Source organism: Corallococcus sp. AB045 (genome assembly GCF_003668895.1).
GTDB classification, from domain to species: Bacteria; Myxococcota; Myxococcia; order Myxococcales; family Myxococcaceae; genus Corallococcus; species Corallococcus coralloides.
This window is the reverse complement of record NZ_RAWN01000052.1, coordinates 1-52,450: the sequence shown is the minus strand read 5'-3', so window position 1 is coordinate 52,450 and position 52,450 is coordinate 1. Positions and strand designations below refer to the sequence as shown.

At 70.5% G+C, this 52,450-nt stretch carries 44 protein-coding genes; 29 read left to right on the top strand and 15 right to left on the bottom strand.

The window, feature by feature from the left end:
• The 4 genes from D7Y21_RS15190 to D7Y21_RS15175 form a co-directional block, all read left to right on the top strand.
• Window positions 1-1,780, top strand: a 1,780-nt coding sequence (locus D7Y21_RS15190) for a HEAT repeat domain-containing protein (RefSeq protein WP_370038649.1), incomplete at its 5' end; no start/stop codon positions are given.
• 16 nt (window positions 1,781-1,796) lie between these two features.
• Window positions 1,797-3,329, top strand: coding sequence for an ATP-binding protein (locus tag D7Y21_RS15185; protein ID WP_121713990.1), 1,533 nt, complete (start codon window positions 1,797-1,799; stop codon window positions 3,327-3,329).
• The gene (locus tag D7Y21_RS15180) at window positions 3,326-4,717 is read left to right on the top strand and encodes a sigma-54 dependent transcriptional regulator (RefSeq protein ID WP_121713988.1); all 1,392 of its coding nucleotides are present in this window, start codon (window positions 3,326-3,328) and stop codon (window positions 4,715-4,717) included. The genes D7Y21_RS15185 and D7Y21_RS15180 overlap by 4 nt, the downstream gene beginning before the upstream one ends.
• 181 nt (window positions 4,718-4,898) lie before the next feature.
• Window positions 4,899-6,239, top strand: a complete 1,341-nt coding sequence (locus D7Y21_RS15175; protein ID WP_121713986.1) for an FAD-binding oxidoreductase — start codon at window positions 4,899-4,901, stop codon at window positions 6,237-6,239.
• Window positions 6,240-6,255: 16 nt separating this feature from the next.
• Here D7Y21_RS15175 and D7Y21_RS15170 read toward each other — a convergent pair whose 3' ends face one another.
• The 3 genes from D7Y21_RS15170 to D7Y21_RS15160 form a co-directional block, all read right to left on the bottom strand.
• Entirely contained in the window at window positions 6,256-7,641 is a 1,386-nt protein-coding gene (locus tag D7Y21_RS15170) for a wax ester/triacylglycerol synthase family O-acyltransferase (RefSeq protein ID WP_121714000.1), read from the bottom strand.
• Between the two features lie 44 nt (window positions 7,642-7,685).
• On the bottom strand, window positions 7,686-8,489 hold the full coding sequence (locus D7Y21_RS15165; protein WP_121713984.1) for a hypothetical protein: 804 nt from the start codon (window positions 8,487-8,489) through the stop codon (window positions 7,686-7,688).
• A gap of 94 nt (window positions 8,490-8,583) precedes the next feature.
• On the bottom strand, window positions 8,584-9,579 hold the full coding sequence (locus D7Y21_RS15160; protein WP_120561965.1) for a class I SAM-dependent methyltransferase: 996 nt from the start codon (window positions 9,577-9,579) through the stop codon (window positions 8,584-8,586).
• Between the two features lie 452 nt (window positions 9,580-10,031).
• On the opposite strand from D7Y21_RS15160, the gene D7Y21_RS15155 reads away from it, so the two are divergent.
• The 3 genes from D7Y21_RS15155 to D7Y21_RS15145 all read left to right on the top strand — a co-directional run bounded on the left by D7Y21_RS15155 (window position 10,032) and on the right by D7Y21_RS15145 (window position 12,289).
• Window positions 10,032-10,424, top strand: coding sequence for a hypothetical protein (locus D7Y21_RS15155; protein ID WP_233591424.1), 393 nt, complete (start codon window positions 10,032-10,034; stop codon window positions 10,422-10,424).
• 92 nt (window positions 10,425-10,516) lie between these two features.
• Entirely contained in the window at window positions 10,517-11,896 is a 1,380-nt protein-coding gene (locus D7Y21_RS15150) for a hypothetical protein (RefSeq protein WP_121713982.1), read from the top strand.
• Between the two features lie 24 nt (window positions 11,897-11,920).
• Window positions 11,921-12,289, top strand: a complete 369-nt coding sequence (locus tag D7Y21_RS15145) for a hypothetical protein (RefSeq protein ID WP_147469285.1) — start codon at window positions 11,921-11,923, stop codon at window positions 12,287-12,289.
• 81 nt (window positions 12,290-12,370) lie between these two features.
• On the opposite strand, the gene D7Y21_RS15140 is transcribed toward D7Y21_RS15145, so the two are convergent.
• Window positions 12,371-12,655, bottom strand: a complete 285-nt coding sequence (locus D7Y21_RS15140) for a hypothetical protein (protein ID WP_120562576.1) — start codon at window positions 12,653-12,655, stop codon at window positions 12,371-12,373.
• Between the two features lie 150 nt (window positions 12,656-12,805).
• Here D7Y21_RS15140 and D7Y21_RS15135 point away from each other — a divergent pair, with 150 nt between their 5' ends.
• From D7Y21_RS15135 to D7Y21_RS15125, 3 genes are read left to right on the top strand one after another with little or no spacing between them, the layout of a single operon-like run.
• The gene (locus D7Y21_RS15135) at window positions 12,806-14,179 is read left to right on the top strand and encodes a hypothetical protein (protein ID WP_121713978.1); all 1,374 of its coding nucleotides are present in this window, start codon (window positions 12,806-12,808) and stop codon (window positions 14,177-14,179) included.
• The gene (locus D7Y21_RS15130) at window positions 14,169-16,346 is read left to right on the top strand and encodes a hypothetical protein (protein WP_121713976.1); all 2,178 of its coding nucleotides are present in this window, start codon (window positions 14,169-14,171) and stop codon (window positions 16,344-16,346) included. The genes D7Y21_RS15135 and D7Y21_RS15130 overlap by 11 nt, the downstream gene beginning before the upstream one ends.
• Window positions 16,343-17,674 carry a hypothetical protein gene (locus tag D7Y21_RS15125; RefSeq protein ID WP_120561970.1) on the top strand — a complete coding sequence of 444 codons (1,332 nt, stop codon included), beginning with the start codon at window positions 16,343-16,345 and terminating at the stop codon, window positions 17,672-17,674. Before D7Y21_RS15130 ends, D7Y21_RS15125 begins: the two co-directional genes overlap by 4 nt.
• A gap of 54 nt (window positions 17,675-17,728) precedes the next feature.
• Here the strand turns inward: D7Y21_RS15125 and D7Y21_RS15120 are convergent, their stop codons facing one another.
• Together D7Y21_RS15120 and D7Y21_RS15115 are read right to left on the bottom strand one after the other, a co-directional pair.
• Window positions 17,729-18,196 carry a hypothetical protein gene (locus D7Y21_RS15120; protein WP_120561971.1) on the bottom strand — a complete coding sequence of 156 codons (468 nt, stop codon included), beginning with the start codon at window positions 18,194-18,196 and terminating at the stop codon, window positions 17,729-17,731.
• A 63-nt stretch (window positions 18,197-18,259) separates the two neighbouring features.
• Window positions 18,260-19,366 (bottom strand): site-2 protease family protein, encoded by a 1,107-nt coding sequence (locus D7Y21_RS15115; protein ID WP_233612113.1) that lies wholly within the window; start codon window positions 19,364-19,366, stop codon window positions 18,260-18,262.
• 210 nt (window positions 19,367-19,576) lie between these two features.
• Here D7Y21_RS15115 and D7Y21_RS15110 point away from each other — a divergent pair, with 210 nt between their 5' ends.
• The 5 genes from D7Y21_RS15110 to D7Y21_RS15090 all read left to right on the top strand — a co-directional run bounded on the left by D7Y21_RS15110 (window position 19,577) and on the right by D7Y21_RS15090 (window position 24,523).
• A complete protein-coding gene (locus D7Y21_RS15110) occupies window positions 19,577-21,139 on the top strand; it encodes an acyl-CoA carboxylase subunit beta (protein WP_120561973.1) in 1,563 nt (520 codons plus the stop codon).
• Window positions 21,140-21,270: 131 nt separating this feature from the next.
• Window positions 21,271-21,885 (top strand): hypothetical protein, encoded by a 615-nt coding sequence (locus tag D7Y21_RS15105; protein WP_120561974.1) that lies wholly within the window; start codon window positions 21,271-21,273, stop codon window positions 21,883-21,885.
• 40 nt (window positions 21,886-21,925) lie between these two features.
• Window positions 21,926-23,443 carry an acetyl/propionyl/methylcrotonyl-CoA carboxylase subunit alpha gene (locus D7Y21_RS15100; RefSeq protein WP_121713972.1) on the top strand — a complete coding sequence of 506 codons (1,518 nt, stop codon included), beginning with the start codon at window positions 21,926-21,928 and terminating at the stop codon, window positions 23,441-23,443.
• A gap of 41 nt (window positions 23,444-23,484) precedes the next feature.
• On the top strand, window positions 23,485-23,994 hold the full coding sequence (locus D7Y21_RS43455) for a biotin/lipoyl-containing protein (protein ID WP_014393922.1): 510 nt from the start codon (window positions 23,485-23,487) through the stop codon (window positions 23,992-23,994).
• Window positions 23,995-24,001: 7 nt separating this feature from the next.
• Window positions 24,002-24,523, top strand: a complete 522-nt coding sequence (locus D7Y21_RS15090) for a YfbM family protein (RefSeq protein ID WP_121713970.1) — start codon at window positions 24,002-24,004, stop codon at window positions 24,521-24,523.
• Between the two features lie 21 nt (window positions 24,524-24,544).
• Here D7Y21_RS15090 and D7Y21_RS15085 read toward each other — a convergent pair whose 3' ends face one another.
• A complete protein-coding gene (locus D7Y21_RS15085; protein ID WP_199724193.1) occupies window positions 24,545-25,324 on the bottom strand; it encodes a TSUP family transporter in 780 nt (259 codons plus the stop codon).
• Window positions 25,325-25,392: 68 nt separating this feature from the next.
• On the opposite strand from D7Y21_RS15085, the gene D7Y21_RS15080 reads away from it, so the two are divergent.
• From D7Y21_RS15080 to D7Y21_RS15055, 6 genes are all read left to right on the top strand, one after another.
• Window positions 25,393-26,205: a hypothetical protein gene (locus D7Y21_RS15080; RefSeq protein WP_120562577.1), complete on the top strand. Its 813-nt coding sequence runs from the start codon at window positions 25,393-25,395 to the stop codon at window positions 26,203-26,205.
• 106 nt (window positions 26,206-26,311) lie between these two features.
• Complete coding sequence (locus D7Y21_RS15075; RefSeq protein WP_121713968.1) at window positions 26,312-28,891, top strand: DnaJ domain-containing protein; 2,580 nt, start codon at window positions 26,312-26,314, stop codon at window positions 28,889-28,891.
• A gap of 30 nt (window positions 28,892-28,921) precedes the next feature.
• Window positions 28,922-29,278, top strand: coding sequence for a ribosome assembly RNA-binding protein YhbY (gene yhbY / locus D7Y21_RS15070; RefSeq protein ID WP_120561979.1), 357 nt, complete (start codon window positions 28,922-28,924; stop codon window positions 29,276-29,278).
• A gap of 133 nt (window positions 29,279-29,411) precedes the next feature.
• Window positions 29,412-30,572 carry a hypothetical protein gene (locus D7Y21_RS15065; RefSeq protein ID WP_233612112.1) on the top strand — a complete coding sequence of 387 codons (1,161 nt, stop codon included), beginning with the start codon at window positions 29,412-29,414 and terminating at the stop codon, window positions 30,570-30,572.
• A gap of 140 nt (window positions 30,573-30,712) precedes the next feature.
• Window positions 30,713-31,570 carry a hypothetical protein gene (locus D7Y21_RS15060; RefSeq protein ID WP_120561982.1) on the top strand — a complete coding sequence of 286 codons (858 nt, stop codon included), beginning with the start codon at window positions 30,713-30,715 and terminating at the stop codon, window positions 31,568-31,570.
• A gap of 114 nt (window positions 31,571-31,684) precedes the next feature.
• Window positions 31,685-32,803: an alpha/beta fold hydrolase gene (locus D7Y21_RS15055; protein WP_233612111.1), complete on the top strand. Its 1,119-nt coding sequence runs from the start codon at window positions 31,685-31,687 to the stop codon at window positions 32,801-32,803.
• Here the strand turns inward: D7Y21_RS15055 and D7Y21_RS15050 are convergent.
• Together D7Y21_RS15050 and D7Y21_RS15045 are read right to left on the bottom strand one after the other, a co-directional pair.
• Window positions 32,781-33,959: a metallophosphoesterase gene (locus tag D7Y21_RS15050; protein ID WP_121713966.1), complete on the bottom strand. Its 1,179-nt coding sequence runs from the start codon at window positions 33,957-33,959 to the stop codon at window positions 32,781-32,783. The genes D7Y21_RS15055 and D7Y21_RS15050 overlap by 23 nt on opposite strands.
• 96 nt (window positions 33,960-34,055) lie before the next feature.
• On the bottom strand, window positions 34,056-34,616 hold the full coding sequence (locus tag D7Y21_RS15045) for a Uma2 family endonuclease (protein WP_121713994.1): 561 nt from the start codon (window positions 34,614-34,616) through the stop codon (window positions 34,056-34,058).
• A 196-nt stretch (window positions 34,617-34,812) separates the two neighbouring features.
• Here D7Y21_RS15045 and D7Y21_RS15040 point away from each other — a divergent pair, with 196 nt between their 5' ends.
• Together D7Y21_RS15040 and D7Y21_RS15035 are read left to right on the top strand one after the other, a co-directional pair.
• Window positions 34,813-35,835, top strand: a complete 1,023-nt coding sequence (locus D7Y21_RS15040) for an NADP-dependent oxidoreductase (protein WP_121713964.1) — start codon at window positions 34,813-34,815, stop codon at window positions 35,833-35,835.
• 140 nt (window positions 35,836-35,975) lie between these two features.
• Window positions 35,976-38,090: a catalase gene (locus D7Y21_RS15035; protein WP_121713962.1), complete on the top strand. Its 2,115-nt coding sequence runs from the start codon at window positions 35,976-35,978 to the stop codon at window positions 38,088-38,090.
• 21 nt (window positions 38,091-38,111) lie between these two features.
• Here the strand turns inward: D7Y21_RS15035 and D7Y21_RS15030 are convergent, their stop codons facing one another.
• Entirely contained in the window at window positions 38,112-38,825 is a 714-nt protein-coding gene (locus D7Y21_RS15030) for a S8/S53 family peptidase (protein WP_121713992.1), read from the bottom strand.
• Window positions 38,826-38,849: 24 nt separating this feature from the next.
• On the bottom strand, window positions 38,850-39,044 hold the full coding sequence (locus D7Y21_RS15025) for a hypothetical protein (RefSeq protein WP_121713960.1): 195 nt from the start codon (window positions 39,042-39,044) through the stop codon (window positions 38,850-38,852).
• 162 nt (window positions 39,045-39,206) lie between these two features.
• On the opposite strand from D7Y21_RS15025, the gene D7Y21_RS15020 reads away from it, so the two are divergent.
• Window positions 39,207-40,493: a dicarboxylate/amino acid:cation symporter gene (locus D7Y21_RS15020; protein WP_121713959.1), complete on the top strand. Its 1,287-nt coding sequence runs from the start codon at window positions 39,207-39,209 to the stop codon at window positions 40,491-40,493.
• A gap of 3 nt (window positions 40,494-40,496) precedes the next feature.
• Here D7Y21_RS15020 and D7Y21_RS15015 read toward each other — a convergent pair whose 3' ends face one another.
• Both D7Y21_RS15015 and D7Y21_RS15010 read right to left on the bottom strand, forming a co-directional pair.
• Window positions 40,497-41,708, bottom strand: coding sequence for an SO2930 family diheme c-type cytochrome (locus tag D7Y21_RS15015; protein ID WP_233612110.1), 1,212 nt, complete (start codon window positions 41,706-41,708; stop codon window positions 40,497-40,499).
• Between the two features lie 39 nt (window positions 41,709-41,747).
• Window positions 41,748-43,274: a parallel beta-helix domain-containing protein gene (locus D7Y21_RS15010; protein WP_120561989.1), complete on the bottom strand. Its 1,527-nt coding sequence runs from the start codon at window positions 43,272-43,274 to the stop codon at window positions 41,748-41,750.
• A 352-nt stretch (window positions 43,275-43,626) separates the two neighbouring features.
• Between D7Y21_RS15010 and D7Y21_RS15005 the strand changes: the two genes are divergently transcribed.
• On the top strand, window positions 43,627-44,064 hold the full coding sequence (locus D7Y21_RS15005; RefSeq protein ID WP_121713955.1) for a hypothetical protein: 438 nt from the start codon (window positions 43,627-43,629) through the stop codon (window positions 44,062-44,064).
• 9 nt (window positions 44,065-44,073) lie between these two features.
• Here the strand turns inward: D7Y21_RS15005 and D7Y21_RS15000 are convergent, their stop codons facing one another.
• Complete coding sequence (locus D7Y21_RS15000) at window positions 44,074-44,931, bottom strand: neutral zinc metallopeptidase (RefSeq protein ID WP_121713953.1); 858 nt, start codon at window positions 44,929-44,931, stop codon at window positions 44,074-44,076.
• Window positions 44,932-45,068: 137 nt separating this feature from the next.
• Window positions 45,069-46,385: a neutral/alkaline non-lysosomal ceramidase N-terminal domain-containing protein gene (locus D7Y21_RS14995; protein ID WP_120561992.1), complete on the bottom strand. Its 1,317-nt coding sequence runs from the start codon at window positions 46,383-46,385 to the stop codon at window positions 45,069-45,071.
• A gap of 167 nt (window positions 46,386-46,552) precedes the next feature.
• Between D7Y21_RS14995 and purF the strand changes: the two genes are divergently transcribed.
• The 4 genes from purF to D7Y21_RS14975 all read left to right on the top strand — a co-directional run bounded on the left by purF (window position 46,553) and on the right by D7Y21_RS14975 (window position 52,418).
• A complete protein-coding gene (gene purF / locus D7Y21_RS14990) occupies window positions 46,553-47,935 on the top strand; it encodes an amidophosphoribosyltransferase (protein ID WP_233591428.1) in 1,383 nt (460 codons plus the stop codon).
• Window position 47,936: 1 nt separating this feature from the next.
• Entirely contained in the window at window positions 47,937-49,571 is a 1,635-nt protein-coding gene (locus D7Y21_RS14985) for a sensor histidine kinase (RefSeq protein WP_233612109.1), read from the top strand.
• Window positions 49,568-50,935, top strand: a complete 1,368-nt coding sequence (locus D7Y21_RS14980) for a sigma-54 dependent transcriptional regulator (RefSeq protein WP_120561995.1) — start codon at window positions 49,568-49,570, stop codon at window positions 50,933-50,935. Before D7Y21_RS14985 ends, D7Y21_RS14980 begins: the two co-directional genes overlap by 4 nt.
• Window positions 50,936-51,092: 157 nt before the next feature.
• Window positions 51,093-52,418 (top strand): TolC family protein, encoded by a 1,326-nt coding sequence (locus D7Y21_RS14975; RefSeq protein ID WP_121713949.1) that lies wholly within the window; start codon window positions 51,093-51,095, stop codon window positions 52,416-52,418.
• The last annotated feature ends 32 nt before the right edge of the window (window positions 52,419-52,450 follow it).

The following is a 52,450-nucleotide window of genomic DNA, read 5'->3' as shown; positions in this document are numbered from 1 at the left end:
GCCCCCGGGCGCCCGTCCCGCGGTGTGGCCTCCCGCGCCCGAGCAGCAGGCCCGCGCGGCCCAGGCCACCACTCCGACCCAGCCGCCGGTTCCCCCGGCGCCGCCCCGGGGCGAGCCGTCGTTCATCATCTTCAGCAACCCCGCGTCCACGCAGGGCGCGAACCGTCCTCGCGCGCCGGAGCCCGCCCCCGTCCCGGGTGCCTCCAACGCGCCGGATGCCGCCGTGCCGGAGTGGACGCTGCCCCAGGCCCGCTCCGCGCTGCGGGAGTCGACACGCGACCTGAACCGCCTGCTGGACGTGGCGCTGCGCTTCGGCCGCCGCACGTTCGACTACGTGGCCGCCTTCGCCGTGGTGCGCGGCGCCGCAGGTGGCTGGGACTCGCGCGGTGAGGGCCTGGACGCGAACGCCCTCTCCCTGGTCTCCATCCCCCTGGACGCGAGCAGCGTCTTCCGCACCGTCGCCGTCACGCGCGGCAGCTACGCGGGCCCGCTGCCGCCGGACGCGCTCACGCGGCACTACCTGGAGCTCTTCGGCCGCCAGGCCCCGCGCACCGTCTTCCTGTACCCGGTGGAGGTGAAGGGCCGCCTCGTGGCCATCCTCTACGGCGACTGCGGCCAGAAGCCGATGAGCCAACGCCGGCTCAGCGACTACATCCTGTTCTGCCAGGACCTGCCGGCCGCCTTCCAGGAGCTCATCCTCTTCCGCAAGCAGCGCGTCTCCGAGCTGCGCGCGCCGGAAGAGGACATCACCATCGACGTGGACGTGCCCGGCTTCCCGGCCCCGGTCCAGCCCGCTCCCGCGCCCGCCGTGGTCGCGGGGCTCGGGTGGAACCCCGTCTTCGGCCGGGGAGGCGTGGCCAACCTGGGCCGTGCCGCCTCCCTGCCCCCGCGCGTGCTGTCCCCGGAGGAGCGCCCGCCGCCGGACTTCACGCCGCTCCTGCGCCGGCTCACCGGCCCGGACGCGTCCCAGCGCTCCAGCGCCATCGCGGAGCTGGCGCGCTCGCCGGAAGCCAGCGCCCGGGTGCTCGCGCAGCACTTCCCCGGCCCCACCGCCTGGAGCCGCCTGCCCGTCGTGGAGCTGCCGGAAGCGGACGAGCTGGGCCCCATCCCCGCCGCCCTGTCGCGCCTGGGCCGTCCCGCGGCCGTCGCGCTGGCGCCGCTGTTGGACTCGAACGACGCGGACACGCGCTACCTGGCGCTGCTCACCGCGGGCAACCTGCCCTACGCGGAGCTGGTGGACGGCGTGCTGCGCGGCCTGTTCGACATGGAGCCGGACATCTCCAGCGCCGCGCGAGTCGCCGCCGCCGCGCTCAAGCACCTGCCGCGCCTGGACGCGTCCCTGCGCGACCTGCGCCAGGAGCTGACCAGCCGGGACGCGCTGCGCCGCTCGCTGGCGGCCCGTGCGCTGGGCACGCTGCACGACCGCGACGCCATCGAAGGCCTCATCAACCTCACCGGCAGCGACGACGCCATGTGCGCGCAGGCCGCCGCGGAGGCCCTGCGCGAAGTCACCCGCGCCACGCTGGGTCTCCAGCCGCGCCAGTGGTCGGCGTGGTGGGCGGAGAACCGCAGCCGCCGCCGCGCGGACTGGCTGGTGGCCGCGCTGCGCCACCGCGAGCTGGACGTGCGGCTCGCCGCCATCGAGGAGCTGAGCCGCGCCCTGCACGACACGCTGGGCTACTACGCGGACGCGCCCGACACGGAGCGCGAAGCCGCGGTGCGGCGCTGGGAGTCAGCGGCGGTCGACCCCGCCAACGCCCGCCGGCTGGGCATGCTCTGAGCCTCGGAGGCGCGCGATGACGGGCGCCATGTGGGTCAGCCTGCTGGCGTGCGCGGGGCAGCTCGCGCTCGCCGGCATCGCGCTCGCCCGCGTGGGACGAAGCCCCCTCGCGCTGCCGCTGTCGCTGCTCTCCATCGCGCTGTCCACCTGGAACTTCTCCGCCTTCGGGCTGGCGCGTTCGGGGGACACCGGCTGGCGGCTGATGGGCTTCGCCGCGGCGCTGATGACGCTGCCGTGCGCGGTGCACTTCATCCTCGCGTTCGTGGGCCGCCGTCGCCGCTCCGCGCGGGTCCTGTACGGCACCTACGCTGTGATGGGCGCGCTCGCGCTGACGATGCTCATCGCCATGGGCGTGCCCGCGCTGGAAGAGCGCATCTACACCTTCCGCTTCGGGCTCGCGGTCGCCGTGGGCGTCATCCCCATCCTCACCACGGGCTTCGTGCTGCTCACGCGACACCTGCGCCACGCGGTCTCCCCGGACGAACGCGCGCGCGCGGGCTTGATGCTGCTGGGGCTGACGCTGCTCGTCGCGCTGCTGCTCACGGACCTGGCGGCGGACATGGCCCTGCCCGTGCCGAAGCTGGGCAACGTGGGCACGCTGCTGGGCCTGCCGGTGATGGCCACCGCGTCCCTGCGCTTCCAGCTCTTCGGCAAGGACGCGCGCGCCACGAGCGCGGCGGTGCACGCCGGGGTGCTCGCGCTGGTGGGAGTGTTCGCCTACCTCGCGCTCTTCCGCGCCTTCGCCGCCGAATCCGGGGCGCTCGTCGTGGGCACCACCGCCATCACCTTCGCGCTGCTCGCGGCGGCGCGGCGGGGCGTCACCGCCTTCGTCACCCAGCGCGAGCGCCTGGAGCAACTGGCCACGCTGGGCCGCTTCTCCGCGCAGATGGCGCACGACCTGAAGAACCCCATCGCCGCGCTCAAGGGCGCCGCGCAGTACCTGAAAGAGGAGCATGCGCGCGGCCACTCCTGGGACGCGCACGGGGACTTCCTGGACCTGCTGCTGGAGCAGGTGGAGCGCCTGGACCGCGTAGCCGGCACGTACCAGCGCCTCGCGCGAGTCGAACCGCTGCGCCGGCCGCTGGACCTGAACCGGCTGGTGGAGGGCGTGCTGTCGCTCCAGGCCTTCGCGACACCGGGCTCGGTGGAGCTCAAGAAGGAGCTCGCGCCCGACCTGCCCGAGTGCGCGGGAGACGAGGACCTGCTCGCCAACGCGCTGGAGAACCTGGTGCGCAACGCGTTCGAGGCCATGCCCGAGGACGGCACCCTCACCGTGCGCACGCTGCGGGATGGCGGCGCGGTGGTGGTGGAGGTGCAGGACACCGGCAGCGGCATGGACGCGCGCACGCGCGAGCGGGCCTTCGACGACTTCTTCACCACCAAGGCGACGGGCAGCGGCCTGGGGCTGGCCTTCGTGCGGCGCGTGGCGGAGGCGCACGGCGGCACCGCGTCCCTGACGAGCGGCGAGGGCCATGGCACCATCCTCCGCCTGCGCCTGCCGGCGGCCCCCATTTCCCAGGCCCCGGCATCCGAGGGAGAAGCCGCGTGAGTGACGCACTGAAGGGCCACGTCCTGGTGGTCGATGATGATCCCGCGCTGCTCAAGGTGCTGGGCGCGCTGCTCACCCAGGCGGGCCTCACCCCGCATCCGGCCTCGAACGCGAAGGACGCCCTGTCCCTGCTCGCGCGCCGCCCCATCGACGTGGTGCTGAGCGACGTGCGCATGCCGGGCATGAGCGGCATGGAGCTGCTCGCGGAGGTGGGGCGCGGCTGGCCGGACGTGCCCGTGCTGCTGATGACCGCGCACGGCACGGTGCCGCTCGCGGTGGAGGCGATGAAGGCGGGCGCGGCGGACTTCGTGCTCAAGCCCTTCGACCGCGAGGAGCTCCTTTTTTCGCTGAAGAAGGCCCTGCTCCACGCGAGCCAGGACCCGGAGCCCACGCGCGGCACCGGCAAGGCGCCGGACGGACTGGACAGCCTGCTCATGGGCCAGAGCCGCGCGATGAGGGACGTGAAGGCCCTGCTGGTGAAGGCCGCCCAGGGCACCGCCACGGTGCTGCTGAGGGGCGAGTCCGGCACGGGCAAGGAGCTGGCCGCGCGAGCCCTGCACGAGAACAGTCCCCGGCGCGCGGGGCCGTTCGTGAAGCTGCACTGCGCGGCGCTCCCGGACACGCTGCTGGAGAGCGAGCTGTTCGGCTACGAGAAGGGCGCCTTCACCGGCGCGGCCACGCGCAAGCCCGGCCGCGTGGAGCTGGCGCACGGCGGCACGCTGTTCCTCGACGAGATTGGCGACGTGTCCCCCGCCGTGCAGGTGAAGCTCCTTCGCGTGCTCCAGGAGCGCGAGTTCGAACGGCTGGGCGGAACCCAGACGGTGAAGGTCGACGTGCGCTTCGTCGCGGCCACGCACCAGTCGCTGGAGGACGGCGTGCGCCGGGGCACCTTCCGCGAGGACCTCTTCTACCGGCTCAACGTGGTGCCTCTCTGGCTGCCCACGCTGCGCGAGCGGCCGGAGGACATCGTGTCCCTCGCCCGCCACTTCCTGGACGTGCACGCGAAGAGCAACGGCCGCGTTCCATTCACCCTGAGCGAGGACGGCCTGCGCGCGCTCCAGGCCCAGCCATGGCCCGGCAACGTGCGCCAGCTGCAGAACTTCCTGGAGCGGCTGGTGGTGCTCTCCGACGGGCCCGCGCTCACCGGCGAGGACGTGGCGCGCGAGCTCACCCGCCAGCCGGGACTCCCGCCGCCGCCCGTCGCCGCGCCGCTGCCTCCGTCGCCGTCCGACTCCGTCACGCTGGAATCACGGCGCAAGGACGTGGAGAAGGAAGCCCTGGCGGATGCGCTGAAGCGCTCGGGTGACAACCGCACGCTGGCGGCGCGGCTGCTCGGGGTGAGCCGGCGCACGCTCTACAACAAGCTGGAGGAGCACGGCCTGTTGTAGGGGTGCCGGGAGGCCGGGAGGCCGTCACCCGGTTCGTGTTGTCACCGAATGCTTCCGTGTACTGACCTGACTTCCGGGTTTATGCTGCTTCGCGCTCGTACTCCCTGGACGCGGCACCGCAGCGCACCCGAGTCCCCCTCCCGGCCCGCAGGGGCTGGCTGACACGAAGGAGCAACGCCCCATGACCCAGTCCCTCGCCGCCCGCGTGAGCGGTCCCGTCTACACTCCCAACGACGCGGGCTATGCCCCGGAGTGCGCCGGCTTCAACGTCGTGGTCACCCATTCGCCGCAGTACGTGGTGGCGGTGAAGTCCACGCAGGACGTGGCGGAGGCCATCCGCTTCGCCCGGGAGAACAACCTGCCCGTCTCCGTGCAGGCCACGGGGCACGGGACTGACCTGCCCATCACCTCCGGCGTGCTCCTCTCCACGAAGGCGATGAACCACGTGAGCATCGACCCGGCGACGCGCACCGCCACCGTTGGCGCGGGCGCACGCTGGGAGCCGGTCGTCGCGGAGGCGGCGAAGCACGGACTGGCGCCCATCGCCGGCTCGTCCACGAACGTGGGCGTGGTGGGCTACCTGCTGGGCGGCGGCATCGGGCCGCTGGTGCGCAGCCACGGCGTCAGCTCCGACTACGTGGTGGGCTACACGCTCGTCACCTGTGACGGGGAGACGGTGGAGGCGACCGCGGAACAGCACCCGGACCTGTTCTGGGGCCTGCGCGGCGGCAAGAACGGCTTCGGCATCGTGACGGAGGTGAAGGTCAAGCTGGTGGAGCTGCGCTCGCTCTACGCGGGCAGCCTCTTCTTCGAGGAGCAGCACATCGAGGCCGTGCTGCGCGGCTGGGTGAAGTGGACGTCGGAGGCGGACGCGCGTGTGTCCACGAGCATCGCCGTCATGCGCTTCCCGCCGTTCGACTTCATCCCGCCCCCGCTGCGCGGCCGCACGGTCATCAACCTGCGCTTCGCCTACCCGGGCTCCGTCGAGGAGGGCGCGAAGTTCGCGGCGCCCCTGCGCGCGCTGGCGCCCCTCTACCTGGACATGCTGGGCGAGCTGCCCGCGACCCAGATGGCGCGCATCCACAATGATCCGGATCAGCCCAGCCCCGTGTGGACCACCGGCATGATGCTGACCCACGTGGACCAGGACTTCGCGACCACGGTGCTGCGCCACGTGGGCGCGGGCGCGCAGACGCCGTACTTCATGCTGGAGCTGCGGCACCTGGGTGGCGCCTGCCAGAAGGACGTGGCGGGCGGCTCCGCGGTGGGCGGCCGCAACGGCAACTTCCTCGTCGGCCTGGTGGGCATGCACCCGCCGCTGTTCGAGACGGTGCTGCCCGGCGCCACGGAGGGCCTGCGCGCGGAGCTGAAGCCGTGGCTGTCGCCGGAGATGACCATCAACTTCATGGGCAAGGTCCGCGACGCGGAGCACTTCGACAGCGCCTGGCCGGACGCCATCCGCGCGAAGCTCAAGGAAGTGCGCGGCAAGTACGACCCGCACAAGCTCTTCGCCGCGAAGTAGCGGTCGACGAGAGCCTTCAGGGAGCCAGCGTCGCCAGCGCGTCCAGCTCCTCCTGGAACGCGGCGACGACGGCCCCCGGGTCGGGCACGCGTGACGCATCCGAGGCCACGCCCACGGTCACCTGTCCCGAATAGCTGAAGAGGCTGACCCCCAGGCCCACGTGGCCGGCCTGGGGGACCCAGAACGTGAGTCCCGCGAGCCGGCTGCCCGCGAGCGACACCGGCTGGCGCGGCCCGGGCACGTTGGTGGCGACGAGCGACGCCTTGGTGCCCACCAGCATCTCCACGAGGGCGCGCTCCAGCGCCGCGGGCGTGCGGCCCAGAAGTTCCAACATGCCAGACGTCACCACGGCCTCCGGTGAGCGCTTGAGGTGCTCCATCCGCTTCGCCACTTCGCGCAAGCGGCGGCGCGGCTCCGCCTGATGCACGGGGAGCCGCAGGAACACCACGCCGAAGCGGTTGCCCAGCTCGCGAGGCACCGGAACATCCAGGGGCCGCAGGTTCACCGGCACCAGCGCGTGCATGTCCTCCAGCGAAGCGTCCCGCGTGGCCAGGTAGCGCCGCAGCGCGCCCGTCAGCGCCGTGAGCAGCACGTCGTTCACCGTGCCGCCCAGGGTGCGGCCCACGGCCTTCACCTTCTCCAGCGGAATGGGCTCCGACCACGCGGCGAGCTTCCGGGGGCCCAGCGGTCCGCGCAAGGGAGAGCGTGGATCCCTAGGCAGCACCAGCACCCTGCCCACTGCCGCCGCCCCCTTCGCGCCCTCGCGAACGAGGTCGCCCGCGAGGATGGGCTCGCGCACCAGCTCCGCGCCCTTGCGCAGCGCGGAGCGGGCGCCCCGGGCGAACCGCATCCAGCCCGGAGCTTGAGGTGGCCGCTCCACCTCGGAGGGCGTCACCACCTCGGAATCTTCATCCCGGACTTCCGGCACGGCGGCGGCGTCCACCGGATCCGTGAGGGACAGCAGCACCCGCGCGAGCGCGATGCCATCCGCGATGCAGTGGTGCAGCCGCGCGAGCAGCACGTCCCCGCCCGGCGCGCCTCGAATCAGGTGGAAGTGCCACAGCGGACGCGAGCGCTCCAGCGGCACGCCCAGCCAGTCCCCGACGAGCGCCTCCAGCCCCGCGCGCCCCGCCGACTCCGGCACGCGCAGCGTGGACAGGTGCTCGTCCACGTTGAAGTCCGGCGCGTCCTCCCAGTGCGGCGCGCCCAGCGGCCCGGGCACCACCCGCTGCCGGAAGCGCGGGTAGCGCTCCACCAGCCGCTCGCGCACCACCGCGCGCAGGCGCTCCAGGTCCACGGCGCCGTCGAACCACAGCACCGCGGTGATCATCATCAGGTTCGCGGGCTCCTCCATCTGGAGCCACGCCGTGTCCATGCTCGCCATCCGCTCGCGACCTGCCATGGCGTCCTTCTCACCCGTGCGCCCCGGTGGGGGCAAGGTCGTCCTCAAGGCTTGGGTTGCGGCTCCGGCGCTTCCTGCTTCTCCCGTTCGAACTGGAACGTCTGCCGGGTGGCGCCCGGCACCGTGAGGACGAGCGAGTCCTTCTCCTCGATGGCGTACGTGAACTCCCCGCCCTTGAACTTGCCCTGGGACAGGGGCACCACGCGCTGCTTGCCGCACACCGGGCCCACCGCCTGACCGTCCTGCGTGCGCAGCGCCAGGTGCTTCTTGTCCTTCACCTCCAGCCGGCCCCACGCGCGCACGTCCAGCGTGCTGCCGCGCCCGAGCGTCGCGTCATCCAGCTTCGTCCGCAGCACGAAGCAGCCGCTCGGCGTGACCTGCAGCGCCCGCGCGTAGTCGGACCGGGGCTGCACGTCGATGCGCTCCGCCTGTCCCTGGTCCGTGTCCGGGATGCTCGCCGCGGACAGCACCCACGTGCCCACCAGCTCCTTGGGGACGGCCGTGCCCTTCGGGGCCTTGTCGCCCTCGCACGGGTTCGTCACCAGCTTCTCCGGGCTCTTGGGCGCGGGCTCGAAGGACTTCTCGCAGGTGAGGCCACACGACTTCGCCGCGCACGCCGTGTCATCCGGCGCGCAGGCCGCCTTGCTGGTGCAGGCCTTCAGCCGCTTGAGCGCGTCCTCGCACCCCTCGCGCATGCACTTGTCTACGCACTCCGCGTCGATGCACTCCGACACACAGACCCAGTTGGTGCGGCCACACACGCCCGCCACGGTGCGTGGAGCCTGGGCCGCCGCGGGCAGCGAGGCAGCGGAGACGAGAAGCAGGACGAGGAGTCGGAGCGGTCGCATGCGCACTGCAAGCTAGGCAGTGCGACCACCTCCGGCGACACCCGGCGACAGGATGGCTGTCCACCGGGCATCACTCCGGGCTCCGGCACTGCCGTCAGGTGAACTGCCACCGCCAGGTGCGCGGGTCGGACGGATTGGGCAGCTCCAGCTCGAACTCCAGCGTGTCGTAGCGGCTGAACTCGCGCGGCTCCACGCGCAGGAGCGTCATCGCCGTGGTGTTGCGCTCGCGCATGGGCGACACGTCGTAGGCCAGCTCCGCGTCGAAGGCGACCTTGTAGAACAGGCAGAAGCCGTCCACCCGCCCGTCCTCCTCCACCGGCCGCTGGATGCGCACGCGCGAGGGCAGCCCCTCCGCGCGCATCGTCTCCAGGTCGAACCCGAACGCGGGCTCCGGTTCACACAGCAGGTGGTCCACCTCATACGAGCGCACCAGCCGCGTGAAGTACGACGGGCTCATCGCCTCGCGCAGCGACTGGAGGCAGCGGAAGTCCACGTGCGGCAGATGCTGCGTCCAGATGAACGGGACGCACGCCTCCTCGCGGAGCTGCACGGGCTCCACGTAGACCTCGAAGCGGTTGGGGAGGATGCGGCCGCCGGGCTTGAGCAGGCGCGAGCGCAAATCCAACATCCGGGGCACGAGCCCCGCGTCGAGCAGCGCATCTCCCAGCAGCTCATGCAGCAGCACGTCCGCCTTCTCCTGCGGCTGGAAGTGCCAGGTGGGTTCGCGCACGAAGTCGATGCGGTCCAGGCCGTTGCGGCGGGCCACCCACTGCGTGGTGTCCAACAGACGCGAATCATCCACCGCGTACAGCTTGCGCGGGTTCTGGTGCGCGGCGAGGAAGGTGCGCAGGCCAGTGCCGGCCTTCACGTCCACCACCACCTGGTTGGGGCGCACGTAGCGCTCCACCGCGCGGCGCCACATCTCCACGCGTTGCGGATCCGCCAGCACCGAGTCCTGCGGCGCTGGACTGGACAGGGACAGGCTGTTGGGCGCGTGCCGGCGGTGGAGATGGGACACGAGCGGCAGGTGCCTGAGACGCGAGCGCAGGTCCATCAATGCCTGACGCGGCAGGTCGAGCAGATTCGACATGGTGGCTTCCCCCCGGAAGGCCGTGACGGTCCCGACAAAGACGCGGCCGACCACCCCGTCCCCCGGAACCGGACTCCGGAGGATGCGGTAAATCCCGGCTTTCCCCCAATCCGTCCCGAGTGCCGCTCACTGTCCCCGCGTGAACACCCGCCCCCGCACCGGGGGCTGAATCCACTCGCACCGGCTCGTGACAATCCCTCAAGGCAGGAATGCACCGGGAACCCCGGTGACCCCTCGCCGGCGGTGTGGAGCAGCCGTCGGCGAGGGGCCTTCCCACCTGCCGGGAGCGTCCGCGCATGACAGTCCAAGCATCCCTCCGGGCGGGCAAGAAAACAGGTGGAAGGCGTCTATTCCGGAAAGTCGCTCATTCGCGAGCCCTGCTCGTGGACGAGAGGAAGGCTGCCGGTCACGCCCGTGGATGGACCCAGGTCTTGTTGGAAGAGGGGGCACGGATGATGCGAGCGATGGAATCGCGGACGCAGGGCGGGCGGGAGCGGGTGGAGGACGTCCAGGGCGCGGCGCACTGGGAGGCGCAGCCGTGGCGGCTTCAATTGCAGGACGCGAGGGCGCGCGAGCACCGGGTGGCGCGGTCCGCGTGGGTGGCGGCGCTGCTGGCGGAGGGCTGCGCGGCGGAGGCGGAGGTGGCGGAGTTCGCGGGGGCGCTGGAGGACCGGGCGTCGCTGAGCATCGGGCAGGTGTTGCGGTTCGCGGACAGCGTGCGGGTGCGCATGGCGCTGGCGTGCACGGACGACGAGGTGTTGCAGCTGGCCTACCTGCGCCGCAACGCGGAGGAGCTGGCGGAGCGGATGATTGACTGGGCCAACACGGGGCGTCTGCCGGCGTAGGGCAGCAAGCGGGGCACCGCGCGGACGTTGGTGGTGGGCGTCCCGGGTGGGAGTGCCTTGACAGGGGCGGTGGGGCGCTCTCAGGTGGGGGCATGCTCGCCCTCGCACTTGCCGCCACGCTGGCGGCCGCACCCGCGCCTCGCGTCGCCGCCTCCACGGTGACGGTCCTCCACGTCCCGCAGTTGGATCAGCTCCAGGGTTTGAACGCGTTCCTGACGCGGGCCGGGGCGTACTCGCAGCTGCTGAACCCGGAGGCGTGGCGCGGCGAGTTGCACCCCATCCTGCGGCTCGACCTCGGGAAGCCGGAGGTGATGGAGGCGCAGGGCATCGACGTGACGGGGCCGCTGACGGTGTCCATGCGGCAGGACGGCCGCATCGCGTGCACGCGGGTGAAGGACGCGAAGGTGTTCCAGGAAGCGACGGCGAACGTGCTCGCGCGCAGCGGCGACGTGAAGGCGGGCACGGTGAAGGGCGTGACGACGCTGCGCGCGCCGAGCGCCACGGGCGGCTTCGGCGGCTACGTCATCAAGGGCCAGGAGGCCTGCGCCTTCCTGAGCACGGATTCGGACGACGCGCTCCGCAAGGAGGCCGCGAAGCTGGTGGCGCTCAAGGCGCCGGCCGCGGACGCGCGGATGGCCACGGTGCCGGGCGCGCTGTTCGTGTCCACGAAGGACGGCGTGTTGGCGTTGGATGGCACGGCGACGGGGCTGAAGGTGGAGGGCACGGCGACGAAGCTGCCGCTGCCGCCCTTCCAGGCCAAGGGCACGAGCCCCTACGGCGCCATGGCCCCCGCGGGCCTGCTCTTCGCCAGGGCGCAGGTGGCGCCGACAGGCGTGGCACAGGCGGTGGAGTCCGTGGCGGACGCGGTGCGGACGGTGTGTCCCACGTGCCCGGCGGCGGACGTGAAGGCGGTGACGGACGCGCTGGCGAAGCAGCTGACGGGGCAGGTGTTGTTCGGCGTGGACTCGGTGGCGGTGCGCGGTTCGTTGCGCAAGCCGGAGGTGCGCTTCTTCGCGGCGAAGCAGGCGCTGGCGGCGGAGGTGACGGACGCGGCGGCGGTGAAGGCGGCGCTGGCTCCGCTGGCGAAGTTCCCGGGCGCCAAGACGCTGGAGGACGGCTACGCGATGGAGGCCAAGGGCGGCAGCATCTACGTGCGGCTCAAGGGCAAGCAGCTGGTGTTCGGCAACGACTCCACGGTGACGCAGACGCTGCTCGCGGCGCTGCCGGAGAAGGGCGGGCCGCTGAAGCGTGCGGTGGAGTTCACGTTGGATCCGAAGAAGGTGGCACGAGGTCTGTCGCAGGTCTCGCTGATGGACGTGATGGGCGACGAGCGCCTGGCCGCGTTCTTCGGCGCGAGCACGGAACTGGGTCCTCTGCTCGCGAAGAGCGACAGCATCACCGGCTGGCTGGACAGTGCGCCAAACGGCGCGCACCGGTTCCAGATGAACTGGTCGCTGCCGGAGAAGAACTGAACGGGGCCTGGAATGACGGCCAAGGTGTTTGACGAGTACGGAGTCTGGGAACCGGATGTCGAAGCCGCGCTGCGCACGCTGGGTCCCGTGCTCGGGATTCCTTTCAACGCGCACTACAGCGACTACCTGGGAGGTGATTATTACAGGGCGAGCCATCAGAGAGGCGAGGTCGCCATCCGGCCCAACTACCTCTACTTCACGAAGAGCTGGGCGGCGGAAGACCACAGGGAGTTCAGCACTCTGCTGTTCGTGAGTGGCATCGCGGATCCCGATGGCTTGCGACAGCTGCTCCAGGAACGCTGTGGCTCGCGAGTCGTGTGGCTGAAGCGGGTGTCCGTCGAGAAGAACCGCAAGAGCGAGGTCATCTTCAAGCTGAATGGCCACAGCGCGTAAGCATCGAAGCTTCTGACGCGAAACGGCCCGCTCCGGGCAATCCCCAGGGCGGGCCGTCGTGTCTCCGAAGCAATCCGGACTCTACTTGCGCACCAGCTCCACCTGCATGCCCAACAGCTTGCGGCTCTCGCCCGTGGTGCCGCACATCGCGCCGTCCATGAGCGGCCCCATGGGGCGCGCCATGCCCTCCACCTTGCACCAGTAGCGCACGGTGTACAGATGCGCCCCTTCCCCGCGCAGCCGGATGCCGAAGGACTCCAGGCGTCGTGACTCGCCCTGCGTTCCGCACGGCGCGCCCTCGGGCAGCCACCCCGAATCACCGATGTCCTGGAGGTGGCACTGATACTCCAACTGCACGGCCTTCATGGGGCTTCCTTGTGGGAGACACCCGACCAGACGCCAGGCTAGCGGCGGCGCTCGACTCAATGCATTCACCTGTGGGCCGGCGTCCTGTCAGACCGGGCAGCGACTCTCTGTATTTTTCGCCCCTGGCGGGGCCTCTCACAGAAGGCGTCGATGTTCATGCGTTGGAGCCTTGTCGCCATGCTGCTGGGGCTGTTGTCCGGGGCAGGCTGGGCGCAGGAGGTGGTCATCCCGCAGGACTCCGAAGAGGCGGAGGCTCCTTCTTCACCTGCGGACCCTGTCGCGAACTCGCAGTGGGTGAACCTGCTGCGCATGGAAGCCACGTCGCTGACGCTCCTGCCCAACAACGGCGTGGGTGGAGACGAAGGCTTCGTGCAACTGGAGCCCAAGGTGGTGGTGGCCAGACGGGGGACCTTCCACCTCAACCTGGGAGCTCCGGTGCGGCTGCGGTTGTGGGGTGGCGGAGCCGGAGGCGGCTTCGTGAGAAAGGAGGACTGGGACACGCTGTCCGACTGGGGGCAGGTGGTGCGCATTCTCACGGTGGGAGGTGACGCACCGAACTCGTTGTGGATGGGCACCCTGGAGTCCTACACCCTGCTGTCCGGACATCTGGTGCGCCGCTACAACAACCGAGGCAACCCTGACTACCACCCGGCCGGAGCGGTGGTGACGGGTACGCTGGGCCCGGTGTACGCGGAGGCCTTCGCCTCGGACGTGTTGGGCGCACGTCTGGCCGGAGCGGAAGTCGAGCTGGACCTGCAGTACGTCCTCTCCGGCCAGCCTCTACACTCCTCGCGTTACATGGTGTCCCTGTCCGCGGTGCATGACTGGGGGAAGGCCGGCGGCGCTTCTGAGCCGATGACGTTGGCGCACCTGGATGGCACGGCCATCGTGTTGAAGAGCGGGAGCCAGGACGGTGGCTTCGAATTGCACCTGCTGGGTGGTTGGGGTGGACGTCCAGGAGAGGGAGGCGCATGGGGCGCGGTCGCCGGCCTGGGCGTGGAGTCGGTGTCGCCAACAATGGACCTGCGGGCGCGCCTGGAGGGGCGCATGCAGCGCGGAGGCTTTCGGCAGGGGGCCTTTGGCCCTGACTACGAACTGGCGCGCTTCCAGGTCGCGGGCCCGTCCGCCCTGCCGTTGGCACACGCGTCCTTTCCGGACGGGTACTCGGCCTACGGCGAGGTGATTCTGAGCTGGGACGAGGAGCGCCTGGGCGTCCTGGCAAGGCGACACTTTCGCCTCACCCTGGGCGCGGAGGCCTTCACCTGGGGCCGTGTGGACATGGACGGGCGCCTGGAGGTGCAGCTCTTCCACAGGGACTTCACGGTGGCTGTGGCAGGGCTCGCGGTGGGGATGGGCGAGCTGGGTGCGCGCTACCTCGTCTCGGGAGAGGCCCGGTGGCGCTTCCTCGGGGGAAAACTGTACGCGGTGGGCCAGGGAGGCACGGTGCTCTACCCGGAGGCGGAGGGGACGCTGCGGCCGGGTGCCTTCGCGGCCGTGGGTGTGGGGGTGGACAATGTGCGCTGAGCGCCTGCCATGCAGAGGCGTAGGCCTGCTGTTGGCGACGGCGATGCTCACTGCCGGCTGCGCCTCGATGCCAACCCGGCCCGCTCTGGGTGCCGCCTTGGCCTCCAGGCCCTTCTCCGTTTCAGACCAGGCGCTGCGGAGTACGGCGGGCGGTGCGTCACAGGGGGAGGAGTCGGCCTCAGCCGTGGAGAGCACGGATGCGCTCCTACTCCGTCGACGCGAGCCCCTGAGGGGGGAAGGCGAGGGTGCGGGTGCGCCGGACCCGAAGGCGATGGCCGGCGGCCGGGTTATCGCCTGTGGTGGCACGGCAGTGCCCTCGGGCTGGCCCCACCTGGACTCCAGCCAGGAGGTGCTCGAGCCCTTCCTGGCATGTGCCTCGCCCGCGGAATTCGTGACCATGCAGCGTGGGGTGGAGATGGCCTCGCTGGTGGAGTCGCTGGAGGACTGGGATGCAGTGCGGCTGGGTGCCCTGGGGCCGCTCGACGCGCAGGCGTCGGAAGTCCTCGGCCGCAAGCGCGCGGCCTTTCTCGTCACGGCCACCGAGCAGTACGGCAGCCCCCATGCCGAGGTGTTCGCCCTCTTCGTCCTCCACTCCTCCTTCGACGACGAGCTGCGAGAAGTGGTGCAACTCCTGGCGCGCGACAGGCAACTGGGGGAGGCGCTGGGGAGCATGGCCACCGTCCGCGAGGAGTTGAAGCGGCGTGGCCTGACGATGGAGGACTTCCCAGAGCGCAGAGAGCAGGCCAATGACGTGCTGCGCGGCCTGGGGCGTGCTGGCCGGGACATGCTTTCCAGTACCGCCATGAGTGGTGAGGCCCGGTACGCGGACCTCATGATGGCGAAGCGCAGCCAGCTTCCACCGCCCTATCAGGCGGCCCTCGACGAAGTGCAGAAGGCGTTGATGGAGCGGCACTACTCGCCGGGAAGCGTTTCGGCCGGGGCCTTTGATCAGCTGACCTTCGGTGTGCCGCTGGGCTTCTACCATCTGGTGGCGGGGACGGGGCACGGGGCGTACTCACTGGCGCAGGGCAAGTACGAGCAGGCAAGCCGTGAGCTGGCGCCAGCCGCGCTGGCCGTGGCGCTGTACGCCGGAGGCAAGGGCGCACGGGCCCTGGTGGAGGCGCGAGGAGGGCTGCGACGGCTCCAGATGCCGGCGTTGGACCTGGACGGTGTGAAGGCGCTGATGGGGCGCCTGGAAGAGCAACTGGGCGTCACCGCCGCTCGCGACCTGCTCCGCTATCTCCAGGCGAGCCGCGAGGGTGCCCTGGTGGCCGCCGAGTGGGGCGAGGCGGGGCTGCTGGCGCTGTCCGAGGCACGCGGCAACCCAGCGAAGGCGCAGGCGATGCTGGCGGAGGCCCGTCGCGAGTCCGCTGGGTCCGCGGCAACGCGGGGCGTTGCTGGGAAGAAGGGTGGCGGTTCATCCCTCCTGGCGCGGGACGCCAGCGTGTCCGCTGCGGAGGCCAAGCTGCTCCAGGCGGAGTTGGAAGCCTTGGGCCCGCGCCTGCCCAAGGACGTGAAGGTACTGAAGCAGCTGTCCCCCAAGCTGGATGCTCCGCCTCCTGGGGTCGAGGAGGGTGCAGGGCTCTGGCGCGACTACGTCGCTTATCGAGGGCGGCGGCTCAAGGAGCTCCTGAACGGTGAGACCGCCGAGGGTCCCCTGAAGTGGGAGGGCTACCAGGAGATGCGCACCTGTTATGCCCGCGGACTGGCCTTCGAGCAGACCATGGCCTCCATCTTGGAGGCGGATGCGGCCCTCCCGCGGGCGCAGCGACGGTGGCTCAAGGACTTCACCCAACCCCGAATCGAGACGCATGTGGGAGTGGCGAAGGCGGACCTGCGCTTCGCGGACGTGCTCGTCATCGAGGAGCGCCCACCTGCCGGCCAGCCGCCTCGTGTGGAGACGTTCAGCTTCAAGAGCAGGGACCTTTCATCGCTGAAGGAGCGGCCTCTCCAAGCTCAGTTGATCGCGGATGCGAGCGAGGCACTTCGGTATTACGGGGAGACGTTGGCCATCCGTCGGCCTGGGCTCGTGCAGGATGCGCACGTTCAGAGAGTTCGAGTCATCTATGAGGGAGGGAAGTTCAAGCCCCAAGATCTTGATGCGCTTGATCGCGCTGTGAGGAATGCTGAGAGCGACGTCACGGGTGTGGAGGTGCAGTTCCAATGAAGATCCTGGAGTTCCATGAGCTGCGCGCGGAGGATCGCCTGCGATTGTCCGTCGAAGGCTCATTCGACGAGCGAGTCGCTCTCGAACCACAATTGGAGCCCTTCCTACAAGCGCTTGAGACGTATGCGGGCGAATGGATGCCGGATGTTGTCGAGGGAAAGCGGCGGCGGAAATACTCCCGCGCAGCGATTTCAAAAGCACTCGCGGAAGAGGACAAGGCCAGGAGTGTATCCCTCGGGCTGTACCGTACGAGCCATCCCGCGTTGGATATGACGCTCAACCTCGGCGGCGCTCATCCTTCCGAATTGGGTATCTCGGTTGTCATCCAACCACTGTCTTTCTTTGCGCGGACGGAGCGTTGCCAAGAGTTTGTTGAGATGGTCAGAGCGTGGGCTCTGCACTTCCCGGTCACCTATGCCATGGCTCACGGCATGGCGGATCGGCAACTTTCTGGAGCGCCGTACTTCCGCCGCGATGAGAGAATCTCTCGTAGAGACGGATTCGATAAAGTCTATGAACTGTTCTGGCTCAATGTCTTCGGTCCGAAGTTGGTGGAGACCGTAGGCCGCGAGCGAATGCTTTCGACTCCAGCTCATCGTGTGGAAGAGCTCCCCAACGGCTCCGTCCTCCTGGTGATGTGGCCCACCGCCGCCGACTTCGCCAGTGAGGAAGCACGCGTGGCACAGGCCCGTGCCCATGTTCACCTGAGGCCGGACCTCGACTTCGGCACGGTGCTGCGCACCTTGCGAGAGCGCAGCGCCGCGCTTGCTCCGGTGGAACCTCGATTCCACCCGGACCTGGCGCCGCTTCTTTCGCGGCTGCCGGACGCGTTCCCCATCAGCGAGCGGCAGCAGAAGATCGCTGAGCTCAATGCCTTCCAGCCGCCCGAGCCGGAGGAGTGGCTGCCGGCCGCCCTGCCAGCGGACGTGGAGAACCCGGAGCGCGTCCACGGATCCTACGGCGACCTGTCGGAAAGCCTCGTGGCGGCGCTGCATCCCCAGGTGGCCTCCCTCATGGATGAGATGCCCGAGTCCCTCACGGACCTCGACTTCTACTTCTGGAGAGAGAACTTCCCGGAGCGGTACAAGCGCGACCTCATCGACGCGCACACCGCACCGGCCGTGGGGGCCTATCTCGGCGGCATGCTGGTGCGGCGGCTGGGCGGGACGTGGGTGCCGCGCAAGAAGCTCGAGGAGTCCCAGGTGCAAGTCGGCAAGCGCGTCTGGCTGCCCTTCCTCCGTGCCCGCCGATACATGCAGTCCCGCCAGGCGCTGCTGGACTACTCGCTCACCCGGTTCTTCCGGGAGGCAGAGCGGTACCGCCCCTGACTTGGACATGAGCGCTTCCCGGCCATCGGCTGGCGAGCAACGACCTGAGCGCGGCTACTTGCGCACCAGCTCCACCTGCATGCCCAACAGCTTGCGGCTCTCGCCCGTGGTGCCGCACATCGCGCCGTCCATGAGCGGCCCCATGGGGCGCGCCATGCCCTCCACCTTGCACCAGTAGCGCACGGTGTACAGATGCGCCCCCTCGCCGCGCAGCCGGATGCCGAAGGCCTCCAGGCGCCGTGACTCGCCTTGTGTTCCGCAGGGCGTGCCCTCGGGCAGCCACCCCGAATCACCGATGTCCTGGAGGTGGCACTGGTACTCCAGCTGCACGGCCTTCATGGGGCGCTTCAGGTGGAACTCGAACTGCTCGATGCGCTTGGGCTGCGTGGGCAGCCACGTGGCTCGGCTGGAGCTCTGGTTGCCGATGTCCTCACTGTGCACCGTGCCCACCAGCTCCACCGTCTTCGAGGGACCGGCACCCAGCGTCGACGCCAACATCATTCCAACCAGCAGGCTCTTCATGGGGCTTCCTTGTGGGAGACACCCATCCCGACGTGGCCGGAGGGAACCTATTCACCTGGAGTCCTACGCCGTCCGCTCGCGAGGCCACCCCGTCCGCGACCGCTGGCGCTCCGCCTCCTCCGCGCGCGCCAGCCCCCGTTGGATGTCATTCCAGTCCAGCGTCCCCGCAAGCAGCCCGTCCTCATCCACCACCGCGGCCATGGGCACGCGCGCCTCCGCCATCCTCCGGAGCGCCGCCCATCCATCCTCGCGCAGGTCCGCCACCACTCCGTCCTCCATCGCGTCACGCACCACGTAGCTTCCGCGCTGCGCCTCCGGCACCGCCTGCACCGCCACCCACGTCACCCGCCCCACCGGCCGCCCCGTGCTCGTCACCGGCAACATGTTCACGTGCTCGTGCCGCAGCGCCCAGTGCGCGTCCTGCATGGACAGGTCCAGGTCCACGCCCACCATCCGCGGCGTCATCAGCGCCTCCACCTGCACGCGCTCCAGCAGCGCCTTCATCCGCACCTGCCGCGACTCCCCTTCCGCGCCCATCAGCACGAAGAACGCCACCACCAGCGTGAACGGATTCAGCGTCACCAGCCCCCACACGCCGAACATCACCGCGAACACCCGCCCCAGCCCCGCCGCCACCCGCGTGGCCCGCACCACTCCCAGCCGGGGCGTCAGCGCCGCGCGCACGATGCGGCCTCCGTCCATGGGGAACGCCGGCAACAGGTTGAAGCCCCCCAGCACCGCGTTGAGCATCGCCAGCGTGAAGAGCGCGAACTGCACCTGGAACATCCCCAGGCCGTGCACCACCCACGTCAGCGCGCCCAGGAACGCCGCCAGCCCCAGGCTCGTCAGCGGCCCCACCAGCGCCATCAACGCCTCGTCCCGGGGACGCTTGGGCACCTCCGCCAGCTCCGACACGCCTCCGATGATCATCAGCGTGATGCCGTGCACCTGGCCGCCATGCCGCAGCGCATAGAAGGTGTGCGCCATCTCGTGCAGCAGCACCGACACGAACAGCCCCACCGCCACCGCCAGCCCCCACGCCCACGGGTGTCCGCCCAGCGCGCCCGGCGGCACGTCCGCTGTCTCCGCCGCCCGCTGGAGCGCCCCGCCGAACGACAGCGCCAGGAGCGGCAACGCCACCAGCAGGGACACGTGGACCCGGATGGGCACCCCCCGGAATGAGCCCACCTGCAGTGCTCCCGGCCTCGCACGCATCGCCAGCCTCCCTACCCGCCGCCTCCGCGGGAAGACGCGGTGTCGGAAATCCTGAACTTCCGTCCCGTTCCCGTCCCATGCACATGGGGCCAGGCCGTTCGCCCACCCCTCCAGGAGCAAGGGAAGCGCTGCCAGCGACTTCCAATCGTGTTAGAGCGGCCCCCCATGGCCACGACCCCCGAGAACGATCCCTTGCGCGCACGGCTCCAGCAGATGGAGCAGCAGGCCGAGCAGGGCGGCGGCGCCGACCGCATCGCCAAGCAGCACGAGGCCGGCAAGCTCACGGCCCGCGAGCGCATCGACCTGCTGCTCGACCCCGGCTCCTTCAGCGAGCTGGACAAGTTCGTCACCCACCGCAGCCATGACTTCGGCATGGGCGACAAGAAGATCCTCGGCGACGGCGTCGTCACCGGCTACGGCACCGTGGAAGGCCGCCAGGTGTTCGTCTTCGCCCAGGACTTCACCGTCTTCGGCGGCTCGCTGTCCGGCGCTTACGCCCAGAAGATCTGCAAGATCATGGACCTGGCCACCCGCGTGGGCGCGCCCGTCATCGGGCTCAACGACTCCGGCGGCGCGCGCATCCAGGAAGGCGTGGAGAGCCTGGCCGGCTACGCGGACATCTTCCTGCGCAACACGCTGGCGTCCGGCGTCGTCCCCCAGATTTCGCTCATCCTGGGGCCGTGCGCGGGCGGCGCGGTGTACTCGCCCGCCATCACGGACTTCATCATGATGGTGAAGGACACGTCGTACATGTTCATCACCGGCCCGGACGTCATCAAGACGGTGACGCACGAAGAGGTCTCCAAGGAGTCCCTGGGCGGCGCGCTCACGCACAACCAGAAGTCCGGCGTGGCCCACTTCGCCGCGGAGAACGAACAGGCAGCCATCGCCATGACGCGCGAGCTGCTCTCGTTCCTGCCCTCCAACAACCAGGAGGACCCGCCCGCGCAGCCGTGTGAGGACGACCCGTTCCGCGCCGAGGAGTCGCTCAAGTCCATTGTCCCGGCGAACCCGAACAAGCCCTACGACATCAAGGAGATCATCCGCGCCATCGTGGACTCCAAGCACTTCTTCGAGGTGCAGGAGCACTTCGCGAAGAACATCGTCGTCGGCTTCGCGCGCATGAACGGCAAGAGCGTGGGAATCGTCGCCAACCAGCCCGCGGTGCTCGCCGGCTGCCTGGACATCGACGCCAGCGTGAAGGCCGCGCGCTTCGTGCGCTTCTGCGACTGCTTCAACATCCCCCTGCTCACCCTGGTGGACGTGCCCGGCTTCCTCCCCGGCACCGACCAGGAGTGGGGCGGCATCATCACCCACGGCGCCAAGCTGCTCTACGCGTACGCGGAAGCCACCGTCCCGAAGATCACCCTCATCACCCGCAAGGCCTACGGCGGCGCGTACGACGTCATGGCGTCCAAGCACATCCGCGCGGACATCAACTACGCCTACCCCACCGCCGAAATCGCCGTGATGGGCCCCGAAGGCGCGGTGAACATCATCTTCCGCAACGAGCTGCTCAAGGCCCAGGACGCCAACGCCGAGCGCAAGAAGCTCACGGACGACTACCGCGAGAAGTTCGCCAACCCGTTCAAGGCGGCGGAGCTGGGCTACATCGACGAGGTCATCCGTCCGGAAGAGACCCGCGCCAAGGTCATCCGCGCACTGGAGATGCTCAAGGACAAGCGGCAGGAGAACCCGCCCCGCAAGCACGGCAACATCCCGCTGTAGAAGTAGTCCCCAAGAAGTTCTGGAGCCGCCCGCAGGTCCCCCGTCGCCTGGGGGGCAGGCGGGCTTGGCGACTTCCGGAAATTCTCAGGTAACGCCGGGGCTTTCACGGGGCCACTCAAGGAGCCCCCCACGTGTCCCAGCAGCGCCGACTCGTTCTCTTCCTCTCCGACGTCGAAGGAAACCTCACCGCTCTGCGTCAGACGCTCAAGGGCGTGTGCGAGGGACTCGACCTCCCGTGTCCCGAAGTGAAGTGGGTGGAGCCCCGTCCAGAGTCGCTGGCCGACAGTGGCTGGCACGTGGCGGAGATTCCCCTCGTCTCCGGCAAGACGTCCGGCAAGGTGTCCTCCCCCGAGGAGCACGTGGACGCCATGACGCAGGCGCTCTCCCGGGACTTCCGCGACCGCTCCATGGGCATGTACGTGGACCGGGAGCACAGCTACGCACGCGTCTGCATGGCCGCCCCCAGCCGCCCGCCCCGCGCCATGGAGGGCGAGTACCTGGACGTCCTGCGCCAGGCCGCGCGCTGGCTGGACGTGGAGACGACGGCGCTGGCCCGCCTCTTCAGCGGGAATGCCGCGCGCAACCTGCTGGCGGCCGCGGTGGACTTCGGGCCGGATGGCAAGGCCGTGGAGGCCCCCTCGCACCCCGCTCCTCCCCCGGAGCCGGACGAGGACGACCGCTTCGTGGAGGCGAAGCTCGCCCAGGCGAAGCAGCTGATGGATGAGTACCTGAACCTGCGCAAGTAGAGGCGGGCAATCCCGGGCGCCCCATGCTAGACGGGCGCCCATGCCCAAGATCCGCAAAGTGCTCGTCGCCAACCGCGGCGAGATCGCCATCCGGGTGATGCGCACCTGCAAGGACCTCGGCATCGCCACGGTGGCGGTGTACTCCGAAGCAGACCGCTCCGCGCTGCACGTGCGCACCGCCGACCAGGCCTACTTCGTCGGACCCCCGCCCTCGCGCGAGAGCTACCTCGTGCAGGAGCGCATCCTGGAGGTCGCGAAGGAGTCCGGCGCGGACGCCATCCACCCCGGCTACGGCTTCCTCTCCGAGAACGCGTCCTTCGTGCGCGCCTGCGAGAAGGCCGGCATCACCTTCATCGGCCCGCCGGCCGCCGCCATGGACGCCATGGGCGAGAAGACCCGCGCCCGCGCCAACATGATCAAGGCGGGCGTGCCCGTCGTGCCCGGCACCACCGAGCCCATCGGCACCATCGAGGAAGCGCGCGAGTACGCGCAGCAGATCGGCTTCCCCATCATGCTCAAGGCCGCTGGCGGCGGCGGTGGCAAGGGCATGCGCCGCGTGGAGGGCCTGGGAGACTTCGACTCCGCGTGGCGCTCCGCCAAGAGCGAGGCGCTCAACGCCTTCGGCAACGACGCGGTCTACATCGAGAAGTACCTGGAGAAGCCTCACCACGTGGAGATCCAGGTGTTCGCCGACCAGTACGGCAACACCATCCACCTGAACGAGCGCGAGTGCTCCGCGCAGCGCCGTCACCAGAAGGTGGTGGAGGAGACGCCCAGCCCCATCCTCACGCCGGAGCTGCGCGCGAAGATGGGCGAGGTCGCGGTGAAGGCGGCCAAGGCCGTCAACTACGTGGGCGCCGGGACGGTGGAGTTCCTGGTGGACGTGCACCGCAACTTCTACTTCCTGGAGATGAACACCCGCCTCCAGGTGGAGCACCCGGTGACGGAGTGGGTCACCGGCCTGGACCTGGTGGCCATGCAGCTCAGGGCCGCGGAGGGTGAGAAGCTCCCCCTCTTCGAGGCTCCCACGCCGCGCGGTCACGCCATCGAAGTGCGCGTGTACGCGGAGGACCCTGCGCGCAACTTCATGCCCAGCCCCGGGAAGATTCACGCGCTGCGCGTGCCGAGCGGCCCGAACGTGCGCGACGACTCGGGCGTGTTCGCGGGCTTCACGGTGCCCAACTACTACGACCCCATGATCTCCAAGCTGTCCGTATGGGGCGCCACGCGCGAGGAGGCCATCGCGCGGGCCAAGCGCGCGCTGTCCGAGTACGTGGTGAAGGGCATCACCACCAACATCCGCTACCTGCACGGCATCCTGTCCCACCCGGAGTTCGTGGGCGGGGACTACGACACCAGCTTCCTCACCCGCCATCACACTGCGCTCTTGGGCGAGGAGGACTCCAAGCTCAGCGAGGTGGCGCTGCTCGCGAGCACGCTGCACGCCTTCCAGCGCGACCAGAAGCGCGCGAAGACGCTGCCGTCGCGCAGTGGTGGCGGTGACGCCAATGGCCGCATCAGCCCGTGGCGTCTGGCGTTGAAGAGCCGCCGCCGCTGACCTTCTTCCTCCCGCAAGCCTTTCGGAAGGGACCTTTCCGCATGCGTTACTTCACGAAGCAGCAGGGCCAGAAGGAAGCGGTGCCGGTGGACCTGGAGTCGCTGGGCCAGGACCGCTACCGGCTCACGGTGAACGGCAAGACGTTCCAGGTGGACGCGCTGTCCGTGGACCAGGGCACGCTGTCGCTCCTGGTGGACGGCCAGTCCTACAACGTCGAGTTCGAGGAGAACGGCGACGAGATTGGAACGCTGGTGCGCGGACAGGTGAACCGCACCGACGTGGCGGATGAGCGCAAGCTGCGCATGCGCGCCGCCGCGGGCAGCTTCTCCGTGGAGGGCCGTCAGGTCATCCTCGCGCCCATGCCCGGCAAGGTGGTGAAGGTGCTGGTCAAGGTGGGCGAAGAGGTGAAGGAGGGCCAGGGGCTCGTGGTCGTGGAGGCCATGAAGATGGAGAACGAGCTCAAGAGCCCCAAGGCCGGCAAGGTCACGGAGGTGTTCGCCAAGGAAGGCACCGCCGTGGAGAACAACGCCAAGCTCGTCGTCGTGGAGTAGCCGCCCCATGGAGATGCTCTGCACGCTGCGCAGCACCACCGAGTCGCAGCGCCAGTCCCTGCACCAGGCGCCCGAAGCGCTGGAGCCCTTCCTGGAGGACGAGGAGGACTTCGGCGACGCGAAGGGCACTGCGTTCCTGGAGCTGGACATCGGCGAGGCGTGGCACGGCCTCCAGTACCTGCTCACCGGCACGGCCTGGGAGGGCACGCCGCCCCTGGACTTCCTGGTCCGCGGCGGCGAGGACGTGGGCGACATCCCGTCGGATGAAGGCACCGCGCGCGTGTTCGACGTGGCCGCCGTGAAGGCGCTGGCGGAGGCGCTGAAGAAGGCTTCCGTGGAGGACCTGCGCAAGCGCTTCGACCCCGCGAAGCTCCAGGCGGAGGACATCTACCCCGGCACCTGGGACGAGGAGGAGCCCGCGGAGGACGTGGATCCACTGGAGGAGCTGCTCTCCTACTTCGTGGAGCTCCAGAAGTTCACCGCCGCCGTGGCGAAGCGCGGCCTGTGCCTGCTCGTGCACATCGGCTGAAGACGGGCCGGCGCGCGCCTCTCAGGCCGCCCAGCCCTGCCACACGTCGTGTCCCAGCTTGAGCACCAGCGCGGCCACCACGCAGAGCACCACGACGCGCACCACCCGGTCGCCGCCCTTCACCGCCACGTGCGCGCCCAGCCACGCGCCGGTGAACTGCGCGGCGGCCATGGGCAGCGCCACCTTCCACAGCACCACGCCCCGGAGCGTGAAGAGCGTCACCGACGCCAGGTTGGAGGCGAAGTTCACCACCTTCGCGTCCGCGGACGCGCGCGCCAGGCCGTGGCCCAAGAGCGACGAGAACGCCACGATGAGGAAGGTGCCCGTGCCCGGACCGAAGAAGCCGTCATAGGTGCCGATGCAGAGCGCGATGAGCGCGCCGATGGCCTGCGCGCGCGGCCGGGGTGAGGGCTCCACACCGTCGCGCTTCGGCGGCGCGCGGCGGAAGGCGAGGAACACCGCCACCGCGATGAGCAGCACCAGCACCAGCGGCTTGAGCACCTCCGGCTTGAGCAGCAGCACCAGCGCCGCGCCGCCGAACGCGCCCATCAGTCCGAAGGGGAACGTCGCGCGGGCCAGCTTCCAATCCACCAACCCCGCGCGCGCGAAGCGCACCATCGCCGCGCCCGAGCCGAACACGGACTGGCCCTTGTTGGTGCCCAGCGCCACGTGCGCGGGCAGGCCCGCCGCCAGGAGCGCGGGCAGGCTGATGAGCCCGCCGCCCCCCGCGATGGCGTCCACGAAGCCCGCGCTCAGCGCGGCGACACACAACAGCACCAGCTGCACTGCGCTGACGTCCATGTCCACGATGGCGCCCCGCTTATCACCCTTACTTGCGCGAGGTCGAAGCTTGGGGGTCAATGGGGTCCATGCTCGCGACCCTGATGACCGTGCTGGCGCTGACGCTCGCCGCGCCGCCCTCGCAGCCTGACGCGACCACCGCCACGTGCCGCTCCATCGACGGACACGTGTCCTGTGGCTACGCGTGCAAGTCGGATGGACAGCGCGTGCGGTGCGCCCAGTCGCTCCAGGGCCGCTGTACCGTCATCGACGGGCAGGCCACCTGTTTCGACCCGCCGGCGTACGTGGTGAAGGCATACGGCGCCGCGCTGCCGGACTCGGAGTGCAAGACCATCGACGGGGTGGTGGGCTGCGGGTACGGCTGCGTCACGGACTTCGGCAAGGTGCAGTGCGCGAAGACGCCCGCGGGTGTTTGCCGCAGCCAGGGCGGCAACGTGACGTGCTTCGACCCGCCCGCCGCGGTGTTCGCGGTGTTCGGCCGGCAGGTGCCGCGCGCGCAGTGCGTCAGCAACGGCGTGCAGATGGCGTGCGGCTTCAACTGCGTGAACGCCTCCGAAGGGGTGCGCTGCGCGAAGACACCCCTGGGTGTGTGCAAGGCGCAGAACGGCCACATCACCTGCTTCGACCCGTCGCCCGCGGCGGTCTGCGCGTGGGGCAAGGGCCTGCCGGCGCCCCAGTGCAAGCTGAGCGAGACGGGCCCGGTGTGCGGCTACAACTGCACCACGGCGTACGGCAAGGTGGCGTGCGCGGGGACCCCGGCGGGCATCTGCAAGGTCTTCGACAGCGAGGTGTACTGCTTCGACCCGCCCGCCGAGCAGCAGGCGGACGCGGCGTGTCTGGCCAGCGTGGGGCTGGCGGCGATGGAGGGCGCCACGCCCTGAAACGCCCGCCCGGCCGCTCGTGTGCGGTCGTCTGCTTGGACGCGGGCACGGGCGGCGATAAAATTCCATCCTCCCGGTGGTCGAGGGAGTGGGAGCAGGACGGCACATGGCGGAGGGCGAGGTCCGGCAGTACTGGGTGCGGAACGATCGGGGCACCACCTGGGGGCCCCTGACGGGCGCGACCATCGAGCTGCTCATCGACAGCGGCTCCATCCAGGGCAAGCTCCAGGTCTCCAGCGATGGCCTGCAGTTCGCCTTCCCGTGGCGCTTCCCGGAGGTGCGGGACGCGTTCCCCCGTGAGCTGTGGGGAGACGGCGCGCCCGCGTCGCTGCTGCAATCCACGCCCGCCGCCATCGCTCCGCCTCCGCCCGGCCCTGCCGCCGCGCCCGTCTCGGGTCCGGCCGCCGTGCCCATGGCCGGCCCTGGAGCGGCCCCCACCGCGGGTCCTGGTGCCATGCCCATGGCGGGCCCTGGCGCGATGCGGCCCGGGCCTGGAGCCGTGCGTCCGCCTGTCGATGCGGCGGGACGTCCTGTCGCGGCCGCGCGGCCTCCGGGTCCTCCGGTCGCGGCGGCCCGTCCGGCGGGAGCGGCTCCGGCCGCGGCGGCTCCGCAGGCACCGCAGGCACCGGCGGATGACGGGACCAACACGGTGCCGCCGCAGGGGCAGCTCCAGCAGTGCTCGCCCCTGCAGCTCTATGGGCGCATCGCCGCGGGCGAGCAGACCGGACTGCTGACGCTGGGGCTTTCGGACCGCACGCTGTCGATCCACTTCCGCAAGGGCAGTCCGGAGCACGTGGACTCGTCGCACGCGGAGGACGCGCTGGGCGTGTCGCTGATGGGCGCGCGGCTCCTGACGGCGGAGCAGCTCCAGCAGGCGGAGGGTTCCAAGGAGCGCTTCGGAGGCGACCTGCTCGCGGCGCTGTTCGGGTTGGGGCTGCTCCAGCCGGCGACGGCGTTCACGCAGCTGTCGCAGCGGGCGCTGGGCATCCTGGGCAAGGCGCTGCGGGCGGAGTCCGGGACGTTCACCTTCGAGGCGCGGGACCTGCCCGCGCAGAAGGCGATGCCGCTGGGCAATCGCTGGGCGCTGCTCAGCGACCAGGTGCGGCGCATGCCGACGGCGGACCTCAAGCGGCGGCTGGCCTTCGTGCTGCCCATGCCCATCATGAAGTCCGGGGGCCGGGTGGCCTCCAGCGAGCTGCGCCTGACGCCGCACGAGGTCCGCGCGCTCTCCTTCATCGACGGGGTGCGCTCGCTGGGGCAGCTGCTCCAGGACGTGCCGCAGGACGCGGAGCACCTGCTGCGCGTGGCGTTCCTGTTGAAGGAGCTGAACGGCGTCTCCTTCGCGGCGGCCTCGCGCGCGCAGACAGCGCCGCCGCCTCCGGCCTCCGGCCCTGCCGCCGCCGCGCCAGGAGCAGCGCCCCGAGCCCCCGGAGCCGCGCCCACGGCGGGCCCGGGCAACCCGACCCGTCCGTCCGGCACCGTGCCCACCGTGGGACCTGGGGCGCCAACCCGTCCGTCCGGCACCGTGCCCACCGTGGGACCTGGAGCCACGGGTCCGGGTGCGCCCGTCGCGGGTCCGGGCGCCGCGCCCGGCGCGCCTGCCGCCGCGAGCGCCGGAGCCAGACCCGGTGCGCCCGTCGCGGGTCCGGGTGCCGCTCCCGGTGCGCCTGTCGCCGCGAGCGCCGGAGCCAGACCCGGTGCGCCCGTCGCGGGTCCGGGTGCCGCGCCCGGTGCGCCCGTCGCCGGTCCGGGTGCCGCGCCCCGCCCCGCCGGTGCCGCCCCCGTGGCGGGTCCCGGTGCCGCGCGTCCGGGTGCCGCTCCCGTGGCGGGGCCCGGTGCGCGTCCCCCGGGAACCCCCGCCGGAGCCGCTCCCACCGCGGGCCCCGGTGCGCGTCCCCCGGGTGCTCCCGCCGGTGCCGCTCCCGTGGCGGGTCCCGGTGCCGCCCGACCCGCTCCGCCCGTCGTCGCCGCTCCGGCGGCCCCGGCCGCTTCGGGTCCCGCCCCCGGTTCGGACGAACTGCCCGCGCTGCGCCAGCTCGCCGCGACCATGAAGGGCCAGAACCACTTCCAGCGGCTGGGCCTCACCGAACAGACCGAAGGCAGCGCGGTGAAGATCGCCTACTTCCGCCTGGCCAAGCTCTACCACCCGGACACCCTGCCCCAGGGCGCCCCGCCGGAGCTGGAGAAGCTCAAGGCGGAGGTGTTCGCGTACATCGGTGACGCCTACCGAGCCCTCTCCGACGACAAGAGCCGCGCGGCCTACATCGAGGAGCTCAAGAGCGGCGGCGGCGACGGCGTGGACATCCAGGCCATCCTCCAGGCGGAGGAGCTCTTCCAGAAGTCCTGCATCCTGGTGAAGGCGCGCAAGTACCCGGAAGCCGTGAAGATGCTCACCGACGCCATCGCCCTCAACGCCGAGGAACCCGAGTTCTTCGCCTGGCGGGGCTACGCGCGCTTCCTCGCCTCTCCAGACAAGAAGGCCGCCCAGCCGGAGGCCTTCCGCGAAATCCAGGGCGCCATCAAGCGCAACGAACGGTGCGCCCCCGCCCACTACTTCCTGGGCGTCATCGCCAAGCTGTGCGGCGACGCGACCGGAGCCCTCAAGCACTTCAAGCGGACGGTCGAGCTGCAACCGGACCACATCGATGCGATGCGAGAGGTCCGCATGGCGTCGCAAAAGAAGTAGGGTGCGCGCCTTTTCAAGGAGACACCCCCCATGCCCCTCACCGGGAAAGAACGCCGCCACCTGCGGGCCCTCGGCCACCACCTGGAGCCGGTGGTCATCGTCGGCTCGTCCGGCGTCACCGAGGGCGTCATCGCCGCCATCGAGCAGGCGCTGAACGACCACGAGCTCATCAAGGTGAAGATCAACGAAGGCCCGGAAGGCCGCCACGAAGGCGCCGACAGCATCGCCGAGGCCACCGGCTCGGAGCTCGCGCAGCTCCTGGGCCGCACCGCCCTCTTCTTCAAGCGCCGCAAGCAGAAGTCCCGCTTCGAGGACATCCTCAAGGGCCCGCATGAGCCCCGCCCGGCCCCCAAGCCGGACGAAGAGAAGAAGCCGCGCCGCCGTTAGCCGCAGCGTTTTCCCGGGGTCACGGGGAATTCAGGCCCACCCGCGCACTTTCTGCGGGTTCGGGAGCAGTCGAACCCTCGTACCGGGTTCGAAATGTCCCTACGCTGGGGGTCTTCCCCCCCGCGGAGGTGACGTGCAGACTTCCCCGTCCTCCCCGTCAGCCTCCCCTGGCTGGCACGACGTGCTGATGCATCACCTGGAGCCGCTCCTGGGTGACTTCACCGCGAAGATGGCCATCCACACCGCCGCGTTGCGGATCCTGAAGCGTCCACCGGAACAGGTGAGCCTGCAGGACGTGCCGCTGGTGCTGGAGGGCCTCAAGCCCATGCTCAACGTCTTCATCGGCGCGGTGCGCACGACGAACACCCTCACGGAGCTTTCGAAGGCCTATGGAGAAGCTGCGATGAACGCCCCCCGTTCTTCCTCGGGTCGCGCCTTCAAGCGGATGGCGCCGTGGCTGGGCGCCGTCGCGATGCTCCAGGGGGTGCACCTGGCCGCGGTGGCCACGTCGCTCCAGGACGCGCCCCGGATGGCGCTGGTGGGTGACGTGGCGGGCTGGACGGTGGGCCTGCTCGCGGTGGCGGGCACGGCGGCGGCGGCGCTGTCCTTCGGCGCGGGGGACTACCTGCGCCGCGTGTGGGGCCTGCTGACGGCAGGCGCGGCGCTGTCGCTCATCAGCACGGCCCTGCGCAGCTACTGGATGCACGCGGTGCCGGACGTGCCGTTCACGGAGTCGCCGCTGTTGCCCGTGCGCATGGGCGTGGTGGTGCTGGCGAACGTGTGCACCCCGTTCGCGCTGGTGCTGCTGGCGCGCACCTACAAGCAGTCCGGTCTCCAACCGCCGCCCAGTCCGCGCGCGTCGCTCCTGTGGGCGGTGGCGGCGGTGGCGGCGCTGGCGGTGGGTGGGCCGGCGCTCGTCGCGGCGGTGGGGAACCTGGGCCAGGGCTTCGCGGCCACGTGCACGGCGGTCATCGCGCTGGCGTCCACGCTGGCGGACATGACGACCATCCTGCTCGTCGCACCCATCCTCCGCGTCGCGTACATGCTGCGCGGTGGGCGGCTCGCCTGGGTGTGGTGGACCATGGGCATGTCCGGCGCGGTGTGGCTCTTCTACGACGCGCGCGAGTGGCTGGCGCCGCTGCTGCCCGGCAGTCCCACGGAAGCGGTGGAGCTGTTGCGCACGCTGCGCACCTCGGGGCTCGCGATGCTGGGGCTCGCCGGGTGGTTGCAGCGCTCGGCGCTCGTGTCGTCCCAGCGCCAGTCGAGCCCGGGCGTCGTCATCCCCACCGCCTGACACGGCCCGCCCGCGTCGAGCTGACGCACGAAGCCACCACCGGCCCGCTCCGTCTTCCGGGGCGGGCCGTCGTGTTTCCAGGGGCGCGGGGCTGGAGGAGACTGGGGCTTCCCGTTCTCCTCCCAGGAGGCTCCACGCCCATGCGCCTTTCCCCCACGTCCCTGCTGTTGGCCACCTGTCTCCTGGCGGGGTGCCGGACCGCGCGAGAAGCACCGGCGGCACCCGCGAAGGCGGACTGCGGTCCGGTGATTCCCGGCATGGAGGCGGTGCTCAAGCCCGCGGCCTTCGTCGTGCTGGGAGAGATTCACGGCACGCAGGAGGCTCCGGCCTTCGCGGCGCGGCTGGCGTGTCACGCGGCGGCGGCGGGACAGCCGGTGCGGCTGGCGTTGGAGCTCCCGGTGGAGGAGCAGGCGCGCCTGGACGCGTTCATCGCGGGCGATGCCGAGGGCCCTCCCGACAGTGCCTTCTGGCGTCGCGAGGTGCAGGACGGCCGCAGCAGCGGAGCCATGCGACAGCTGCTGGAGCGCGCGAGGGAGTTGAGGCACTCGGGGCTGCCGCTGCGGGTGGTGGCCTTCGACGCGGGTGGCAAGGACCGCGACGACACGATGGCGGCGCAGCTCCGTCAGGCGCGGAGCGAAGCGCGCGGGGACACCTTCATCGTGCTCGTGGGCAACCTGCACGCGCGCCGCGACGTGGGCGCGCCCTGGGACGAGAAGCTCCAGTTCATGACGCACCGGTTGCTCGAAGCGGAGCCCGGGCTGGTGTCGCTCGACCTGGCGAACGCCGGGGGCTCCGCGTGGATCTGCCGGGGCATGACGGCGGACACCTGTGGCCAGCAGCCCCTGCGAAGCCGGGGCGAAGCGCAGGCCGCGGGCATCACGCTCCAGAAGAAGGCGGAGGACCCGGACGGCTACGACGGCACCTACGCGGTAGGACCGCTGAACGCCTCACCGCCCGCGTTCGGCGCCACGAGCACCGCGACGCCCGCGCCGCGCTGAATCCCCCGAGCCAGGTGTCGTCCCGCCCACGCCCGGGCCAGCGAGAGGTGGCCGTCCTCCCACCGGGCGCGCTACATGCGCGGCTCCATCTTTTTCCGGCACGAGGAACCTGGAATGCTCGCACGCACCTGGCGCGGAGTGACGAAGGCGGAGGACGCCGACGCCTACCTCGCCTATCTCCACCAGACGGGCCTCACGCACTACCGGCGCACGCCGGGCAACCTGGCCGCGTACTGTCTGCGCAAGGTGGCGGACGGGCGCGCGGAGTTCCTCCTCGTCACCCTGTGGGAGTCCATGGACGCGGTGAAGCGCTTCGCGGGGGACTCGCCGGAGCGCGCCATCTTCTTCCCGGAGGACGACCGCTACCTCATCGACCGGGACCTGCACGTCACCCACTACGAGGTCCCCTTCGCGGAAGGACAGGCCTTCGAACCCCAGCGGATCCGCTTCGACGACTTCCGGGTGGCGGGGCCCGCGGGCGACCTGCGGCTGGTGGACACCGGCGGTGATGGGAAGGCATTGCCCATCGTCTTCGTGCACGGGCTCGCGGGCAACGCGTCCCACTGGCAGGCGCAGCTGGAGCACCTGGCCCGCCAGGGCCGCCGAGGCATCGCGCTGGAGCTGCGCGGCCACGGGGGCTCCACCGTTCCGGAGCCGGAGGACTACACGCTGGAGTCGCTCGCCGGGGACATCTCCGCGGTCGTGCGAGCGCTGGGGCTGCGCCGCTTCGTGCTGGTGGGGCACAGCATCAGCGGGGGCGTGACGCTGGCGTACGCGGGGGAGAATCCCCGGCAGGTGGCGGGCCTGTTCCTGGTGGATCCGATGACGGACGCGCGCAGTCATCCCGAGGAGCAGGTGGCCGCGTACCTCGCCTCGCTGGACGCGCCGGACGTGGCGCAGGCGGTGCGGCAGGACTGGGCGCAGATGGCGGGGCCGCGCGCGGACGTGCGCGAGCGGCTGCTGGCGGACCTGGACGCCACACCGCTGTCCGCCGTGACGGCCGTGCAGCGCTCCAGCCTGCGCTTCGACCTGACGGCGGCGCTCGCGCGCTACCCGGGGCCGAAGTTCTCACTCGTCGCGCCGGACAACGACACGCCGCACAGCCTCCACCGGTTGGGGGAAGGCGTGGCGCACCAGGTGGTGGAGGGCGCCGGACATTGGATCCAACTGGACCATCCGGACGCGGTGAACGCCGCGCTGGACGCGTTCCTCACGAAGTCAGCACCAGCTTGACCAGCTCCGGGGGGCTGCCCAGCCGCATGGGGGGCCCCCAGAAGCCGCAGCCCCGGCTGACGTAGATGTGTGAATCGCCGTGCCGGTAGTGACCGGCGGAGTGCTCCCAGTTCAGCCCGATGAGCGCGGTCATGGGGAAGAGCTGGCCGCCATGGGTGTGACCGGAGATTTGAAGGTCCACGCCACGCTCCGCGGCCACCTTGAAGTTGGCGGGCTGGTGCGCGAGCAGCACCGCGGCGCGCTCGGGGTCACGGCCCACGAGCGCCAGGTCCAGGTCATAGCCCTTCTGTCCCAGGCGCCGGCCGCCGTGCCAGTCATCCACGCCCACCAGGTCGAACGCGCCGCCCGCGTCGCCAATGCGAACGTGCCGGTTGCGCAGTGAAGGAATGCCCAACGAGCCCAGGTGCGCCACCCAGTCTTCCGCGCCGGACGAATAGTCATGGTTGCCGGTGACGAAGAAGCTCCCGTAGCGAGCATGGAGGTTACCGAGCGCCGCGACGAAGCCGCCCAGGCGGGGCACGGTGCCATCCACCATGTCACCGGTGATGGCGACCAGGTCCGGCTTGAGCGCATTGGCCCGCCGCACGAGCTCGTCCATGAAGCGCCGCTGGATGAAGGGGCCCACGTGCAGGTCGGTGAGCTGCACGATGCTGAAGCCGTCCAGCGAGCGGGGCAGCTTCGGAATGCGAACCACCACCTCCGTGACCTCCGGGACGGTGAACGCGCGCCAGCTCCCATACCCCGCCAGTCCCCCACCCAAGGCAAGAGCCCCACCCGCGGTCGCCTGCGACAGGAAGCGCCGCCGTTCGGCATCCACGGAGGGCGCGGAGGGAGCGGTGACGGTGGGACGAAGCCGGCGTCCCAAAGCGAACACGGCCCGGCCCAGGTCGACGCCCGCGAGCGCGAGCACCAGGCACAGCGCCACCCCCATCCACGAATAGGACACCAGCTCCACGACGTCGCCAGGAGCCTCCGGAAGCGTGCGCTGGAGATATCGCCGCGCAATCAGCACCAGCGTCATGAAGCCCAGCACGAGCGCGGCGACAAGCCGGGGCCCACGGCGGGACGTGAGATTCCACACAAGCCGCCGGAACAGGTACAGGTGCCCGAGCACGGCACCCAGCGCGATGAGGAGCGAGAACGGAGACAGCGGCATGGGAGCAAGCCTCCCGCGCATTGAGCCCAAGCGCACCTGAATCCGTGCTCGGCCGGCCGCCCCGGGAGCATCAGCGCCAGGAAGCGAACGACTGCGTCAGCTCATCGTGCGGCCCCAGATGAACGCGAGGTCCAGCTCCACCGCATCGAAGGGCTCCGCCCGCACGGGAGCAACGCCGGTGTGCGTGAGCAGGGCTTCGTACCTTCCGTCCTTCAGCCTGAACACCTCCAGCGTGCGTCTCTGCGGATCCATCAACCAGACATGCCGCACGCCCTCGCGCGCGTAGACGGGCAGTTTCGCCTCGCGATCCAGCTTCCGGGTGGATGGAGACAGCACCTCGCAGACCCAGTCCGGAGCGAGAGACGTCGCTGCTGTTTCGAGAACATCGGGCATCCGTTCCAACCTCCAGCCCGCGAGGTCTGGAACCAGGACATCTTGATGGAGGTGCAGTTCCTGCTCGCCCAGGAACACCCATCCACCGGGCCCACCACGTCCCCGCTGGAAGGCCCCTACAAGTTCGCTGCTGAGTCGAATGGCCGCGGATGCATGCCTCGCTGTCGGCCGTGGGCTTGCATACAGCTCCCCTGCGACGAGCTCCCCCACGACATGCTCGGGAAGCGCCTCCAGGTCCGCGTAGGTCGCTGGCTTCTTTCCCATCACGTCTCCCCATTCCTCGCCGCCCATCACTCTATCCATGACGCCGGGAGGTAGCACGCCTGTCCGACATGACAGGACACACGTCCAACGTCCTACCCTACACATCTTCCTCGGATTCCCCGTCCAATTCCCTGCTGCGCATCCACGCGGCGGTTAAGAGGCCCGCGCATCCATCCCCTTCACGAAAGGCCCCCTCATGGCCACGCCGCTCCAGGGACGTGAAATCCGCCTGAAGTCCCGCCCGCACGGTGAACCCACGCCGGACAACTTCGAGTTCGCCACGGTCTCCGTCCCGGAACCCGCCGAGGGCCAGCTCCTCGTGCGCAACCACTTCATGTCCGTGGATCCGTACATGCGCGGCCGCATGAACGACGCGAAGTCCTACGTCCCGCCCTTCAAGCTGGGCGAGGTCATGGATGGCGGCAGCGTGGGTCAGGTGATCCGCTCGCGCTCGCCGGACTTCAAGGAAGGCGACTTCGTCGTCGCGGGCACCGGCGGCTGGCGCGAATACGCCGTCGCCCCCGCGAAGCACTACCAGAAGGCCGACCCGTCCGTGGGCCCGCTCTCCGCGTACCTCGGCGTGCTCGGCATGCCGGGGATGACGGCGTACGTGGGCCTGCTCGACATCGGCAAGCCGAAGGCTGGCGACACCGTCTTCGTGTCCGCCGCCGCGGGCGCCGTGGGCGGCGTCGTGGGCCAGATTGCCCGCATCCAGGGCTGCCGCGTGGTGGGCAGCGCCGGCTCCGACGCGAAGGTGAAGCACCTCCGTGACGACCTGAAGTTCGACGCCGCCATCAACTACAAGACCGCCCCCATCGCCGAGTCCCTGGCCAAGGCGTGCCCGGACGGCATCGACGTCTACTTCGACAACGTGGGCGGCGACCACCTGGAGGCCGCCATCGGCCTGATGAAGAACCACGGCCGACTCGTCCTGTGCGGCGCCATCTCCGGGTACAACGCCACCGCCCCCTCGCCCGGCCCCCGCAACCTGATGCTCGCCGTGGGCAAGCGCCTCACGCTCCAGGGCTACATCGTCTCCGACCACGCGGACCGCCGGGCGGACTTCCTGCGCGACGTGGGCCAGTGGCTGCGCGAGGGCAAGATCCAGGACGTCTCCACCATCGTGGACGGCCTGGACAAGGCCCCCGACGCCTTCATCGGCCTGCTGCGCGGGGACAACACCGGCAAGATGCTGGTGCGCCTGGCGAAGGACGCCTGACGCTCGCTGGCCAACGCCGCGAACGACCGCCACCGGACACCGCCGCCGCCTTGCGTCCTGCACCTCCCAGACGCGGGACACAAGACGTGCGGCGTCCACCGCGTCCGGCACCCTGCACGCCCCTTGAAGGAGGCGGTGCGGTGACCTCACAGAAACAGCCGGACGCGGTACGCGTGGATGAGAAGAGCAAGGACCAGCAGCTCGCGCGGGACCGTTCGGAGCCCACGGGCAACTTCCTCACCACGGACCAGGGCATCCGCGTCGAGCACACCGACGATTCGCTCAGGATTGGCGCCCGCGGTCCCACGCTCCTGGAGGACTTCCACCTCCGCGAGAAGCTCACCCGCTTCGACCATGAGCGCATCCCCGAGCGCGTCGTCCACGCGCGCGGCGCGGGCGCCCACGGCTACTTCCAGGTGTATGAATCGCAGGCGAAGTACACCCGCGCGAAGTTCCTCCAGGACCCGGCCAAGAAGACGCCCGTGTTCGTGCGCTTCTCCACCGTCGCGGGCTCGCGCGGCTCCGCGGACACCGTGCGCGACGTGCGCGGCTTCGCGGTGAAGTTCTACACGGAGGAAGGCAACTTCGACCTGGTGGGCAACAACATCCCCGTCTTCTTCATCCAGGACGGCATCAAGTTCCCGGACATCATCCACGCCGCCAAGCCGGGGCCCCACCACGAGATTCCCCAGGCGCAGACGGCGCATGACTCCTTCTGGGACTTCGTGTCGCTCGTCCCGGAAACCATGCACATGGTCATGTGGACCATGTCCGACCGCGCCATCCCGCGCAGCTTCCGGATGATGCAGGGCTTCGGCGTCCACACCTTCCGCTTCGTGGACGAGAAGAACACCGCGCGCTTCGTGAAGTTCCACTGGAAGCCGCTCCTGGGCACGCACTCGCTCGTCTGGGACGAGGCGCAGAAGCTGGCCGGCAAGGACCCGGACTTCCACCGCCGCGACCTCTTCGAGGCCATCGAGCAGGGCGACTTCCCCGAGTACGAGCTGGGCGTTCAAATCCTGGAGGAGAAGGACGCGCAGGCCCTGGGCGTGGACCTGCTGGACGCGACCAAGCTCATCCCGGAGGAGCTTGTCCCGGTGCAGCCGGTGGGCAAGCTCACGCTCAACCGCAACCCGACCAACTTCTTCGCGGAGACGGAGCAGGTCGCCTTCTGCGTGTCCAACATCGTGCCGGGCATCGACTTCACGGATGATCCGCTGATGCAGGCGCGGCTCTTCTCGTACCTGGACACGCAGCTGACGCGCCTGGGCGGGCCGAACTTCGCGGAGATCCCCATCAACCGCCCGGTGGCGCCGGTGCACAACCACCAGCAGGACGGCTTCGGCCGGCACACGAGCAACGTGGGCCGCGCCAACTACTTCCCCAACTCACTGGGCGGTGGCTGCCCGTTCCTCGCCTCCCAGCAGCAGGGCGGCTACGTGCACCACCCGGAGCAGGTGAGCGGGAAGAAGGTGCGCGAGCGCTCCGCCTCCTTCAACGACCACTACAGCCAGGCGGGCCTCTTCTTCCGCAGCCTGTCCGAACCGGAGCAGCAGCACCTCATCGACGCGTGCCGCTTCGAGCTGGGCAAGGTGGAGACGAAGGCCATCCAGGAGCGCGTGCTGGAGCACTTCGCGAAGATCGACGCCCTGCTGGTGTCCGCCGTGGCGGAGGGGCTGGGCCTGCCCGCCCCCAAGGCCACGCCCGTCACGCCCAAGGGTCCTCCCGCGTCCAAGGCCCTGAGCATGGAGGCGATGAAGCTGGCCATGCCGCCGTCCATCAAGACGCGGAAGATTGGCGTGCTCGTCGCGGATGGCGTGGACGCGGACGAACTGATGGCGCTTCGCAAGGAGCTGGAGGCAGGGGGCGCGCAGCTGAAGGTCATCGCCAAGCGCCTGGGCACGGTGAAGGCCTCCAACGGCAAGGACGTGCCGGTGGACAAGAGCGCCATGACCACGGCCTCCGTGGAGTACGACGGCGTCTTCATCCCCGGCGGCGCCGCGAGCGTGGCCACGCTGAAGAAGGACGGCGAGTCGCGCCACTTCGTGCAGGAGGCCTACCGACACTGCAAGACGGTGGGCGCGTCCAAGGACGCGGAGGAGCTGCTCAAGGCCTGTGAAATCGACCCGGCCTCGCCCGGCGTCGTCGCGGGCTCCAAGGCCGGAGCCGGCGCGGCGCTGGCCACCGCGTTCGCGAAGGCGCTCGCGAAGCACCGGCACTGGGACCGCAAGGACAACGACCGCGTCCCGGCCTGAGGTCCTACGCGAAGAGGGCCGTCACCGCGTCCGCTGTGACGCGGTGACGCGCCGCCACCCGGGAGGACAGCCCTCGCGCAGCACCCGCGCCGCCGCGAGGGCACAGGCGTAGCTGCTCGTGATGGGGCGCTCGCACCAGGCGCCGTCCGCGTACAGCCGCACCGTGGCCGCGTCCTCGACGTGGTCCACGATGTCTCCCTTCCTCAGCGCGTGGGCCATGGCTGCGTCCGCCACCGTCACCACCGACGGCAGCCCGGATGGCAGGCCCGACACGGGACCCGCGGCGCAGAGCACCACGCTGCCCTGCTCCACCGCCCGGTCCAGCAGCGCGGTGAGGGGCGCCTCGAACGCGCGGCCCACGGTGCCCAGGCTCAGGTTGATGAGGTCCGGCCGCACGTCCTGCGTCAGCCACTCCAGCGCCTCCAGCAGGCACAGCGAATCGCCGCGCATCCGGCCATCCAGCACGCGCGCGACGTACCACTCGACATCGGTACGGGGACGGCCCTGCTCCATCAGGATGCTCAGCACCGCGGTGCCGTGGCCGTGCGAGTCCTCCAGGTCCTCCAACACGGAGTCGCCGCCGCGCCAGGCCGCCAGCTCCTCACGCGAGTGGACGCAGGACTCCAGGCGCCGCGCCTCCCGGTCCACCGTGAAGCTCGCGGCCCCGGCGAGCGACAGCCCCGCCCCGCGAAGGAAGCCCACCGACACACCGCTGTCCACGATGGCGACCTTCACGGGAGCAGGACCCAGGAGCATCGCCTAGCAGGAGCCGGACGAGTCCTCACCCACCGGCATCTTGAGCGACGTGGGGTAATAGGTGCCCACCCACTGGGTGCCGTTCCAGGTCCACTGGTAGCCGTTCATGTACGACGTGGCGCAGGCGTACCCGATGAGGTCCTCGGACCCGCTCACGTCCTCCAGCAGCTTCGACACGTCCTTGCTCGTGAATTTCAAGGGAGCACTCCCGGCGTTGGATTGGAGGGAAAAGCAGTCCGGAGCCTAGGGGGCCGGGGAGCGGGTCGCAATGATGTGGGGCGTCCCGCGGAGGGGAACGCGGCGCTGGACCCGCGAGGGGGTTAGGGTCTGCCGGTCCGCCGGTGTGAGAGGTGTCTCGCGATGAAGCTCTGGGCCCGCTGGTTCCGCATCCCCTTCTGGCAGCGCGTGCTGGGCGCCTTCGTGCTGGGCGCGCTCGCTGGATGGGCGATGGGCGACCGCGCCGGCACGTGGCTCCAGCCGCTGGGCACACTCTACGTCCAGCTGATCCGGATGATCGCCACACCGCTGGTGTTCTTCGCCGTCATCCACGCGGTGTCCGCGCTGCGCGGCCAGAAGAGCGTGGCGGCGCTGGGCGGCCGCACCTTCCTCTGGTTCGCCGTCACCGCCGCGCTGGCCGTGGGCGTGGGCCTGGGCACCGCCGCCCTCACGAAGCCCGGCCTGGGCGTGGGCACGCTCCAGGCGGCCAGCGACTTCAAGCCCCGCCAGGTGCCCGGCCCCGTGCAGGTGCTGCTGGACGTGGTGCCCACCAACCCCTTCGCCGCGCTGGCGGAGGGCAAGATGCTCCAGGTCATCTTCTTCGCGGGCCTGCTGGGCTTCGCGCTGGTGAAGCTGGGGGACCGCACCGCCCGCCTGCGCACGCTCGTGGGCGAGGCCAGCGAGGCGATGATTCAAGTCACCCGCTTCGTGCTGGAGCTGACGCCGCTGGGCACCTTCGGCCTCATCGCCGCGCTGGTGGGCACGTATGGCTTCGAGCGCCTGCTGCCCCTGGGCACCTTCGTCCTCACGCTGTACCTCGCGTGCGCGGTGCACGTCGTCTTTGTGTACGGCGGGCTGCTCGCGGCGCACGGGCTCAACCCGCTGCGCTTCTTCCGGGGCGCCGCACCGGGCATGCAGGTGGCGTTCGTCAGCTCCTCCAGCTTCGCGTCCATGCCGGTGGCCCTGCGCAGCATCACCCACAACCTGGGCGTGGACCGGGACTACGCGGCGTTCGCGGTGCCGCTGGGCGCCAGCATCAAGATGGACGGCTGCGGCGCCATCTACCCGGCGATGACGTCGCTCTTCATCGCGCAATACTTCGGCCTGACGCTGTCCGCGCCCCAGCTCTTCATCATCCTGCTGGCGTCCGTGCTGGGCAGCTTCGGCACCGCGGGCGTGCCCGGTACGGCGGTGGTGATGACCACCGTCGTCCTCAGCGCCGCGGGGCTGCCCCTGGAGGGGCTGGGCTACCTGCTGGCCATCGACCGGGTGCTGGACATGATGCGCACCCTCACCAACGTCACCGGCCAGATGCTGGTGCCCGTCCTGGTGGCCCGCGAGGAGGGCCTGCTGGACCTGGCCGTCTACAACCGCGCGTCCAGCAACGTGGGGCTGGAGGAAGAGCCCCAGCCCCCGTCGCCGGCCGCCTGAGCGCTACTTGCAGGTCTTGGCGGGCATCGAGTCGATCCAATCCGCGATGAGCTGCGAGCCCTCCGCGTGGTGAATCGTGCGGCCAATCTGCGGCATCATCTTGCCGGACTCCTCCGTGTGCAGCCGGTACCAGAGGATGGACTCGTCGTGCTTGCCGGGGACGATGTCGAACTCGCCGCCCACGCCCGCGCCCGCGGAGCCCGGGCGCTTGCACTCGCCCAGGCTGAACAGGCTGGTGTTGTCGAAGTTGAGGAACAGCTGGCTGGTGATGCCCGCCGTGCCCTTCGGGTTGTGGCAATGCGCGCAGTTGATGTCCAGGTACGTGCGCGCCCGCGTGTCCAGGCTCGCCGCCTGCGGGTCGAACGCGTCCGGCGCCTTCGGCAGCTCCGCCTGGGCGGGCAGCCCGTCCAGCTTGCCCAGCGACGCCAGGTACTCCAGCTGGTCGCGCTCCACGCCGCCGTAGGTGTTCGTGCGGTGCAGGTAGCGCGCCTTCACGCCAATGGGGTGCATCACCTGCGTCCCCTGCGCGTCCACCAGGTGGTGGCACTGCTGGCACTGGTTCTTGGAGGGCACCGCGTACCGGAACGACCGGGTCTCCCCCTCCAGGTCGATGAACGTCACGTCCCGCACACGGCCGCCGGTGGCCAGCGTGGCCTCCGTCTGCTCGGTGTTCCAGACGTACGGCCACGCCTCCCAGCCGGAAGGCTGGTGCACCAGGACGCGCGTCTCGATGACCCGCACGTCCTGGTCCGGATTCCGCAGGTCCGCCGGGAAGGCGAACGTCTTCGTGATGAGCGTCCCCACCGGCAGGTCCAGCGCGTCCACGGGCTGGTAGTGCGCCGTCTTGCCGGGGGGGATGTAGAGGGTGCGTGACTTGACCGAGTAGTCGGAGAACAGCGGCGTGGACAGGGTGTAGGGCAGGTTGCCCTCCACCGGGATGAGCCCCCCGTCCGCCGGGCTTCCGGTGAACAGCCCGAAGCCCGACAGCGCGTTGGGGATCACCATCGGAGCCCCCGCGTCCACGGGCCCCGCGTCCGGAGCGCCCGCATCCAGCGTTCCGGCATCCGTGCCCGCGTCCGGTTCACCCGCGTCCCCCGTTCCGGCATCCGGCACGGAGGTCCCCGAGTCGGGTGTGGGCCCGGGGCCTTCCGGGTCGGAGGAACCGCAGGCCGCCAGCGTCAACGCCAGCAGCACCACGGAGAGACGGGGGCTCACGAACGACGTCCACATGGGTGTCACGCTCCCTGACCTCGGTTACTGGATGAAGTCGCCAATCGTCAGCGCGGGGCTGAAGCCCGAGCAGGCGAACTCCGCCTTCGTGGCCGGGTAGTGCCGCGTGAGGGCCCACCCGCCCGCGAAGTTGCCCGTGGCCGCGGCCGCGCCCGCCGACACCAGGTCCAGGTCCGCGATGGCGTTGACGGTGCCCGAGGGCAGCGTGTTGTCGGTGAAGCAGATGTTGATGGGGTTCACCAGCGTGCGGGGATGGCCGTAGGGGTCCACGCCGTCCCACACCAGGTGCTCCACGCCCTTCGCGCCCTGCATCTCGCCGTAGGTGTAGAGCGCCGCCAGGGCCGCGCCCAGGGGCCGCAGCTGCGGGCTCAGGTTGCCGTTGTCCACGTTGTCGCCGCTGCCACCCTGGAAGGTGTTGCCGTGGATGTAGATGTCCGAGCTCTCGAAGTTGAAGCCACCCGCCGCCCACAGCGCGGTGTCATCCTCGATGGTGAGGCCGCTCAGCACCGCCACGTCCACCGTGTTGTTGTTGCCCCAGATGTTGCCCGTCAGCTCCACGCGGCGCGACGCCAGCATGAACGTGCCGGTGCCCGCCGGCACCTGAGACACCGTGCTGCTGCTGGCCGCGACGGAGGCGAAGTTGTGCCGGTTGTTGCCGGTGATGGTGTTGTTCTTCACGCGGATGTCGGTGCCCATGATGGGGTTGCCCGGCAGGTCGAACACCACCAGGCCCGTGGTGTTGTCCTGAGCCGTGTTGCCCAGCACGTAGGCGTACTTCGTGTTCTCGATCTCGATGCCCGCCACGTTCTGCTTCGCCACGCTGTTGCGCACGACGGCGTACTCCGTCTGGCCCACGTAGATGCCCGCGTCCGCGGCGTTGTACGCCTCGCAGTCCTCGATGAGGACGTACTTGGACTTCACCGGGTACAGGCCGTACTTGCCGTTGTCCTCCTTGTCGGCCTCCGCCCACTCCGTGCGCACGCGGCGCATGACGACGTCGGTGGAGGACTCCACGCGGATGGCGTCCTTCTTCGCGTTCCACACCGCCAGGTCGCTCACCGTGAAGCGGTTGCCCACCACGTCCAGGCCGTTGGAGTTCGACGCGGCGTGGGTGAACACCAGCACCGTGCTCTGCGCTCCGCCCGTGCCCTCGCCCTTCGTGCCCTTGCCCGCGCCCACCAGCGTGATGCCGTTCTGGCGGATGGTGATGGCGTTGTCGAAGGTGTACGTGCCCGCCGCCAACTGGACGGTGGTGCACTCGGCCAGCGTGTTCACCTGGTCCTGGAGCGCCTCCTCCTGGCCCGGCGCGAAGTTCAGCGTCGTCTGGGTCTTGCCCTCGCAGGAGAAGTCGCCCGCGCTGCCGCCGTCCCAGGGGATGCCCGTGTCCACGCTTCCCGCGTCGCTGCCCGCGTCCGTGTTCGTACCCGCGTCCACCTTCACGCCCGAGTCCGGCGTGGTGTCTTCCTCTTCCGGGCAGCCGGTCAGCGAGAGGGCCCCCACCAGGGCCAGAACGGTCGCGCGCGTAGCGCGAATCCACTGCAAACGGGGCATGTCGTTCCTCCGCGAGGCCGCTCCGCATGGGCCACGGGGAAGCGCCCGCGGCCCGCGAAGCAGCGGGAAGGCGGCATGCTCGGAGCAAAGACACACTGACGACAAGCACAAGTTTCACGCTTGTGCTTTGACGCAGCGTCCCTTCAGTCACGCTCAAAAAAGCACGCGCACGCGGTAAGCCTATCGTTCGCAATGTGTCCGGAATGCGAATGACGCACGGCCCCATGACAGGCGCCCGGACAGGCTCGCGGGCATGAGCGCCGTGCTCCCCGGAGCCGACCCGCGCGGTCATCTTGAGAAGGAGGTCGCGGCGCGGCTCCCCTCTCCCGCGACGGAAAGAACGAGGACGCCCATGCGCACTGGCCCCCTGGTGACCCTGGTGGTGGCGCTCGCGTCAGGTCCGGCCATGCCGGTCCTGGCGCAGCAGGACGAAGCGATGACTGCCCCGGAAGGCAATGATTCGCAGAACCTGGACGGCCAACAATCACTGACAAGTGATTCCGGCACCAACGCCTTCTGGGACAATTACTGGTATCAGCCGCCCGCCGACGCGTACCAATTCCAGCAGCCCCTCGCCGGCTCGTACCAGCGCGAACAGCCGATGGCCGGTTCGTACCAGCTCGAGCAGCCGCTCGTCGGCAGCTACCAGATCCAGCAACCGCTCATCGGCAGCTACCAGCTCCAGCAGCCGCTCATCGGCAGCTACCAGCTCCAGCAGCCGCTGAATGGGACGTACCAGCTCCAGCAGCCGCTCATGGGGACGCAGCAGCAGCCGCTGCGCCACCGTTGAACGCGTTGGCTACCGCCGGGCGTTGAAGGTGTCGCACGCCTCCAGCGTCCCCTGCTCCAGACCGCGCTTGAACCAGGTCATGCGCTGCGCGGCGGAGCCATGGGTGAAGGACTCGGGGACGACATGGCCCCGGGCGCGCTTTTGGAGGGTGTCGTCGCCCACGGCGCTGGCGGCGCCCAGGCCCTCCTCCACGTCACCCTGCTCCAGGATGTTCCGCGCCTTCTGCGCGTGGTGGGCCCAGATGCCGGCGAAGCAGTCCGCCTGGAGCTCCGTCAGCACGGAGAGCTGGTTGGCCTGCTCCTCGCTCACGCGGTTGCGCAGGGACTGCACCTTGCGGGAGACGCCCAGCAGGTTCTGCACGTGGTGCCCCACCTCATGCGCGATGACGTACGCGCGGCCGAAGTCACCCGGCGCGCCGAAGCGGCTCTCCAGCTCGTCGAAGAAGCTCAGGTCCAGGTACACCTTCTGGTCGCCCGGACAATAGAAGGGCCCCACCGCGCTCTCCTGCATGCCGCACGCGGACTGCACCGCGTCCGAGAAGAGCACCATGTGCGGCTGCACGTAGCGCACGCCCTGGGGCTCCAGCAGGCCGGGCCACGTGTCCTCGGTGTCCGCGAGCACGACGGAGGCGAAGTCCTTCAGCTCCTCCTGCCGCGGCTCCACGTTCCCGGAGCCGCCCGTGCCCGGCTGCGAATAGGGAGAGGTGCGCGTGCCGATCTGCACGTCGGACGGGTCGCCGCCCAGCAGCATCACCAGCAGGGCCACCACCAGTGACGCGGCGCCACCGCCCACCGCGAGCGGGCGTCCGAAGCCACCACCCCGCCGGTCCTCGATGTTCGAGCTGCGACGTCCGCCTTCCCACCTCATCCCGTGCCCCCTGTCTCGCGAAGACGATCCGAGGACCAAGGTAGGCAGCGGGCCCTCCGTCAGCGACGGTGCGGCCCCAGGGCTGCCGGATGTCAGGAGGTCCGCAGGGCAGGCAGGCGGACGGGCCTTCGCCGCGCCTACTTGTTGGGAGAGAAGCCCACCGCGCCGGAGGCCACACGCGCGGCCGTGCCCAGGCGCTCCAGCAGCGCGGGACCGAAGTACTGGCGCCGGGACTCGCCCTGGCCCTCGCGCACCCGCTCCGGCGTGTCCAGGTAGCCCACGTAGCCGTTGGCGAGCCCCAGCACGTGCGTGGCCCCGGTGAGGTCCGCCAGCGCCCGGCCCGCGCCCACGGTGGGTTCACCCGGAATGGACAAGAGCTCCAGGGGCCCCAGCGCCAGCGCGTCCACCTCCGCCTCGCGCGGTGACGAACCGCACAGGAAGTTGTCCCCCGCCGCGCGGGTGAAGGCGGGCACCAGCCGCGACGAGTCCGGCCGGGGCAGCGCCGTCTGGACGCGCGCGAACGCCAGCCGCACCGGCGTCTCCACGGACGCCGGGGCCGCCCCGTCCGCCAGAGCCGACAGCTTGCGCGCGAAGCCCAGGGCGCGCTCGGGGCCCTGCCCTTCGTTGAAGGACACGGTCGCATTGCCCTCGCTACCCTGCACGAGCAGCGTGACGCCACTGCCAGCCTCCTCGCGCAGCGCGCTCAGCCGGCCCGGGAAGTCCGGATCCAACAACTCCCGCTGCCGGGGAATGAGCGTGGCGTGGCCGGCGAACACCAGCACCTCCGCCACGGGCCCCTCCGCTCCGCGCAACACCGCCCGCGTGAGCTGGCCGTCCGGGGCATCCCCACCGGAGCGGGAATGGACGAGCCCCGCGTCCGCGGCGCCGCCCACCTCCAGTGTCACGTCCTTCATGGAGGCCGCGGCCTTCTCCAGCGCCTCGCTCGCGCCCTCCACCACCGCGTTCACGGACGCCTCCCGGTAGCGCCCCGTGCCGGAGAGCTGGGCCGCCCACCGCGCGTCGTAGCCTCCAAAGGAGGAGTGCGTGTGCGTGGCCACCACCAGCACCTCCTTCACCCCGGCCTTCGCGGCGCGCTCGCGCACCCGCGCCGTGATTTCCGGCGTCACCAGGAGCAGCTCCAGCGACACCACGCCCACACGCGCGCCACCGGCCTCCAGGACCAGGGCCCTCGCATGGAGGGGGAGCTCGGCCTGGCTCGCCTCGGGCCGGGGTGGGACGTAGCCCGCCACCACCACCGGATAGGGAGGGGAGAGGGCCACCTTCGCCGCGCCCGCGCGCAGGGGGCCTTCGCCACGCACCTGTGACAGCACCTCGGGCGTGCGCTCCTCCCACTTCCCGCACCAGTTCCAGGAGGCGAGCGCGTAGGCGGCCCCGGCCGTTAGCAAGGCGAAGGGCAGCAAGGGACGGAGGAAGGAGCGCCGGGAAGAGGACATGCCGGAGGGCAGCGTAACCCCTCGGCGCTTCCAGGCGGCTCCTACCTTTCAGGCCACGGCACCTTGCCTGGCCTACAAGGGCCGACGTCGGCTGATGGTGGAATACCCACCTTCAAGGCGTGCGTTCCTGTTCCGCTTCGAGGTCGAAAGGGGTAAGGCAGCGCGCCATGTGCGGCATCTTCGGAATCGTGGGTCACGGAGAGGCGTCCAACCTGACGTACCTGGGGTTGCACGCCCTGCAGCACCGCGGACAGGAGTCCGCCGGAATCGTCGCGTCCGACGGGAACACCCTGCGCGCGCACCGGCAGATGGGCCTGGTCGCGGACATCTTCACCGCGCCGGTGATTGAAGGGCTCCCCGGCAAGGCGGCCATCGGCCACGTGCGCTACAGCACGGCGGGTGGCAGCGGCATCAAGAACGCCCAACCGCTGTTCGTGAACTACGCGGGCGGCCAGTTCTCCATCGCGCACAACGGCAACCTGGTGAACGCGGTGGAGCTCAAGGCGGAGCTGGAGTCGGAGGGCGCGCTGTTCCAGTCGGACGCGGACACGGAGGTGGTGATGCACCTCCTCGCCCGCTCCAAGCAGCCCACCTTCGAGGCGCGCCTCGTGGAGGCGCTGCGCCGGGTGGAGGGCGCGTACAGCATCCTGCTCCTCACCGAGGACAAGCTCATCGCGGTGCGCGACCCCAACGGCTTCCGGCCGCTGGTGCTGGGCAAGATGAAGGAAGGCGCGTACGTGCTCGCCAGCGAGACGACGGCGCTGGACCTCATCGAAGCGGAAATCGTGCGCGAGCTGGAGCCGGGCGAGCTGGTCGTCATCGAGAACGGCGTGCTGCGCTCCAGCATGCCCTTCAAGCCCGCGCCCCGGCTGGGCCGCTGCATCTTCGAGCACGTCTACTTCGCCAAGCCGGACTCGGTGCTCTTCGGCAGCAGCGTGTACGAGGTGCGCAAGCGCCTGGGCATGCAGCTGGCGCGCGAGCAGCCCGCGGAGGCCGACCTGGTCATCGCGGTGCCGGACTCGGGCGTGCCCGCGGCCATCGGCTTCTCGCAGGCGAGCGGCATCCCCTACGACGTGGGCCTCATCCGCAGCCACTACGTGGGCCGCACCTTCATCGAGCCGCAGCAGTCCATCCGCCACTTCGGCGTGAAGCTGAAGCTGTCCGCCGTGCGCCAGGTGCTCAAGGGCAAGCGCGTGGTGGTGGTGGACGACTCCATCGTGCGCGGCACCACCAGCCGCAAGATCGTGAAGATGCTCAAGGCCGCGGGCGCCGTGGAGGTGCACCTGCGCATCTCGTCGCCGCCCACGCAGTGGCCCTGCTACTACGGCATCGACACGCCCAGCCGCACGGAGCTCATCGCGGCCAGCCACACCACGGAGGAGATCGCGAAGTACGTGACGGCGGACTCCCTGGGCTACCTGTCGCTGGAGGGCCTGGGCACGGCGGTGGAGGACCCGAAGCGGAGCACCTACTGCACCGCGTGCTTCTCCGGGCAGTACCTCACCGAAAAGCTGTCCCAGAGCGCGGGTGCCACCAAGCTCAGCGCCTGAGGTGTCAGCCGCGCCTTCGGGCCGGCCCGGGCTCGCCCAGGCGGAGCGGCAGTTCGTCCGCTCCGTCGTCGCGGGCCTCGTGTTGTTGGGCGCGGTCGCCGTCGCGGGGCCGCTGCTCTCCTACCGAAGTGACGTCGCCGGAGCCCGTGCGGAGTTCCAGTCCCGCATGACGCGCGAGGCCCGCGTCTACGCGGAGGCGCTGGGCCTGCACCTGAAGCTGCTCCAGACGGAGCTGTTGCGCGTGTCCGAAGGCGTGGGCCCGGACGTGAAGCGCGAACTGCCCACCGAGGACCTCCAGGACCTCACCACGCCCCGCGCCGGCCTCTTCCACGCGGGCGTGATGGTGCTGGACGCGCAGGGCAAGCTGCGATGGAGCGACCCGCCGCTCGACGAGGCGCAAGCCCAGGACGGCTTCGCCACGCGCCCCTGGTTCCAGCAGGTGCTCGCGCGCCAGACGTCGGTGGTGGACGCCATCGCGCCGGGCGCGTCCCTCTTCGTCGTCGCGGTGCCGGTGGTGCGCGCGGGCGAAACGACCGCGGTGCTCGCGGGCCTGCTGGACACGGGGACGGCGCTGCCGGGCGGACGGCCCCTGAGCAACGACCTGGAGCTGCTCGTCCTCAACGCCTCGGGAGACCTCTTCCTGCCGAGCGCGCCGCCCTCGTGGGCCAACGTGTCGCGAGCGTCCGGGGAGCTGCGCGACTTCATCCGCGAGGGCGTCCGGCCCCCGTCCCTGGACGCGATGCCGGAGACCTTCCTCACCGCCACGCCCGTGCCCGGCACGGGGCTGCACCTGGTGCTCGCCGCGGATGAGACAGCTCTGCTGTCCGGGCTGCGCGACCGCTTCCTCGTGCAGCTGCTGGTGCTGGCGCTGCTCCAGGTGGGCACGCTGGTGCTCTTCACCGTCCACTGGCGCCGCGTCTACGGCCTGTTCCGCGAGGTCGAATCGCGCTCCGCTCGGCAGGAGAAGATGGCCGCGCTGGGCAGCGCCGCCAGCCTCATCGCGCATGAGGTGAAGAACTCCCTCAACGGCCTCAAGGCCGCCACGGGCCTCGTCTCTCCTGAAGGCGAGGGTGGGCTCGTGGTGCGCACGCTGCACGGGCAGATTGACCGGCTGGCGCACCTGGCCACGTCGCTGCTCAACTTCGGCAAGCCGCCCGTCGTGCGCCGCGTGGACGTGAACCTGTCCCAGCTGGTGCGTGACGTGGTGGAGGGCCTGCGCTCGCTGCCGGAGGCGGGTGAGGTGCGCGTGGACGTGGACGTGCCCCCGGACGCGGCGCCCCTGTCCTGCGACCCGCTGCTCCTCACCACCGCGCTGGACAACCTGGTGCGCAACGCGATGGAGGCCACGGTGGCGGCCAAGGACCTGGGCAAGGTGACCGAACCCCAGGTGCGCGTGCGAGCCCGCCTGGACGCGGACGTCGCGGTGGTGACGGTGGAGGACAACGGGGGCGGGCCGCCGCCGGACGTGGAGGGGCACCTCTTCGAGCCCTTCCACACCTCCAAGCCCAAGGGCATCGGCCTGGGGCTGGCAATGACACGCCAGGCGCTGGAGCATCAGGGCGGACAGCTCACCTTCGAGCGCCTCCCCGACGGCAGCCGCTTCCTCCTCCACCTTCCCCGAGTGCCCCGGCCATGAGCCTCCCCGTCCTCTTGGTGGATGATGACCGCGCCTTCTCGACCGTCGCGGCGGTGGCGCTGCAACGCGAGGGCTTCAGCCTCACGGTGGCGCACTCGCTGCACGAGGCCCGCGCGTCGCTCGCGAAGGCCACGCCCGTGCTGTTGGTGCTGGACCGCCGCCTGCCGGACGGAGACGGGCTCTCGTTCCTGCCCGAGCTGAAGGCGCACGCGCCCGGCGTGGCGGTGGTGATGGTGACGGCGCACGGGGACATCGCCAGCGCGGTGGACGCGGTGCGAGCGGGCGCGGCGGACTACCTGGCCAAGCCCGTGGAGCTGGCGGACCTGGTGCTGCGCGCGCGCCGGGCCGTGGACGCGAGCCGTTTGAGGGACCGCCTGGAGACGGCGGAGGCGGAGCTGTCCGGCCGCCGCCGGCTGGTGCCCCCCACGTCCGCCGCGATGCAGCGGGTGTTCGCGATGCTGGAGCGCATCGCCGCGTCGCCGCGAAGCCCGGTGCTGCTCTTGGGCGAGACGGGCGTGGGCAAGGAGCAGCTCGCTCGGCACCTGCATGCGCTCGCGTCGAAGGACGGGGGCGCGCCCTTCGTGCACATCAACTGCGCGGCCCTGCCCGAGCAGACGGTGGAGAGCGAGCTGTTTGGCCACGAGAAGGGCGCCTTCACCGATGCGCGCTCCGCGAGGCGCGGGCTGGTGGAGGTGGCCCACGGCGGCGTGCTCTTCCTGGATGAAGTGGGCGAGCTGCCGCTCCCGCTCCAGGCGAAGCTGCTGACGTTCCTGGACTCAGGGCGCTTCCGCCGGCTGGGCGGCACCACGGAGCAGACGAGCACCGCGCGCATCGTGGCCGCCACCAACCGGGACCTGCCGAAGCAGATGTCGGGCGGCAACTTCCGCGAGGACCTCTGGTTCCGCCTGGGTGTGTTCCGCATCGACATCCCCCCGCTGCGAAAGCGGCGCGAGGACATCCTCCCGCTGGCGGAAGGGATGCTCGCGGACCTGGGCCGTGAGCTGGGCCGGCGCGACGTCAGTCTGGGAGCGAAGGCCCGCGCGAGGCTCGCGGCCTATGCGTTCCCGGGCAACGTGCGCGAGCTGCGCAACATCCTGGAGCGGGCGCTGGTGCTGGAGCCTGGACCGGAGCTGGAGCTGGAGGTGCTTGGCGGCACGCCCTCCGTGAGCGGCGCGGTGAAGGTGGAGGCACCGGCCGCGGTGGCGCCGGGAGCCTTCAGCGTGACGGAGCCCGTGCCCATGGAGGACCTGGAGCAGGCCTACGTGCGCTGGGTCCTGGAGCGGCTGGGTGGCCGGCGCATGGAGGCGGCGAAGGCGCTCGGGTTGTCCTATCCGACCTTCCTCAAGCGCCTGGGCGACACCTGAAGCGATTTGCAGTGCCCGCGATGAAAGGATTTTGAAGTCCCGGGCGCTGAAAGGATTTTGAAGTCGCGCGGCGCCGCATCCGCGCGGATTTGCTGGGGCCAGGCCGGGCACACGGCTTGCGAAGGGGCTCCTCCGGATTCTCACCGGAGCCTGCCGCTTGCGCCGTTCCCTCCCCGCACTCATCGCCCTGGGCACCCTGGTCGGCCTCACCGCCGGTGCCGAGCAGCACCCCACGTCCTCCGCCACGCTGCTGCTCTCCACCTTGCCGGACGACGACGGTCTGGCGGAGCTCCTCTGGGAGCACTCCGCGGACTTCGCGGACGACCGTGCCCGCCTCGCGGCGTCGCGAGCGGATCACCAGCGCACGCACCTGCTGCCCAATCCGGAGCTGGACGTGTCGATGAACACCATCCCCATTGGCGCCACGAACCCGCCGGGCCTGCGCCGCCTGGACGACGTGCCCAACTACGTCGTGGGTGTGTCGGAGCTGGTGGAGCTGGGCAAGCGGGGCCCGCGTCAGGACGCGGCGAAGGCGGCGCTGTCCGCCACCACGCTGGACGTGCACGCCGCGCTGAGGGCCCGCACGTACGACGTGCTGGAGCGGGCGGCGGAAGTGGCCACCACGGAGGTGCGCATCGCGGAGCTGACGAAGCTCACCGACGACGCGCTGAAGCTCACGGACCTGCAACGCGCCAGACAGCAGCACGGCGACGCCGCGGGCCTGGACGTGGACCGCTCCACGTTGGAGGCGCAGTCGCTGGAGACGTCGCTGGGAGAGGAGCGCGTGAAGCTCACGGATGCGCTGCTCGCCTGCGCGCAGCTCGCGGGCATCCCGTGTGAGCCGTTCGGAAGCCACGAGCGGGCAATGGCCTTCCTCCAGGCGAGGCTCGACCGAGGACCCGCGCCCGCCGCCATCGAAGCCCGGCCGGACCTGCGGGCCCTGAGCGCGCAGGAGGACTCCGCGCGGTCCTCGCTGACGTTGGCGCAGCGCCGCTGGATTCCGGATCCGACGGTGCGAGCTGGCTACACGCGAGACCAGTTCATGATCTCCGGCAACCAGAAGAACTCCCTCTTCGTGGGCCTGTCGATTCCGCTCCCTCTCTTCGACCACGGTCAGGCGGACGCGCACGCCGCCAGCGCGAGCGCCCAGTCCGCGAGGGCCGCGCGGGAGCTGCTCACGGCCCAGGCCTCGCGCGAAACGGACACGCTGAACCAGCAGCTGCGATCCGTGCAGGAGCGCCGGCAGAAGCTCCACACGCAGACGCTGCCGCTGGCCGAAGGCGTGGTGCAGCGCCTGGACGCGGCGGTGAAGGCCGGAGGCGCGGCGTTGCAGGACCTGCTCCTCGCGCGCCGGACCTACGGAGAGCTGGTGTTGCACGCGGCCGACCTGGACCAGACCGCCTACCGCCTCACCATCGCCATCGCCCGGGCCAGCGCCGCCGGTCCACGCGCACCGGAAACGCTGAACAACCCCCGTTCCTGATCTCCCCCCTTCCAGAAAGCCCCCCCATGAAC

Coding starts and splice junctions, on each gene's coding strand:
- D7Y21_RS15185 (WP_121713990.1), top strand. CDS start 1,797: ATGACGGGCGCCATGTGGGTCAGCCTGCTGGCGTGCGCGGGGCAGCTC.
- D7Y21_RS15175 (WP_121713986.1), top strand. CDS start 4,899: ATGACCCAGTCCCTCGCCGCCCGCGTGAGCGGTCCCGTCTACACTCCC.
- D7Y21_RS15170 (WP_121714000.1), bottom strand. CDS start 7,641: ATGGCAGGTCGCGAGCGGATGGCGAGCATGGACACGGCGTGGCTCCAG.
- D7Y21_RS15165 (WP_121713984.1), bottom strand. CDS start 8,489: ATGCGACCGCTCCGACTCCTCGTCCTGCTTCTCGTCTCCGCTGCCTCG.
- D7Y21_RS15160 (WP_120561965.1), bottom strand. CDS start 9,579: ATGTCGAATCTGCTCGACCTGCCGCGTCAGGCATTGATGGACCTGCGC.
- D7Y21_RS15155 (WP_233591424.1), top strand. CDS start 10,032: ATGATGCGAGCGATGGAATCGCGGACGCAGGGCGGGCGGGAGCGGGTG.
- D7Y21_RS15150 (WP_121713982.1), top strand. CDS start 10,517: ATGCTCGCCCTCGCACTTGCCGCCACGCTGGCGGCCGCACCCGCGCCT.
- D7Y21_RS15140 (WP_120562576.1), bottom strand. CDS start 12,655: ATGAAGGCCGTGCAGTTGGAGTATCAGTGCCACCTCCAGGACATCGGT.
- D7Y21_RS15135 (WP_121713978.1), top strand. CDS start 12,806: ATGTTCATGCGTTGGAGCCTTGTCGCCATGCTGCTGGGGCTGTTGTCC.
- D7Y21_RS15130 (WP_121713976.1), top strand. CDS start 14,169: ATGTGCGCTGAGCGCCTGCCATGCAGAGGCGTAGGCCTGCTGTTGGCG.
- D7Y21_RS15125 (WP_120561970.1), top strand. CDS start 16,343: ATGAAGATCCTGGAGTTCCATGAGCTGCGCGCGGAGGATCGCCTGCGA.
- D7Y21_RS15120 (WP_120561971.1), bottom strand. CDS start 18,196: ATGAAGAGCCTGCTGGTTGGAATGATGTTGGCGTCGACGCTGGGTGCC.
- D7Y21_RS15110 (WP_120561973.1), top strand. CDS start 19,577: ATGGCCACGACCCCCGAGAACGATCCCTTGCGCGCACGGCTCCAGCAG.
- D7Y21_RS15100 (WP_121713972.1), top strand. CDS start 21,926: ATGCCCAAGATCCGCAAAGTGCTCGTCGCCAACCGCGGCGAGATCGCC.
- D7Y21_RS43455 (WP_014393922.1), top strand. CDS start 23,485: ATGCGTTACTTCACGAAGCAGCAGGGCCAGAAGGAAGCGGTGCCGGTG.
- D7Y21_RS15090 (WP_121713970.1), top strand. CDS start 24,002: ATGGAGATGCTCTGCACGCTGCGCAGCACCACCGAGTCGCAGCGCCAG.
- D7Y21_RS15085 (WP_199724193.1), bottom strand. CDS start 25,324: ATGGACGTCAGCGCAGTGCAGCTGGTGCTGTTGTGTGTCGCCGCGCTG.
- D7Y21_RS15080 (WP_120562577.1), top strand. CDS start 25,393: ATGCTCGCGACCCTGATGACCGTGCTGGCGCTGACGCTCGCCGCGCCG.
- D7Y21_RS15075 (WP_121713968.1), top strand. CDS start 26,312: ATGGCGGAGGGCGAGGTCCGGCAGTACTGGGTGCGGAACGATCGGGGC.
- yhbY (WP_120561979.1), top strand. CDS start 28,922: ATGCCCCTCACCGGGAAAGAACGCCGCCACCTGCGGGCCCTCGGCCAC.
- D7Y21_RS15060 (WP_120561982.1), top strand. CDS start 30,713: ATGCGCCTTTCCCCCACGTCCCTGCTGTTGGCCACCTGTCTCCTGGCG.
- D7Y21_RS15055 (WP_233612111.1), top strand. CDS start 31,685: ATGCTCGCACGCACCTGGCGCGGAGTGACGAAGGCGGAGGACGCCGAC.
- D7Y21_RS15050 (WP_121713966.1), bottom strand. CDS start 33,959: ATGCCGCTGTCTCCGTTCTCGCTCCTCATCGCGCTGGGTGCCGTGCTC.
- D7Y21_RS15045 (WP_121713994.1), bottom strand. CDS start 34,616: ATGGGAAAGAAGCCAGCGACCTACGCGGACCTGGAGGCGCTTCCCGAG.
- D7Y21_RS15040 (WP_121713964.1), top strand. CDS start 34,813: ATGGCCACGCCGCTCCAGGGACGTGAAATCCGCCTGAAGTCCCGCCCG.
- D7Y21_RS15020 (WP_121713959.1), top strand. CDS start 39,207: ATGAAGCTCTGGGCCCGCTGGTTCCGCATCCCCTTCTGGCAGCGCGTG.
- D7Y21_RS15010 (WP_120561989.1), bottom strand. CDS start 43,274: ATGCCCCGTTTGCAGTGGATTCGCGCTACGCGCGCGACCGTTCTGGCC.
- D7Y21_RS15005 (WP_121713955.1), top strand. CDS start 43,627: ATGCGCACTGGCCCCCTGGTGACCCTGGTGGTGGCGCTCGCGTCAGGT.
- D7Y21_RS15000 (WP_121713953.1), bottom strand. CDS start 44,931: ATGAGGTGGGAAGGCGGACGTCGCAGCTCGAACATCGAGGACCGGCGG.
- D7Y21_RS14995 (WP_120561992.1), bottom strand. CDS start 46,385: ATGTCCTCTTCCCGGCGCTCCTTCCTCCGTCCCTTGCTGCCCTTCGCC.
- purF (WP_233591428.1), top strand. CDS start 46,553: ATGTGCGGCATCTTCGGAATCGTGGGTCACGGAGAGGCGTCCAACCTG.
- D7Y21_RS14980 (WP_120561995.1), top strand. CDS start 49,568: ATGAGCCTCCCCGTCCTCTTGGTGGATGATGACCGCGCCTTCTCGACC.